53 protein-coding genes, 1 other RNA gene and 1 riboswitch (2 of these 55 only partly in view) are annotated in these 56,617 nt (G+C 61.9%); of the genes, 20 read left to right on the forward strand and 34 right to left on the reverse strand.

Annotated elements, in window-relative coordinates; translation table 11 throughout:
- From xseA to BUC24_RS15545, 3 genes are all read left to right on the forward strand, one after another.
- On the forward strand, positions 1–1,080 hold the 3' portion of the coding sequence (gene xseA, locus BUC24_RS15535) for an exodeoxyribonuclease VII large subunit (protein WP_073217998.1). The gene continues 273 nt to the left of window position 1, outside the view; only the last 1,080 of its 1,353 coding nucleotides appear in the window; its start codon lies beyond the left edge, outside the window; it ends in the stop codon at positions 1,078–1,080.
- A gap of 82 nt (positions 1,081–1,162) precedes the next feature.
- Positions 1,163–1,741, forward strand: coding sequence for a superoxide dismutase [Fe] (gene sodB, locus BUC24_RS15540; RefSeq protein ID WP_073218001.1), 579 nt, complete (start codon positions 1,163–1,165; stop codon positions 1,739–1,741).
- 85 nt (positions 1,742–1,826) lie between these two features.
- Positions 1,827–3,059 (forward strand): hypothetical protein, encoded by a 1,233-nt coding sequence (locus BUC24_RS15545; protein WP_073218005.1) that lies wholly within the window; start codon positions 1,827–1,829, stop codon positions 3,057–3,059.
- Here BUC24_RS15545 and BUC24_RS15550 read toward each other — a convergent pair.
- On the reverse strand, positions 3,056–3,766 hold the full coding sequence (locus BUC24_RS15550) for a glutathione S-transferase N-terminal domain-containing protein (protein ID WP_073218008.1): 711 nt from the start codon (positions 3,764–3,766) through the stop codon (positions 3,056–3,058). The two genes, BUC24_RS15545 and BUC24_RS15550, sit on opposite strands and share 4 nt — an antisense overlap.
- Positions 3,767–4,020: 254 nt before the next feature.
- Here BUC24_RS15550 and BUC24_RS15555 point away from each other — a divergent pair, with 254 nt between their 5' ends.
- Both BUC24_RS15555 and BUC24_RS15560 read left to right on the forward strand, forming a co-directional pair.
- Positions 4,021–5,607 (forward strand): proprotein convertase P-domain-containing protein, encoded by a 1,587-nt coding sequence (locus tag BUC24_RS15555; RefSeq protein WP_073218011.1) that lies wholly within the window; start codon positions 4,021–4,023, stop codon positions 5,605–5,607.
- 343 nt (positions 5,608–5,950) lie between these two features.
- Entirely contained in the window at positions 5,951–6,652 is a 702-nt protein-coding gene (locus BUC24_RS15560; RefSeq protein WP_073218013.1) for a response regulator, read from the forward strand.
- Between the two features lie 12 nt (positions 6,653–6,664).
- Here the strand turns inward: BUC24_RS15560 and BUC24_RS15565 are convergent, their stop codons facing one another.
- Positions 6,665–7,354 (reverse strand): hypothetical protein, encoded by a 690-nt coding sequence (locus BUC24_RS15565; protein WP_073218016.1) that lies wholly within the window; start codon positions 7,352–7,354, stop codon positions 6,665–6,667.
- Between the two features lies 1 nt (position 7,355).
- Positions 7,356–8,246: a MipA/OmpV family protein gene (locus BUC24_RS15570; protein WP_073218020.1), complete on the reverse strand. Its 891-nt coding sequence runs from the start codon at positions 8,244–8,246 to the stop codon at positions 7,356–7,358.
- Between the two features lie 356 nt (positions 8,247–8,602).
- Here BUC24_RS15570 and BUC24_RS15575 point away from each other — a divergent pair, with 356 nt between their 5' ends.
- Positions 8,603–9,898 carry an ATP-binding protein gene (locus tag BUC24_RS15575; RefSeq protein ID WP_073218023.1) on the forward strand — a complete coding sequence of 432 codons (1,296 nt, stop codon included), beginning with the start codon at positions 8,603–8,605 and terminating at the stop codon, positions 9,896–9,898.
- On the opposite strand, the gene BUC24_RS15580 is transcribed toward BUC24_RS15575, so the two are convergent.
- The 4 genes from BUC24_RS15580 to BUC24_RS15595 form a co-directional block, all read right to left on the reverse strand.
- Positions 9,890–10,243 carry a hypothetical protein gene (locus tag BUC24_RS15580; RefSeq protein WP_073218026.1) on the reverse strand — a complete coding sequence of 118 codons (354 nt, stop codon included), beginning with the start codon at positions 10,241–10,243 and terminating at the stop codon, positions 9,890–9,892. The genes BUC24_RS15575 and BUC24_RS15580 overlap by 9 nt on opposite strands.
- A complete protein-coding gene (locus tag BUC24_RS15585; RefSeq protein WP_073218029.1) occupies positions 10,240–10,974 on the reverse strand; it encodes a thiol:disulfide interchange protein DsbA/DsbL in 735 nt (244 codons plus the stop codon). Before BUC24_RS15585 ends, BUC24_RS15580 begins: the two co-directional genes overlap by 4 nt.
- 110 nt (positions 10,975–11,084) lie before the next feature.
- Complete coding sequence (locus BUC24_RS15590) at positions 11,085–11,963, reverse strand: cobalamin-binding protein (RefSeq protein ID WP_073218032.1); 879 nt, start codon at positions 11,961–11,963, stop codon at positions 11,085–11,087.
- 2 nt (positions 11,964–11,965) lie between these two features.
- Positions 11,966–13,933 carry a TonB-dependent receptor family protein gene (locus tag BUC24_RS15595; protein WP_073218035.1) on the reverse strand — a complete coding sequence of 656 codons (1,968 nt, stop codon included), beginning with the start codon at positions 13,931–13,933 and terminating at the stop codon, positions 11,966–11,968.
- Positions 13,934–14,008: 75 nt separating this feature from the next.
- Positions 14,009–14,210, reverse strand: a riboswitch (cobalamin riboswitch).
- A gap of 135 nt (positions 14,211–14,345) precedes the next feature.
- On the opposite strand from BUC24_RS15595, the gene BUC24_RS15600 reads away from it, so the two are divergent.
- Genes BUC24_RS15600 through BUC24_RS15610 form a run of 3 tightly spaced genes read left to right on the forward strand, consistent with a single transcriptional unit; the run spans position 14,346 to position 18,297 of the window.
- The gene (locus tag BUC24_RS15600) at positions 14,346–16,556 is read left to right on the forward strand and encodes a M1 family metallopeptidase (RefSeq protein WP_073218037.1); all 2,211 of its coding nucleotides are present in this window, start codon (positions 14,346–14,348) and stop codon (positions 16,554–16,556) included.
- Positions 16,553–17,434, forward strand: coding sequence for a hypothetical protein (locus BUC24_RS15605; RefSeq protein WP_073218040.1), 882 nt, complete (start codon positions 16,553–16,555; stop codon positions 17,432–17,434). The genes BUC24_RS15600 and BUC24_RS15605 overlap by 4 nt, the downstream gene beginning before the upstream one ends.
- 44 nt (positions 17,435–17,478) lie before the next feature.
- Positions 17,479–18,297, forward strand: coding sequence for a DODA-type extradiol aromatic ring-opening family dioxygenase (locus tag BUC24_RS15610; RefSeq protein WP_073218043.1), 819 nt, complete (start codon positions 17,479–17,481; stop codon positions 18,295–18,297).
- A 99-nt stretch (positions 18,298–18,396) separates the two neighbouring features.
- Here BUC24_RS15610 and BUC24_RS15615 read toward each other — a convergent pair whose 3' ends face one another.
- From BUC24_RS15615 to BUC24_RS15635, 5 genes are all read right to left on the reverse strand, one after another.
- Positions 18,397–18,741: an SUI1 family translation initiation factor gene (locus BUC24_RS15615; RefSeq protein WP_073218046.1), complete on the reverse strand. Its 345-nt coding sequence runs from the start codon at positions 18,739–18,741 to the stop codon at positions 18,397–18,399.
- A 2-nt stretch (positions 18,742–18,743) separates the two neighbouring features.
- The gene (gene ylqF, locus BUC24_RS15620) at positions 18,744–19,691 is read right to left on the reverse strand and encodes a ribosome biogenesis GTPase YlqF (RefSeq protein ID WP_073218049.1); all 948 of its coding nucleotides are present in this window, start codon (positions 19,689–19,691) and stop codon (positions 18,744–18,746) included.
- 43 nt (positions 19,692–19,734) lie between these two features.
- Positions 19,735–20,949: a hypothetical protein gene (locus BUC24_RS15625; RefSeq protein WP_073218052.1), complete on the reverse strand. Its 1,215-nt coding sequence runs from the start codon at positions 20,947–20,949 to the stop codon at positions 19,735–19,737.
- The gene (locus tag BUC24_RS15630) at positions 20,939–21,826 is read right to left on the reverse strand and encodes a hypothetical protein (RefSeq protein ID WP_218606510.1); all 888 of its coding nucleotides are present in this window, start codon (positions 21,824–21,826) and stop codon (positions 20,939–20,941) included. The genes BUC24_RS15625 and BUC24_RS15630 overlap by 11 nt, the downstream gene beginning before the upstream one ends.
- A gap of 148 nt (positions 21,827–21,974) precedes the next feature.
- Entirely contained in the window at positions 21,975–22,907 is a 933-nt protein-coding gene (locus tag BUC24_RS15635; protein ID WP_073218059.1) for a histone deacetylase family protein, read from the reverse strand.
- Between the two features lie 170 nt (positions 22,908–23,077).
- On the opposite strand from BUC24_RS15635, the gene BUC24_RS15640 reads away from it, so the two are divergent.
- From BUC24_RS15640 to BUC24_RS15660, 5 genes are all read left to right on the forward strand, one after another.
- Entirely contained in the window at positions 23,078–23,998 is a 921-nt protein-coding gene (locus tag BUC24_RS15640; protein WP_073218061.1) for an AAA family ATPase, read from the forward strand.
- 10 nt (positions 23,999–24,008) lie between these two features.
- Positions 24,009–25,004, forward strand: a complete 996-nt coding sequence (locus BUC24_RS15645; protein WP_073218065.1) for a DUF58 domain-containing protein — start codon at positions 24,009–24,011, stop codon at positions 25,002–25,004.
- Positions 25,001–27,004, forward strand: a complete 2,004-nt coding sequence (locus BUC24_RS15650; RefSeq protein WP_229448236.1) for a transglutaminase TgpA family protein — start codon at positions 25,001–25,003, stop codon at positions 27,002–27,004. Before BUC24_RS15645 ends, BUC24_RS15650 begins: the two co-directional genes overlap by 4 nt.
- A complete protein-coding gene (mltB, locus tag BUC24_RS15655; RefSeq protein ID WP_073218068.1) occupies positions 27,001–28,140 on the forward strand; it encodes a lytic murein transglycosylase B in 1,140 nt (379 codons plus the stop codon). Before BUC24_RS15650 ends, mltB begins: the two co-directional genes overlap by 4 nt.
- Before the next feature lie 464 nt (positions 28,141–28,604).
- Complete coding sequence (locus tag BUC24_RS15660; RefSeq protein WP_073218070.1) at positions 28,605–28,934, forward strand: hypothetical protein; 330 nt, start codon at positions 28,605–28,607, stop codon at positions 28,932–28,934.
- Between the two features lie 128 nt (positions 28,935–29,062).
- Here BUC24_RS15660 and cysM read toward each other — a convergent pair whose 3' ends face one another.
- Positions 29,063–29,965: a cysteine synthase CysM gene (gene cysM / locus BUC24_RS15665; RefSeq protein ID WP_073218073.1), complete on the reverse strand. Its 903-nt coding sequence runs from the start codon at positions 29,963–29,965 to the stop codon at positions 29,063–29,065.
- 116 nt (positions 29,966–30,081) lie between these two features.
- On the opposite strand from cysM, the gene BUC24_RS15670 reads away from it, so the two are divergent.
- The gene (locus BUC24_RS15670) at positions 30,082–31,824 is read left to right on the forward strand and encodes an FAD-dependent oxidoreductase (protein WP_083598941.1); all 1,743 of its coding nucleotides are present in this window, start codon (positions 30,082–30,084) and stop codon (positions 31,822–31,824) included.
- 649 nt (positions 31,825–32,473) lie between these two features.
- On the opposite strand, the gene BUC24_RS15675 is transcribed toward BUC24_RS15670, so the two are convergent.
- The 15 genes from BUC24_RS15675 to gyrA form a co-directional block, all read right to left on the reverse strand.
- Positions 32,474–33,886: a M20/M25/M40 family metallo-hydrolase gene (locus tag BUC24_RS15675; protein ID WP_073218075.1), complete on the reverse strand. Its 1,413-nt coding sequence runs from the start codon at positions 33,884–33,886 to the stop codon at positions 32,474–32,476.
- A gap of 128 nt (positions 33,887–34,014) precedes the next feature.
- The gene (locus BUC24_RS15680) at positions 34,015–34,362 is read right to left on the reverse strand and encodes a ComEA family DNA-binding protein (protein WP_073218078.1); all 348 of its coding nucleotides are present in this window, start codon (positions 34,360–34,362) and stop codon (positions 34,015–34,017) included.
- 119 nt (positions 34,363–34,481) lie between these two features.
- Complete coding sequence (rfaE1, locus tag BUC24_RS15685; protein ID WP_073218081.1) at positions 34,482–35,447, reverse strand: D-glycero-beta-D-manno-heptose-7-phosphate kinase; 966 nt, start codon at positions 35,445–35,447, stop codon at positions 34,482–34,484.
- A gap of 2 nt (positions 35,448–35,449) precedes the next feature.
- The gene (lapB, locus tag BUC24_RS15690) at positions 35,450–36,625 is read right to left on the reverse strand and encodes a lipopolysaccharide assembly protein LapB (protein WP_073218084.1); all 1,176 of its coding nucleotides are present in this window, start codon (positions 36,623–36,625) and stop codon (positions 35,450–35,452) included.
- Positions 36,626–36,646: 21 nt separating this feature from the next.
- Positions 36,647–36,955: a LapA family protein gene (locus BUC24_RS15695; protein ID WP_073218087.1), complete on the reverse strand. Its 309-nt coding sequence runs from the start codon at positions 36,953–36,955 to the stop codon at positions 36,647–36,649.
- 190 nt (positions 36,956–37,145) lie between these two features.
- On the reverse strand, positions 37,146–37,451 hold the full coding sequence (locus BUC24_RS15700; protein ID WP_008446215.1) for an integration host factor subunit beta: 306 nt from the start codon (positions 37,449–37,451) through the stop codon (positions 37,146–37,148).
- A gap of 20 nt (positions 37,452–37,471) precedes the next feature.
- Positions 37,472–39,154 (reverse strand): 30S ribosomal protein S1, encoded by a 1,683-nt coding sequence (gene rpsA / locus BUC24_RS15705; RefSeq protein ID WP_073218090.1) that lies wholly within the window; start codon positions 39,152–39,154, stop codon positions 37,472–37,474.
- A gap of 112 nt (positions 39,155–39,266) precedes the next feature.
- Positions 39,267–39,935, reverse strand: a complete 669-nt coding sequence (cmk, locus tag BUC24_RS15710; protein WP_073218093.1) for a (d)CMP kinase — start codon at positions 39,933–39,935, stop codon at positions 39,267–39,269.
- Positions 39,936–40,116: 181 nt separating this feature from the next.
- Positions 40,117–41,448, reverse strand: a complete 1,332-nt coding sequence (gene aroA / locus BUC24_RS15715) for a 3-phosphoshikimate 1-carboxyvinyltransferase (RefSeq protein WP_073218095.1) — start codon at positions 41,446–41,448, stop codon at positions 40,117–40,119.
- Between the two features lie 18 nt (positions 41,449–41,466).
- Positions 41,467–42,369, reverse strand: a complete 903-nt coding sequence (locus BUC24_RS15720) for a prephenate dehydrogenase (RefSeq protein ID WP_073218097.1) — start codon at positions 42,367–42,369, stop codon at positions 41,467–41,469.
- A 1-nt stretch (position 42,370) separates the two neighbouring features.
- Positions 42,371–43,477 carry a histidinol-phosphate transaminase gene (gene hisC, locus BUC24_RS15725; RefSeq protein ID WP_073218098.1) on the reverse strand — a complete coding sequence of 369 codons (1,107 nt, stop codon included), beginning with the start codon at positions 43,475–43,477 and terminating at the stop codon, positions 42,371–42,373.
- Positions 43,478–43,496: 19 nt separating this feature from the next.
- On the reverse strand, positions 43,497–44,576 hold the full coding sequence (gene pheA / locus BUC24_RS15730) for a prephenate dehydratase (RefSeq protein WP_073218101.1): 1,080 nt from the start codon (positions 44,574–44,576) through the stop codon (positions 43,497–43,499).
- Between the two features lie 35 nt (positions 44,577–44,611).
- Positions 44,612–45,700, reverse strand: a complete 1,089-nt coding sequence (gene serC, locus BUC24_RS15735; RefSeq protein WP_073218103.1) for a 3-phosphoserine/phosphohydroxythreonine transaminase — start codon at positions 45,698–45,700, stop codon at positions 44,612–44,614.
- An 11-nt stretch (positions 45,701–45,711) separates the two neighbouring features.
- Positions 45,712–46,257 (reverse strand): DUF2059 domain-containing protein, encoded by a 546-nt coding sequence (locus tag BUC24_RS15740; protein WP_073218106.1) that lies wholly within the window; start codon positions 46,255–46,257, stop codon positions 45,712–45,714.
- A gap of 255 nt (positions 46,258–46,512) precedes the next feature.
- Entirely contained in the window at positions 46,513–49,131 is a 2,619-nt protein-coding gene (gyrA, locus tag BUC24_RS15745; RefSeq protein ID WP_073218109.1) for a DNA gyrase subunit A, read from the reverse strand.
- A 425-nt stretch (positions 49,132–49,556) separates the two neighbouring features.
- Between gyrA and ompA the strand changes: the two genes are divergently transcribed.
- The 3 genes from ompA (at position 49,557) to BUC24_RS15760 (ending at position 51,823) form a co-directional block, all read left to right on the forward strand.
- The gene (ompA, locus tag BUC24_RS15750; protein WP_073218112.1) at positions 49,557–50,258 is read left to right on the forward strand and encodes an outer membrane protein OmpA; all 702 of its coding nucleotides are present in this window, start codon (positions 49,557–49,559) and stop codon (positions 50,256–50,258) included.
- A 150-nt stretch (positions 50,259–50,408) separates the two neighbouring features.
- Positions 50,409–51,104 carry a bifunctional 2-polyprenyl-6-hydroxyphenol methylase/3-demethylubiquinol 3-O-methyltransferase UbiG gene (ubiG, locus tag BUC24_RS15755; RefSeq protein WP_073218115.1) on the forward strand — a complete coding sequence of 232 codons (696 nt, stop codon included), beginning with the start codon at positions 50,409–50,411 and terminating at the stop codon, positions 51,102–51,104.
- A gap of 17 nt (positions 51,105–51,121) precedes the next feature.
- Entirely contained in the window at positions 51,122–51,823 is a 702-nt protein-coding gene (locus tag BUC24_RS15760) for an HAD family hydrolase (protein ID WP_073218117.1), read from the forward strand.
- A gap of 176 nt (positions 51,824–51,999) precedes the next feature.
- Here BUC24_RS15760 and BUC24_RS15765 read toward each other — a convergent pair whose 3' ends face one another.
- Complete coding sequence (locus BUC24_RS15765) at positions 52,000–52,323, reverse strand: energy transducer TonB (RefSeq protein WP_073220188.1); 324 nt, start codon at positions 52,321–52,323, stop codon at positions 52,000–52,002.
- Between the two features lie 244 nt (positions 52,324–52,567).
- Between BUC24_RS15765 and ssrA the strand changes: the two genes are divergently transcribed.
- Together ssrA and BUC24_RS15775 are read left to right on the forward strand one after the other, a co-directional pair.
- Positions 52,568–52,927, forward strand: a transfer-messenger RNA (tmRNA) gene (ssrA, locus tag BUC24_RS15770).
- Between the two features lie 301 nt (positions 52,928–53,228).
- Entirely contained in the window at positions 53,229–53,900 is a 672-nt protein-coding gene (locus tag BUC24_RS15775) for a hypothetical protein (protein WP_073218120.1), read from the forward strand.
- 13 nt (positions 53,901–53,913) lie between these two features.
- On the opposite strand, the gene BUC24_RS15780 is transcribed toward BUC24_RS15775, so the two are convergent.
- From BUC24_RS15780 to BUC24_RS15800, 5 genes are all read right to left on the reverse strand, one after another.
- Positions 53,914–54,309 (reverse strand): DUF488 domain-containing protein, encoded by a 396-nt coding sequence (locus BUC24_RS15780; protein WP_073218123.1) that lies wholly within the window; start codon positions 54,307–54,309, stop codon positions 53,914–53,916.
- A 4-nt stretch (positions 54,310–54,313) separates the two neighbouring features.
- Positions 54,314–54,757, reverse strand: coding sequence for an acyl-CoA thioesterase (locus BUC24_RS15785; protein ID WP_073220192.1), 444 nt, complete (start codon positions 54,755–54,757; stop codon positions 54,314–54,316).
- Between the two features lie 122 nt (positions 54,758–54,879).
- Complete coding sequence (locus BUC24_RS15790; protein WP_073218127.1) at positions 54,880–55,167, reverse strand: DUF378 domain-containing protein; 288 nt, start codon at positions 55,165–55,167, stop codon at positions 54,880–54,882.
- A 140-nt stretch (positions 55,168–55,307) separates the two neighbouring features.
- Complete coding sequence (locus BUC24_RS15795; RefSeq protein WP_073218129.1) at positions 55,308–55,898, reverse strand: type 1 glutamine amidotransferase domain-containing protein; 591 nt, start codon at positions 55,896–55,898, stop codon at positions 55,308–55,310.
- Positions 55,899–56,103: 205 nt separating this feature from the next.
- Positions 56,104–56,617 carry the 3' portion of a DnaJ C-terminal domain-containing protein gene (locus BUC24_RS15800; protein WP_073218132.1) on the reverse strand. Its footprint extends 383 nt past the window's final position, so only the last 514 of its 897 coding nucleotides appear in the window; its start codon lies off the right edge, out of view — the gene reads right to left on this strand; the stop codon is at positions 56,104–56,106.

Below are 56,617 nucleotides of genomic sequence, written 5' to 3' on the forward strand. Positions count from 1 at the left end.
CTGTACGGCGCACGTGGCGACTACCAAATCAATGTCGAATCCATCCGGCGCGCGGGCGTCGGCGCCTTGTACGAAGCCTTCCTGCGCCTGAAAGACAAGCTTGGCGCACAAGGCCTGTTTGACACCGAGCGCAAGCGCGCCCTGCCCTTGTTCACGCGCGCCATCGGCATTGTCACCAGCCCGCAGGCGGCGGCGCTGCGCGATATTCTCAGCGCCCTCAAGCGGCGCGCGCCGCACGTGCGCATCGTGCTCTACCCCGCACCCGTGCAGGGCCAGGGCGCGGCCGAACGGATTGCCGGTGCCATCGCCACGGCCTCGCGCCGTGCCGAGGTCGATGTGCTGCTGGTGTGCCGCGGCGGCGGCTCGATTGAAGACCTGTGGAGCTTTAACGAAGAAGTGGTGGCCTGGGCCATTGCCGACTGCAGCATGCCCGTCATTGCCGGCATCGGCCACGAAACCGACTTCACCATTGCCGACTTCAGTGCCGACATGCGCGCCGCCACCCCAACGGCCGCCGCCGAACTGGCCGCCACCCCGCACGCCGACTGGCTCGCTTCGCTGGCGGCCGACGCCACCGACCTGCGACGCGCCATGCAGCGGGCGCTGGGCGCAGCAAATCAGGATCTGGACAACTGGAGCCGCCGCCTGCTCAGTCCATCGGCCCAGATCGGCCACCAGCGCCTGAAACTGGTGGCGCTGTCGACTGCGCTCACGCACGCCGTGCGCGCGCCGGTCAACCGGCACAGCTACGCACTGGCGCAGCTGCGCGCGCGCTGGAGCACCGAACGCCCTGATGTGCGCGCGGCGCGCTCGGACATTGCCACTTGGCAGCATCGGCTGGGCAGCAGCCTGGGGCACCAGCTGCAGCGGCGCCGCCATGCACTGGACGCACTGGCGGCCCAGCTTGAACTGCTCAACCCGCAACGCACGCTGGAACGCGGCTACGCCATCGTGCGTGACGCCTCTGGCAAGGTATTGCGCTCACCGGGCCAGATCCGCGTGCACGAAGCCATTCAAGTGCGGCTGGCCGAAGGCAGCGCCCAGGTTGGCGTGGCCAGCGTGCAAGGTGCACTCGAATAGCCTGCAATGATCAGCAAGACGAATTACAATAAGGGCCGTTTCCTAAGAATTAACGCTTTTCAAAACTAACAAAGGATAAGACATGGAACATACTCTGCCACCACTGCCGTACGCCATGGACGCACTCGCGCCGCACATCTCGAAAGAAACGCTCGAGTACCACTACGGCAAGCACCACCAGACCTATGTGACCAACTTGAACAACCTGATCAAGGGCACCGAGTTCGAGAACCTGTCGCTCGAAGAGATCATCAAAAAATCCTCCGGCGGCATCTTCAACAATGCAGCCCAGGTGTGGAACCACACCTTCTACTGGAACGGCATGAAGCCGGCCGGCGGCGGCGCACCTGCAGGCGCGGTGGCGGACGCCATCAACGCCAAGTGGGGCTCGTTCGACAAGTTCAAGGAAGAGTTCACCAAGTCGTGCGTGAGCAACTTCGGTTCGGGCTGGACCTGGCTGGTGAAAAAAGCCGACGGCAGCGTCGACATCGTCAACACCTCCAACGCCGGCTGCCCATTGACCAATGGCGACACCCCGCTGCTGACCTGCGACGTGTGGGAACACGCTTACTACATCGACTACCGCAACCTGCGCGCCAAGTACGTGGAAACGTTCTGGGGCCTGGTCAACTGGGACTTCGTGGCGAAGAACCTGGTGTAATACTGTCAGGCGACAGCTAGTACGAAAAGGCCCCGGTCCCAGACCCGGGCCTTTTTTGCTTTCAACGCAGAACAAGGACATGCCCATGCAGGCGACAAGAATCCTCCTCCTCGCTGGCGCGCTGTGTACCAGCGTGGCGGCCTGGGCCAGGCCACTGGAACTGGCGGCGCCGGGCACGCCCATCGCGCTGGATGCGCGGCCCAGGCACGTCGCCGCTGCCGACTGGCTGGCGCAGCAACGCTGGTACGGACTGACCTTGCAGGGCAATGCGCTGGTCGTGACCCCGGTCACGCAGCTGACCGAAGCCAGTTTTCACAGCGCCGTGGGCAAGGATGCCGACCGCATGCTCGAGGGGGCAAAGACAGCGCTGATCAAGCCGGCAATGGCGCTCAAGCTGGCACCGGACAGTCTGTTTGCGGTGCGCATACTGGACGACAACGGCGTACCGGTCGCGTTGCCCGCCGCCGCCTTTGCCGGCACCGCGCCCACCGACGTGCTGGGCCAGGGCTGGCAAAGCAAAGTCATCATTGCGGGTAAGGCATGGACCCTGTCCACCCGCAGCCAGCAACGGCCGGATGGCAAGCTGCTGGCAGGCTCCCTGGAAATCATCGGCAAAACAGAGGGTCGCGCGCCGCAGGTCTTGCTGCCCGCGTCCAGTGGCATGGCGTTCGCGCGCCAGGAGTTGCTGTGGATCGGCGACATTGATGGCGATGCCACGCCTGATCTGCTGGTGCGGCGCATGCGGCTGACCGGGGACGTGCAATACGTCTTTTTGCGCGGCGCCGACACGGCTGTCTTGACGATGCCGGACGCGCGCAAGGCCAGCTATTATTCGTCGGGCGTTGAACCGGAAAGCAATACCTTCACCTGGCCCAAAGACCGCTCCCCTGCTCCTTTCCGTTTAACCCGCAAAGGCGGCTTCTCCATCAGCAGTGCGGCCTGGCAGGAAGCTTTGGGAGATCCGCTACCTGCACTGCCGCGCACCCTGGCCGAGCGCCAGTACCAGCTGGGCAAGGAAACGATTCGTTTCACGCTTGAGTATCTACCGCGCGTGGGCGGCGTCGATGGGCCGGTGGGCGACGACATGTGGGCGGGGCAGGTGGTGGTGCGGGTATTTTTCCGCGGGCGCAGCCAGGTTCTGATGGAAGCGCAGGCGCCGGACGATGACAATTTCACGCTCTCGTTCGGCACCCTGGGCACCGAACCTGGCATCACGGTCGATTACCATCCGCACTACAACAATACCTTGCAATACCACTGGGTGTACGACGGCGAGCGCTTCCAGCAAGTGCTCGCCACCCAGCTGCAAGGCTGCTAGCTGCTCTTGCGCGCAGGGATGTTCAAGCCCTTCTGCACGGCCGGGCGGGCCACAAAGGCTGCTACCGCCCGCTTGACGTTGGCAAAGCGCTCGTACTCGACCAGCTCGCCCGCGCCATAGAAATTGACCAGATTGTTCACCCACGGGAAGATCGCAATGTCGGCGATCGAGTACTCGTCGCCCATCATCCACTGGCGCGTGGCCAGGTGCTTGTCCAGCACGCCCAGCAAACGCTTGGACTCGGCCACGTAACGGTCGCGCGGGCGTTTGTCTTCATATTCCTTGCCGGCGAACTTGTGGAAGAAACCGAGCTGACCAAACATCGGCCCGATCCCGCCCATCTGGAACATCACCCACTGAATCGTTTCGTAGCGGCGCGCCGGATCGCGGGGCAGCAGCTGGCCGGTTTTTTCCGCCAGATACAGCAAAATCGCGCCGGATTCAAACAGCGCCAGGGGTTTGGCGCCCGGCCCGTCCGGATCGATGATCGCGGGAATTTTATTGTTGGGATTGAGCGACAGGAATTCCGGGCTCAGCTGGTCATTGGTCTCGAAGCTGACCAGATGCGGTTCGTACGCCAGGCCGGTTTCCTCCAGCATGATCGAGACCTTCACGCCGTTGGGCGTGGGCAGCGAGTAAAGCTGCAGGCGTTCAGGATGTTGGGCCGGCCATTTGGCGGCGATGGGAAAAGCGGTCAGTGCAGTCATCGTGGCATCCGAAGAAAAAAGTAAACGAACAACAGTCTACGTCGATTCAGCAAAGCGCGTTGGCAGGCCGCCCGCTCGGCCGATGGCGCGATTTCGTAACACTTGGCGTCAATACGCAATACCGGCACATGCATGTTGGATAATCTTCTCCGGCTCCTTTTCGGCTATTGCCGTAAGGAGCTTGCTTCACGCACCATACAGTTGAAATAAAAATATTAATTACACATAAAAACGGAGAAATTATGGCTACACGCATGACTTTAGGGACTATTTTATTTCTTTCAGGCATTACCACGGCATTCGCCGCCGAACCGCTGTTTTACCCCGGCAGCACGGCCAGGGCCACCGCCAGCGGCAGCGCCAGCGTCGCGGGCGCGCCTTTTGCAGGCGAGCGCATGATCCGCAGCGCGCGCGTTGGCTTGCAGCTCAATCCCGCTGCCGTCAACGCGGGCGAACTGGCCTTGCCGCTGCCCGATGGGCGCCAGATCAATGCGCGCCGTTTCACCAGCTACAAAACCAAGAGCGGTTCGACGGTGTGGATCGGCAAGCACAGCAATGCTGAGATCGGCACGCCTGCCTCGGCCGAAGAAGAAACCGTCCTTGTTGTGCGCGATGGCAAAGTCACGGGTTCGGTGCACCACGAAGGCAAGCTGTACCGCATACGCGCCGGCGTGGACGGCACCCACGGCGTGGCCGAAATCGACTTGCGCAAATTCCCGCGCGACCACACCGAACCAGAGTACAAGCAACAGCTGGCCTTGAATGAAGCGGCCACGCTGCCGGCACCATCGACCCGGGTGGGCGCCGCTGCTGCCGCGCTGGCCGAGACGCCCGTGATTCGCGTGCTGGTCAATTACACCCCGGCGGCCAAGCGCACCACCAGCGATATCAACGCCCTGATCGACCTGGCCATTGCCGAAACCAACCAGGGCTACGTCAACGCCGGCGTCAACGCACGCGTGGAACTGGCGCATGCCGCCCTGGTGAACTACACCGAAAGCGGCAGCAACAGCACCGACCGCAGCCGTTACGCCGACGTGGACGACCGCGTGATGGACGAGATCCACGGCCAGCGCAACAGCTACGCAGCCGACGTGGGCGTGCTGCTCACCGACGGCAACAGCGCCTGTGGCAACGGCACCATCTACGCCTCGGCCACGTCGGCGTTTGCTGCCGTGACGACGGACTGCGCCACCGGCAACTACTCCTTTGGTCACGAGCTGGGCCACCTGTTCGGCGCGCGCCACAATCCCGAAGAAGACAACAGCACCACGCCCTACGCCTGGGGCCACGGCTACCTGTCGCCGAACCGCAACTGGCGCACCATCATGGCCTATGACTGCCCGAACGGCTGCAAGCGCCTGAACTACTGGTCCAACCCGGCCAAGACGCGCGATGGCGTTGCCATGGGCACCACTGCCAAAAACAACAATGCGCGCGTGCTGAACGAACGTGCCGCCGTACTGGCTGGCTTCCGTGGCGCACCGGCCAGCAGCGCTGTCGTGGTCAGCAACACCGGCGACTACACCATCCCCGACAACAACGCCACGGGCGTCTCGAGTCCGGTGACCGTTAACAGCAGCGGCAATGCGGGCAACGTCACGGCGGAGGTGAACATCATCCACCCTTACGTAGGCGACCTCGTGGTCGACCTGATCGGGCCGGACAACACCGTGTACAACCTGCAGAACCGCGCGGGCGGCAGTGGCGACAACATCCAGCGCAGCTTCAACGTCGCCGTCGGCGCCAAATCGCGGGTGGGCACATGGAAACTGCGTGTCACCGATCGCGCCGCGCAGGATAACGGCCACATTGAAAGCTGGACCTTCAAGTCCCAGTAAGCCCAAAAGTTGCACAATCGGGGTCAGACCTCAATTCTGCAACTAATGCTCATACTACATTTCCGCGCGATTTTCTTCGGAATCGTCTTCGCGAGGCCATCCAATGCCTCGCGAAGACCGCAGAATATGCCGCCGCGTGCCCATATCTCCATGGCTGCTTCTGCGCGCCCCGCATAAACTTCCCGACAGGTTCGGACTCCGCCCTGCGAAAACTTGCAGTATTGAGGTCTGACCCCGATTGTGAAAGTGTTGTTGTCACGAAAATGTATCGATTTGTCGTCGGCGGGGTGCATCCGTCCACTCCGGGCCGTGCTCTTATACAATACTGGCCAAGGAGATTGCCATGTATCGTGTATTGCTGGTGGAAGACGATTTGCGCCTGGCGCAACTGGTAACGGAGTATTTGAGCAGTTATGAGTTCTCTGTCGAGCTCGTAACGCGGGGCGATACTGCTCTCGCTAGCTTCAAGGAAACCATGCCCGATGTGGTGGTGCTTGATCTGATGTTGCCCGGTCTCGATGGCATGGTGGTCTGCCGTCAGATCCGCGATTGCAGCGATGTGCCCATCCTGGTCGTGACGGCGCGCGACGATACGTACGATGAAGTGTCGCTGCTGGAACAGGGCGCCGACGATTTTCTCAACAAGCCAGTCCAGCCGCGCGTGCTGCTGGCCCGGCTGCGCGCGCTGATGCGGCGCGCCCATGGCAAGCCGGAACCGGAAGGCGCGCCACTGACGTTCGGCGCCCTGGTCATTACCGCGAGCGACCGCACCGTCACCTGGCGCGGCCAGCCTTGTGTGCTCTCGAACACGGAATACAAGCTGCTGCTGGTGCTGGCCGAGTCAGCGGGGCATGTGCTGTCGCGCGATGCGCTATTGAAGAAAATGCGCGGTATCGAATTCGATGGCCTCGACCGCAGTATCGATAACTGTATCTCCAAGCTGCGCCGCAAGTTCGACGACGCCGAGTCGGAAAAAATCAAGACAGTATGGGGCGAAGGCTATTTGTTCTCCCCTTCAGCCTGGAATGCGCCCGCGCTGACTTGAGCCAGCCTGCACTCACTCAAACACTGGCGTAATAGCCAGTGGCACGTTCTGGGTGACCACCTGCTCCTTGCCATCCCCAAACGCATACGGCACCACACGGAAGCCTTCGTACGGATCGCCCTGGAAGGCTGGCCCTTCCCCAGGCGGCAAGGTGGGCGCCTCGCCCTTGCGCAGACGCACGCCCGGTTCGATCAATTCCTTGCTGAACACAAAGCGCACGCCGCGGCACTTGCTGGCGCGCAGGGTGATATCAACGTAGCGCTGGTAAGCAAGCGCCTGCTCACACGCGGCGCGCAGGTCGGCGCTATCGTACACGCCGTCGGGCCGAATCACGATCGAGATGCGCGCGCGGAACTGGTATTGGCCGGCAGGGCGGTTCAGCAGGAGCGAGGCGTTTTCGTCATACGCGGCCTTGCGCACCGGGAATACGGCGCGGCCGGTGGCATCCAGCGGCAGATTCTGGCGCATGGTCTTGCCTTGCAAGGTCAGCTGCAATCCTTCAGGCGACGCGTTCTTGTCGCGGCCGACCACTTGCAGATGCTGCTGTATCAGGTGCTTTGGTTTGCCGTATTTGTCGAACTGCACCATGGTGCGGTAGACGTCACGATAGCTCATCCATGCCACGTCGTTCGACTGGCCCATGGCACTGGCGGCCGTGAACAGCAGTGCAAGCAACAAGGAAGGATGGCGTAAGTTCAACATATCAGAATCGGTAAGCCAGGCCAGTATGCACGGTAAAGCCGGCAGCGCGCTGTACCAGCGGGCTGTGACGCGCGTCGCCCTTGAGCAGGGTCAGGCGCGCGCCGCTGGCCAGGACCCAGGCGGGCGACAGCGACCAGTTCCAGCCGGCACCGAGCCAGGCGTCGCGCACGCCGCCCCGTGGCGCGTATGGGGCAAAGCCGCTGGCCAGTGCATCGTCGTCGTTGATGCCGAAAAAGCTGCGGTTGTGGGCGCCGTTGACCAGCGTCACACCGGCGCTCAGCGTCAGCCGATGGTGCGGCGCCAGTTCGATGGCCGTGCGCTGCACGCCCATGTTGGCGATCAAGCCATTGTGATCGTTGCCGGCGCCGTACAGCAAGGTGCTGACCAGGCGCACATCCGGGCTGAGATAGTAATTCAGGAAGACCCCACCTTGCAGGCGCGGCTTGATTTCGGCCAGTCCGGCCAAAGGATTTGCGCTGAGGTCGGTTTCGGCCTCGGGCGCGATGCCACTGATCTGGCGCACGCCAAAGCCGTAGACGGTGTCGCCAATCGCGCCGGCGCTGCTGCCCACCCCGTCGGCACCATTGTTGACGCCGCCAGCGTCGCGGCCAGGATCAATCGCCAGCAAGGGGCCATACTCCCACGCGCGCTGCTTGGACAAGTGCATGCCGGCACTCATGCCGGAAATAAAAATACCCTGACTGGTTTCGAATTGCAGTAAGGGACGGGCCCGTACCCGACGCTCGCCTGCTCCCTGATATGCCTGTGCCGCGACCACGCCCACGCCGATGTATCGGTCAAAGCTACCGTCGGGCATGGGGTTGGTGGTGGGCGTCTGAGCCGCCGCAGCTGCGCTGGCACAGCTCAGAAAGAAGGCAAAAAACGTTTTCATCTGTATGGTCGGGAGTCAGGTTGGCAAGCATTTTACCTTGCCGCCCTGACACCCCTATTCCAGCCGGGCCAATGCGACGAAAATAGCCGTCCGCGAGGGGCGCGCGACAGACTGAACGGCATAGGCCAGGCTTCCAGCGAATAAAAAAAGCCCACGACACGCAAGCATCGGTGGGCAAACGGAAACCGATACCTGCATCGTATGCGGCTCACATCATTTTTTCCTCCTCGCAATGTCGGCCAATTGTCGCGAATTTGTAATTCCCCCACGCCCATCTTTGCTCGCATACAATGCGACGCAGGAGGCTATATGGTTTTGGCAACAGGGCGCAGACGGCAGGCACAAGGCGGGACGGCATGAACCGGATCTTTTTCCGCTTCTTCGTGCTGGTCATGCTGTCGATCACGGTGGCGACCTTTGTGGTGTATTTCGCCATCAGCCGCCTGTTCGGCGACCCGCTGGACGATATTGCGCGGCGCCAGGCCGAAGCGCAGATCTTTCTGATCGAGCAATATGTCGACAAGGCCCCCACCGATGAGTGGCTGGTGCGCCTGAACAAGGTGCGCGAGGTGTCGGACATTCATATCGACCTTATTCCGCTGGCCAATGCGTATGCCGGCCTGCCCGCCTCGCAGCACGACCGGCTCAAGCGCGGGGAAGTGGTGCTCGACGTGGCCAACAAGGCCTTCTTCCGCCGGGTGGATTTGTACGGCAACTATTACGTGGGCAGCGCCGATGAAGTGATCCTGGCGCGCGACCTGCCCATCGACATTGGCCTGGCACTCAAAATGGAAGCGGTGCGGTACGTGATCGTGGCGCTGGCCCTGCTTATTCCCATTGCACTGTGGTCGCGCTCGCACTGGACCGGCCTGCAGCGCCTGGCCAGCGTGGCCGACCAGGTCGGCGCCGGCCAGCTGGCAGCGCGCGCCAACATGCCCAAGTCGGCCAGCATCTATCCCCTGGCCGAACGCATGAATCATATGGCGGGCAGAATTGAAAGCTTGCTGGAAGCCCAGCGCAATCTGCTTCATTCGGTGTCGCATGAATTGCGTACCCCGATCGCGCGCCTGGAATTCGCGCTGGAATTGCTGCGCGCAGCGGCCGCCGATCCGGCCCTGGAGCAGCGCATTGCAGCGATGGAAGGCGATCTGGCCGAGCTGAACGGCCTGGTCAACGAACTGCTGAGCATGACGCGGATGGAGAGTGGCCAGGCCCTGCGCACGGCCCCGCTCGACCTGGCGCAAGCGCTGCAGCAATGTGCCGCTGCCTTGCCACCAGGGCCGTGCGCGGTGGCGCTGGACGTGCCGGCCGCGATCGGCACGGTCGAGGCCGATCAGCGCCTGCTGGCGCGCGCCATTGGCAATTTGCTGCGCAACGCGCAAAAATACGGGAACAAGGAAATTCGCTTGTCGGCGCGCCGTGCCGCGGCCCTGGAAATCATGGTGGACGATGATGGCCCGGGCATTCCGGAAGCCGAGCGGGCGCGCGTGTTTGAACCGTTCTACCGGCTCGACCGCAGCCGCGACCGCGCCACTGGCGGCTTTGGCCTGGGCTTGTCCATTGCCAGCAAGGCGATCGCCCTGCACCAGGGCTCGATCCGGATCGAAGCGTCGCCGCTGGGCGGCGCACGCTTCGTGATTACCTTACCTTGATACCTTGCGCGGCGCCACCGGCGCCTTGGGCGGCGCTTCGGGCGACAAATGCGCCATGCCGTACCACAGGTGCTGCCACCAATGGGGCCGCGACGATGCCACTTGCAGACAGACCAGGTCGACTTCACCCTTGAACACGGGGTCTTCGCACTGGCGCGTCATCAGCGCGTTGCGCTGATTTTCCGCGTTGATCAGGGAAATCGCCAGCCACAGCACCAGTCCGGCCAGCAAGACCACCAGCGTCCACGCCACTTGATTCACACGCGTGGTCTCGAACAGGTCGTCTTCCACCGGAAGCGACCCGTCGTAGATCTTCAGTAACTTGGCTTCTGCTTCTTCACTCATTTCTTCACGGTCTTTGCAGTCTTGGCAGCAGGCGCGGCCGGCGCCGGGGCGGCCACGGGCGCTGCCGGTGCTTTTTCCTTGGCTGCCTTGGCGACCAGGAAATCAAGCGTGCTCATGGTCACGGCAACGGCTTGCTCGCCAATGGCCGGATTGGCCGCGCCCACAATGCTGGGCGAGGTCACGTATTTACCATCGACCACGAAGGTCGGCGTGCCGTTGATGCCGTACAAATTGACGATCTTTGGCATCTGCTTCAGTTTAGTCAACACACCGAAGGAATTCCAGGCTTCGAGGAATTTGGCATTGTCCAGACCGCTGCTCTTCTTGACCCATTCCAGGATGGCATCGTCCTTGATCAGGCGCTGGCGCTCGACGTGCATGGCGCGGAACACCTTCGGGCTCACTTCGTCAGCCTTGCCCATCGCTTCGAGCGTGAGGAACAAATGGGTTTCCGGATCCGACGGCCCCTGGAACGGATAGGCAATGCGGCGGAAATGGATGTTGCTACCCTGTTTTTTGATCCAGGCAGCGGTATCGGATTCGATCACGTAGCAATGCGGGCAATGATAGGCGAAAAACTCCAGTACTTCGACCTTGTTGCCGACGGCCTGGGTGGCCTGAGGCGCGGTCAGCGTGGTGTATTCAGCACCGTTTTTCGGTTCGGCAGGGCTGGCAAAGGCATTGGTGGCGATCAGCGCGGCGGCGGCGACAGCAAGACGGAGGAAACGCATACTTATCCTTGTTGATTGGTTGAGCGAACGATCGCGAGATTACCACTTTTTTGCGGTCGACCATGGGCCAACCGCCCTTTTTTGCAATTGCTTACCCCTGTAACGCAGGGTTACGGGCGCCGTTGACGTGCCAGTTCCAGTTTTTCGCATAATTCGGCGGCGCCATCGACCATGCGCGGGCCTGCCCGCGCCAGCAAGCCGCCCGAGAGCGAAAACAGGTTGCCGCGCCGGACCGCGAGCATGCTTTTATAGGGTTTCCAGATCTGCAAGCCACTGCCTGCCAGCTCGTCGCCGGCGCCGCCAAAGATGGCTTCGGGGTCGGCACCAATGACCGCTTCCACGCTCACTTCGGGCGCCTTGACCGGCAAACTGGCAAACACATTCTCGCCACCACACAGGCGCACTGCGTCGCTGACGATCTGCTTGCCGTTCAGGGTGTACAGCGGCTTGTCCCAGATCTGGTAAAACATGCGCACCGGTGGCCGCTTGCCATAGCGCGCGGCCAGCGCCGCCACCTTGGCCCGAAACACGCCTGCCGCGGGGCGCGCCACCGCTTCTGTGCCCATCAGTTGACCCAGCCGTTCGACGCTGCTGGCGATTTGCTCCATCTGCTGCGGTTCGCTGTAGAACATGGGAATGCCCAGCTGGCGCAACTGCTCCAGCTGGCGCGCCGTATTCCCGCTTTGCCAGACCACCAGCAGATCGGGTTTGAGCGCGGCCAGACGTTCCATGTCGAGCGACGCGTTGCTGCCCACCTGGGCAATCTGCCTGGCTGCTTCGGGATAGTCGCTGTAGTTCATCACCCCCACCACGCGCGCGCCGCCCCCAGCGGCAAACAGCAGCTCCGTCACATGGGGCGACATCGAGATGATGCGCTGCGCCGGCTGCGCCAGCGTGACCTTGTTGCCGCTGTCATCGAGCACGCTGATGGCAGCCAGCGCTGGCGTGCCCGCCAGTGCCAGCAGCAGGCTTGCAAGTTGGCGCCACATGATCAGAACGCGTAGCGCACCGACGCCTTGATCTGGCGTCCGTCGCTCGGGTAGATCGCGCTGTTGCAGGCAAACGCGTTGCTGGTGTACTGGCGGTTGGCCAGGTTCTGGCCCGCCACGGCAAACTCCCACGCGCCCAGTTGGCGCGCATAGCGCGCGTCCAGCGTGGTGTAGGCGGCAATCGGCGTGGTGCAGCTGTTGGCAAAGTCGCCGCCGTCACGCTGCCGGTCGACCCACTGGACGCCCACATCGGCGCTGTGGCCGGACCCGGGCAGCCATGACAGGCGCAGGGTGGCCACGTTTTTCGGTACCAGCACCATGCTGCGGCCATCGTTCGGGCCCGCGGTAAAGCGCGCGTTCACGTGCTGCAGGTGGGCGCTCAGACGCACACTGTTGTCCAGCTGTGCGTGGCCATCGAGTTCAAGGCCGCGCCGTTCGGTCGGGTCCAGATTGGTGTTGGCGCCAAAGCCGTCGATGGTCGGGTCGTAGAAAATTTCGTCGTTCAGCGCATGGCGGAAGACGCGCGCGCTCAGGCCCAGCGTCGTGTCGCCCAGGACCGCGCCCAGTTCCAGGTCGCGCGAGGTCTGGATCTTGAGCACGGCCAGGCTGGCGCGATAGCCGTTTTCATCGGCATTGGGCACCCGGAAGCTCTGGCCCGTCTTCAGGAACAAATTGACCTTGGGCGCAACATCCACACTGCCCTGCAGTTCCCAGGCGTTTTGCGACTGCCTGCTGCCAGGCTGCTCGAATCCCAAGGCGTCGTGGACCTCCTTATCAATGCGCTCGTGGCGCACACCGGCGGCCAGGCGCGTGTTCCGCGCGGCGGGGAACTTCAGTTCGTCGCGCAGATAAATGGCACGCGACTTTTGCCGCACCTGGGAGCCGCTGCCAAACACGGTGGTGGTGATGCGGTCCCAGCGACCCAGGTCGACTCCGGCCACCAGCTCGTTGAGCACACCGCCCATCTCGGCCAGGTGGCGCAGACGCGGCGAAAACTGGTCTTGCTCACTGGTGTAGCGCAGCAGCGAGCCAATGTCGGAAAAGAAGTAGGTCGACTCCGTCACCTTGCGCCGGTGGGCCAGTTCGGCCGCCAGATCAAAGGCGCCGACCCGCTGCTCGACAAAGGCGCTGACCCGGTCCGAGCGCAGTGCGCCCACATCCTTCGGTGTACTGGCCTGGCGCGGATCGGCAGCGAACTGCTCGCCTGTCAGCGAACCAGCAAGCTGGGCATCCTGGCGCGCGCTGTCGACCCGCACGCCAGCCCGGCCAAGATCGCTGTAGCGCCACACGGCGCCGCCGCTGAAGGTGGTCTGGTCGAAATCGCTGTGCGCGCGGTAGTTGTCGGTGCGTTGACGGCCAAACGCGGCGTCCAGGGCGAGCGCGCCAAATGCGCGCGCCAGCGAGGCGCGGACGTCGGCCAGCCCGAACTGCCCTGCTTCGGCCCGCAGGCTGCCGTGCAGCTCGGCGCTGGCGGCGCGTTTGGTGATGATCTGGATCACACCGCCGGTGGCCCCGTCGCCATACAGCACGCTGGCGCCGCCGCGCACGATTTCGATACGTTCGATCGTATCGATCGGGATGGTGGACAAGATGGTGCTGCCCAAGTCATTTTCGGACAAACGCACGCCGTCGACCATCAGCACCATGTTCTGGCCACTGTTGGCGCCAAAGCCGCGCAGATCAAGCGCAAATTCGGGCGAACCATCCAGCCCCTGGCGGCCATACACGCCACCGATCTTGCGAATGGCCTGGTTCACATCGGCCACGCCCGCATTGCGGATCTCGGCCGCGCTGATGACGATGGCACCGACTGGCGCCAGCGCAGGATCGCTGGCGAAGCGGGCCCCCGTGATGGTCACTTCGGGCAGGACCTGTTCGTCGGCCTGGGCCGTGATGGCGCACAAGGACAGGCAGGCAGCTACGGCGAGCGGCTTGAGCGCGGGGGCGCGGCGGATAAGGGAATGCGTCATTGGACTCTTTACATGGATCTGGCACCGGGCCGGCGTCCCCGCAAGCCCGGTTCAACGGAAGGCGTGCCAGTGCGGGCCGCTTCCACCTGCTTTGGCCGGTATCCGGGCTGGCAGGACAAACCATCTCACCTTCCTGCGCCATGCACAGTGGTCTGGAGAAGGCCGGCCGCCTGACCAGGCGGCGCCTGCGTACCGTTGCGGGGGCAGCACACAAAGTGTTTCCCGTTTAACTGCCGGCGTGATCACGCCAGCGGGCACCAAAACGCGGTCATTATAAGCCTGCCATCCCGTGCCCACCACGGCCAGAGGCGATTTCAGGCGCCGCTTCGGCTGTCCTGTCGCATTTATTGGCTTTTTACCACCCTTGCCGATATAGTACTTCGCACCCAAACATCGCCTTCAGGAGTCACGCATGGCCATGAGCCGCACCCGTTCCATCCTTGCCACTGCGCTGGCCGCGCTGCTGGCCGCAGGCGCCGCCTTTCACGCCCACATTCACGCCCAGGTGACGATTGTGCCGGTACCCCTGCCGGCGATCGACGGCGGCATTCCCCTGGCCCGCGCCGACGCCGGCGCCGTGCACGTGCCCAGCGCCGCTGGCGCGTGGGGCGGTGCCCGCACCGGGCTGGAAGCGACCCTGTCGGACCGGGTCGTCAACTACGACATCGATGCCACGCTCGACCCGGTCAAGCATACCGTCAGCGGCCGCCAGAAGCTCACCTGGCGCAACCGCAGCGACGTGGCGGCGCGCAGCGTCTACGTGCATATGTACATGAACGCCTTCGAAGGACGTGGCAGCACGTTTTATACCGAGGGGCGCAACAGCAGCTCGGGCTTTCGCGGCGACGGCGAGCAACGCGACGGCGAGTGGGGCCATATTGCGCTACGCAGCGTGACCCAGGGCGGCGTCAAGGTAGGCACTGCGTTTGTCCAGCCCGACAACGGTCCCGCCACCGACCATACCGTCATGCGTTTTGATCTGCCGGCGCCGGTGGCCGCTGGCGCCTCGACCACGCTGGACATTGACTTTGTCACCCAGCTGCCACGCCTGGTGGCGCGCACCGGTTACTTTGGCAGTTTCCACCTGGTGGCCCAGTGGTTTCCAAAAATCGCCGTGCTCGAACTGGCCGGAGAACGGGGCGCGACGGCGCCGCGCTGGAACGCGCACGAATTCCATCAGCAGGCCGAGTTCTACGCCGACTTTGGCAACTTCGATGTGCGCCTGACTGTGCCCAAGGGCTACGTGGTGGGCGCCACTGGTGAAGCCCAGGGCGCCCCGCTGGAAAAAGACGGGATGCTGACCCACCACTATGTGCAGGGCGATGTCCACGATTTTGCCTGGACTGCCGACAATCGCACAGCACCACCACTGAAGGACAGCTGGACCGGTGCGGGCAGTCCACCAGTGGCTATTTCAGTGTTGTACCCGCCCGATATGGCTGCCAGCGCGGCGCCTGCCCTCAAGGCCGCGAAGGACTCGCTCAGCTATTTTTCGAACACGCTCGGCCCCTATCCGTACAAGACGCTCACGGTGGTGATCCCGCCACACAATGCGGGCGAGGCGGCCGGCATGGAATACCCGACCTTCTTTACCAGTATCGGTCTGGAGCGGGTCGAGCCAGATACGGTCGAGGCCTTTGAACTGCGCATGACCACCATCCACGAATTTGGCCACGGTTATTTCTACGGCATCCTGGCTTCGAATGAATTCGAGGAACCGCTGCTCGACGAAGGCTTGAACGAGTACTGGAACCACCGCATGCTGCGCGCGCTGAACGAGAACGTGTACCTTGGCACACCGCTTCTGAAGACGATCGGCTTTAACCCGAGGGTCAATGGTTTTGACGGCGAGCGCGCAGGTTCGCCGCGCGAAGAACCAGCCGATCCGCTCGGCGCCAATGCGTGGGACCGGCTGCAGGGGATTGGCCCGGTGTATGCGCGCGGCGCCACCGTCATGCGTGACCTGGAACAGCGCATCGGCACCGAGGCGACTGAACGCGCCTTCAAGGAATACTACAAGCGCTGGAAGTTCCGCCACCCCAGCGTTGCCGACCTGCGCGAAACGCTGGCCGAAGTGAGCGGGCGCCGCGCCGACGTGGAAGCCGTGTTCGCCCAGCAGGTCTACGCCACGGGCAAGGTGGATGACCGGGTGGATGCGTTTTCAAGCACCGAAGTACTGCCGCAAGCGGGCTCGCACGAAGTCAAAGGCAGCTGGATTGAAGAAAACAGTGACAAGCTCGAGGCGCGCATTGAGCGCGAACGCGAGGCCTGGTCCAAAGCCAACCCAAAAGCAGCCAAGGGCAGCGGCCCCTATGCCTTCCGCACCAGCGTCACGCTGCGCCGGCGCGGCGTGGCGGTGCCGCAGACGGTGCTGGTCAAGTTTGCCGATGGCAGTACCGAAACGGCCACCTGGGACGACCAGGCGCGCTGGAAGCGCCTGGTCTGGGTCAAGCCTGTCAAGGCCGTGTCGGTCGAGCTGGACCCGCAGCGCCGCCACTACCTTGACGTCAACAAGCTCGATGACAGCCGCACGCTGGAAGCGGACGGCAGCGCCTCGCGCCGCTGGACCGGCGACTTCAGCGCCGTCGTCACTTTCCTACTTTCCCTGATTGCTTCGGTATGATGAACCAGACACCCGCCCTCTCCTTTCCCGTTCTGCTGCGCGCCGCACGCGCAGCCCTGCAATGGCGCCTGCTGCTGCTGTGGGTACTGCTGATGCTGATCCCGGTTGCGATTCTCACCGTGCCAGCGTGGGCTGTGCTGGGCAACGCGCTCGATCATTCGGTGCACGCCAAGGCGCTCGCGCAACAGCTCGACATGCTGACCATGACCGATCTGATGTCCCTGCATGGCAAAAACGCCATGGCATTCAGCGTCGCCGGTGTGATCGGACTGATCGTCACGCTATTGCTGGCGCCCCTGCTCAGCGCCATGGCAGCAAGCGCGGCCCGTGCCGATGGCACTGCGGGTTTCCGCGAACTGGTGGGCGGCGCCGTGGCCGGCTACCTGCGCATGCTGCGCATGCTGGTGTGGTCAGTGGTGCCGCTGGGCCTGGCCGCAGCGCTCGGTGGCATGGCCATGGACGCCGCTGCCAGCCACGCCAGCGATGCCATCACGGCGGCCGATGGGCAGCTGTGGCGCTGGCTGGCCATGGGTTTGACGGCGCTGCTGGTGCTGCTGGCACACGCCAGCCTCGATGCCGGGCGCGCCCAGCTGGCCATTGAACGGCGCCGCAGTTCGGCCGTCAAGGCCTGGTGGGCGGGCTGCCGTCTGCTGGCGCGCCGTCCACTGCATGGGCTGGGCATCTATGCGCTGATCGCAGTGGCGGGTGTGACGCTGGCGGCGGGCCTGGCGGTGGCGCGTTTGAATGTCTCGGGCGCGAGTATCATCGGTTTGCTCGGCGCGCTGCTGCTGGTGCAACTGGCGGTGGCCGTACTGGGCTGGATGCGCACGGCGCGCCTGTTCGCCCTGATGGCGCTGGCGCGCGCGGACGCACGCTGATTATTGTATAGTCGGTGCTCCCGCGCGACCCCAGGAGCACCGCCATGCACGCCCGACTTCCCACCTATTTTGTCTCGCATGGCGGCGGCCCCTGGCCCTTCATGAAAGAGCAATACGGCAGCACCTACGATGTGCTCGAAGCGGCGCTGGCCGACATGCCGCGCCAGATTGGCGGCAAGCCAAAGGCCGTACTGGTCATTACCGCACATTGGGAAGAAGCCGAGCCGACCCTGTCAGCCAGCGCCGCGCCGCCCATGCTGTACGACTACGGCGGCTTTCCACCCCATACCTATCAGGTGCAGTACAAGGCGCCGGGCGCTCCGGCGCTGGCGCAGCAGGCAGCCGATTTGCTGCGTGCGGCCGGCTTCGACGCCGGGCTCGATCCGGTACGCGGCTTCGATCATGGGACCTTCTCCATGCTGTATCCGGTGTTTCCGGATGCCTCGGTGCCGGTGGTGCAGATGTCACTGAAACACGGCTTCGATCCGGCGGCGCATCTGGCCATGGGACGGACGCTGGCGCCGCTGCGTAGCGAGGGTGTGCTGATTATCGGCAGCGGGCTGTCGTACCATAACCTGCGCCAGTTCGGACCGGGCGGGAACGTGGCCTCGCATGCGTTTGACGCGTGGCTGCAGTTTACTTTGCTCAGTCTGACACCGGCCGAGCGCAGTGCCGCCTTGCTGCACTGGGATGGCGCGCCGCATGCACGCATGGCGCATCCGCGCGAGGAGCATTTGATGCCGCTGATGGTGGCGCTGGGCGCGGCCGAGCAGGAGCAAGCGGCCTGCGTGTATCACGAAGATCTTTTTTTCGGGAGTCTGGCGGTGTCGAGTTTCCGGTTTGGGGAACCGGCTGAGGTGTAGTTACATCGTCCTCGCGAAGGCGGGGACCTATTCCACGCCCCCGAAGTCGTTTAGCACGCTATGGGTCCCCGCCTTCGCGAGGACGATGTTGGTTTTTCGTCACCCGCCCACGCGTTTTGGTTTCAGACCCTGCTTCTGCAACGCTTCCATCACCTTCTCGCAATGGTCGCCCTGCACTTCGATCACGCCGTCTTTTACCGTGCCGCCCGAGCCGCACGCTGCGCGCAGCTGCTTGCCCAGCACGGCCAGCGCCATCGCATCCATCGCCAGGCCAGTCACCAGGGTCACGCACTTGCCGCCCCGTCCTTTGGTCGAACGCGTCACCTTGACGTTGCCATCGCCCAGGGCTTGCCCTGCGGCCCTGGCCTTGCAGCTGCAGCGGTCCAGCGCATTGCGGCAATCCGGGCAAGTGCGCCCGGTTTCGGTCGAATACACCAGCGCCATGCTCAGCTCCCGCGTTTGCCGCGCGCGTAGTTGGCGGCCTTTTCAGCGGCAATGGCGGCGGCTTTTTCGGCCTTGGCCTTGGCTTCGGCCTCATGCTGCGCCAGCCGGATGGCGCGCGACTCGGGCGTCTCCAGGCTGATGCGGCCCAGCGTGCCGGTACGATAATCCTGCAGGAAGATATGCGAGGCTTTTTCGAAATCGAGGTCGCCGCCCTTCTGGCGGAAACCGCGCCGCGCGGCCACGCCTTCAACCACGGCAATGCCGTCCATACCTTCGGTCTTGAAACCATAGCGGGCAGTCAGAAGCTGCGGATAGCGCTCGAGCAGCGTCTCGGCCAGGAAGACCGCCACTTCTTCTTCGATCAGCGCATTCGAGCCGATGGCGTGGCTGGCAGCGAGCATCAGACCATCGCTGGCCAGCGCGATCTTGGGCCACAGCATGCCCGGTGTATCCACCAGAATGATGTTCTTGCCCAGGTATAGCTTCTGCTGCATCTTGGTCACGGCCGGCTCGTCGCCAACCTTGGCGACCTTCTTTTTCAGCAGCGCGTTCATCAGCGTCGATTTGCCAACGTTGGGAATCCCCATGATCATGATGCGCAGCGGCTTGGTCGGCACGCCGCGGTGCGGCGCCAGCGACTGGCACAGGTCGGGAATCTTCGCCACATCGGCCGGCTTTTTGGTGGTCATGGCGTAGGCGGTCACGCCTTCCTGGGCGTTGTAATACGCGCTCCAGGCGGCGGTGGCGGCAGGATCGGCCAGATCGACCTTGTTCAGGATTTTCAGGCAAGGACGCTGGCGGAACAGGCGCAGTTCTTCCACCATCGGGTTGCAGCTCGCCTCGGGCAGGCGCGCGTCCAGGACCTCGATCACCAGGTCGGTATTCTCCATCTGTTCGGCCGCCTTCTTCTTGGCGGCGTTCATGTGGCCCGGGTACCATTGTATCGACATGCAGTGCTTTCAAATTTCGCTCGTAAGCCGCTATTTTACGCGGCTACGGCAGGCAGGCGCTTTTTAGCACCGGCAGCGAGGGGTCGAACTCGCTCATGGCCCGGCGCGCCAGGCTGATATCCCTGGCAAATTCGTCCAGATGGCGGGTGCGCTCTTCGCTTTGCCATTCCGCGTCCGAAAAATCGCCTGCCAGGTGCTTGGAACCGGTGAGCACCTTGCCTTCCAGGCGCGGCATGAGGGCCCGGTCCGGGTCCACGTTTTCCTTGAGCAGAAAGCCGTCCACATCGCGCAAGGTCAGCGGCAGCGCCGGTTTGGCATCGCGCAGCAGCTTGCCGAACACGGTCAGCTTGATCTCGTTCGGCCCGGCCGGCAGTACTTCGTTGAAGGACGCCAGCGCGAACGGCTTGCCGCTGGCATCATCCACCCGTCCGCTCACAAGATAGCGCCCGACCGTGCGAATGTCGGCCTTGAGGTAGTACACCAGGGAGCCGTCCTCCAGGCCTTCGCGCGGTGCGCCGCTCCATACCGCGGGCAGTTCGGGCGTGTAAATCACGTCAAACAGCACGAAGCCGGCCTTGCCGTTGACCGTGAAATGCACTTCGGTGCGGATGGTGCCGTTAAAGCTGGCCAGCCCGGTCATCGCCGGCGCCAGAATGCCGCCAAAGGCGCCGTCGCCACTGACCGCATCGGCGCCGCTGCCGTCGTCGGCAAAGGCCAGCGCCACCTGGGTGGTGGCGCGCTGCCCTTGTCCAGTCATACCGGCAGCGACGGCACGCGTGATCACCATGGGCAGCTGCGCCCCCTTGGTATCGACCGCGCGCACGGAAAAGGCAACCCGCTCGCCCGAGGCCATGTACACGCGCGATTGTGAGCTCTGGATCTGCACCGAAGGATCCGTGTTTCGGCCGCCGGTGCGCATCGGATTGGCCTCGGTGACCGGCGCGTTGGGGTACACCTGGTCGGGGTTTTCGGCCAGCGGGCGCGAGGTATGGGGGTAGCGGGTGCTGGCCGCGTAATCACAATAAGTGCGGTCGACCAGTTCAAAATTCTGCTTGAGTTCCTGCAGCCGCGTCGCACGTGCGGCGCTCGACAGGGGCGCCTCTTGTCCGGTCTGCGCCAACAAGCGTGGCGCCGTCGCGGGCACGAGCGGCGCCGCGGCCTGCACGGCGCCTGGCTCGCCCGGTCCGGCGCCGAACCAGAGGCCTGCCGCCACCAGCGCCATCACGGCGCCGGCAGCCCACCAGCCTTTAGAGGGCACTGCTCACCATCGCATTGCGCACCACGCCGACAATGCCTTGCCAGTTGCCTGCTGCGTAGTGGTTGTAGGCTTCTGCGTCATCGCGGAACACCACCGAGTGGTAGCCCCACTTGGCCGAGCCGCCTTCGTTGGCCGCCGTGCCCATGGTCAGATCGTTGCAGAACCAGTCCGATGGGTTGCAGTAGGAACCGCCCGAGCTGCCTGCCACGCCGCCCGTGCTATGGTAGGCCACCACTTCGTCGTCCTGGCCGGGCAGGATGCCGGAATACGCGGTGCCCTTGGCACCGGCATACATGTAGAACCACACGCTGCGTGTGCTGCTATGGTTGTACATGGCGCGCGCGGTGGAGGTCTTGAGGTCCTTCACGAGCGGCTCGGACAGGGCCCAGGAGCCAGCATCGGCCAGCTCGGTGCCGCCGGCCGCGCCAGAGGCGGTGCGCACCCATTTGATGTTCCAGCCGGTTTGGGCGGTGCCGTCGGAATTGCTGCACACGCCGCCGCTGCCAGCGACCGCATTCTTTTTCATGCGGCTCGAGCCGCCGTAATTGGCCAGGGTGTAGCCGAGCATCAGATCGCCGGCACTGTGGGTGGCGACGTAGCACCAGTTGGTGCCGGTGCAAAAGCAGTCCAGCGCATTGCGAATCTTGTCGTTCTGACTGGCGATGCTGTTGTAGCCGTCCCAGTTCACTGCTTTTTTATTGACGCCGCCCGCGGTGGACGCCGGCCCCCAGTAGCTGAAGCTGCCGTAGTCGCCAACCACGCCGCCGCCAGTACGGCCGTTGATCCACAAGGTGTAGTTGGCCGCACTGGCGATACTGCTGGCGGCGGACAGGGAAACCAGGCAAAGCGTGACGAACATGCGCATGAATCTACTCATTTATTCCTCCTTGTGGGTACAGCGGCGGGAAAAAAATAGTACGACCGTGCTAACGGTTAACAATGAATCTACCGTTGCCCTATATGCATGTCAATTGCGCATTGTGAAAAAATAGAGTTTGTATACTAATTGCTACATTTCGTGAGAATTAGTCGATTTCGGCGAGCGCCTTGAGGTGGGCCACGACGCTGCGGCCCAGTGCGGAGAGGTTGTAGCCGCCTTCCAGGCAGCTGACGATGCGGCCCTGTGCATGGGTGCGGGCAACAGACATTATTTGTTTCGTGATCCAGGCGTAGTCGTCCTCCACCAGGCCCATGCCGCCGATGTCATCGTCGCGATGGGCGTCAAAGCCTGCTGAAATGAAGATCATTTGCGGCGCGAACGCATCCAGCGCCGGCAGCCAGTGTTCTTCGATCAGGGCGCGCACCACGTCGCCCTTGCTGCGCGCCGGCACCGGCACATTGACCATGGTGGCCGTGCGCGGTTCCGGTTCGGTGTAAGGATAGAAGGGGTGCTGGTAAAAACTGGCCATCAGCACACGCGGATCGTCGCGGAAGGCGTCGGCTGTGCCGTTGCCGTGATGGACGTCGAAATCGATGATGGCAACCCGCGCCAGGCCATGGCTGTCAAGCGCGTGGCGGGCCGCGATCGCGACATTGTTAAACAGGCAGAATCCCATCGGTTCGCTGGGGCGCGCGTGATGGCCAGGCGGGCGGATGGCGCAAAAGGCGTTGGCGATACTGCCGGCAATGACGGCATCGGTCGCGGCCAGCGCCGCACCGGCCGCGCGCAAGGCCGCCTGGTAGCTGTGCGCGCACAGCAAGGTGTCGCCATCGAGCGGGTAATGATCGCCTTCGGTCTTGGGCGTATTGTCACGCACCAGGGCCAGCGCTTCCTCGGTATGGTTGCGCAGGATGGCAGGCAGCTCGGCCAGCGGCGCCTCGCGCCGCTCCAGCAGGCCGTCCATACGCGCCAGGATCAGTTGGTCTTCGATCGCTTGCAGGCGGGCGGGCGATTCGGGATGCCACTCGCCCATGTCGTGCCGGCGGCAATCAGGATGGGTAAATATTGCTGTATTCATGCTTGGATTTCTGTCGCACCGTCATCAATGTTGCACCGGATGCGCCGTTCTCGCATAGAATCTTTGAACGTGTCGTGATGACGGGTAAGTGGTGTGCCGATAGCGTTAATCTACCACGCCTGCGCACCGACAGCGGCCGTTTCCCCTTTATCGAGAAAACCGAGAGATCCATGTTCAAGAAATTGCATGCAGTAGCGCACCAGGTAGGCCAGATCGTCGTAGGCAAGGATGTCCAGGTGCGCCAGGCCCTGACCTGCCTGCTTGCCGGCGGCCACTTGCTGGTGGAAGACGTTCCCGGTGTGGGCAAGACCACGCTGGCGCATGCGCTTGCCATTTCGCTTGGTCTGCAGTTCAACCGGGTGCAATTTACCAGCGACCTGCTGCCCGCCGACGTGGCCGGGATCTCGATCTACGAGCGCGAAAAAAATGGTTTCGTGTTCCATCCTGGTCCGATTTTTACCCAGGTACTGCTGGCCGACGAGATCAACCGCGCCACGCCCAAGACCCAGTCCGGCCTGCTTGAAGCGATGGAAGAGCGCCAGGTTACCGCCGACGGTGTCACGCGCGCCCTGCCGGAACCGTTTTTCGTGATTGCGACCCAGAATCCGCTGCACCAGGTGGGCACGTTCGCGCTGCCCGAGTCGCAGCTGGACCGCTTTTTGATGTGCCTGTCGCTGGGCTACCCGGACGCGGCTGCTGAACGCGCCCTGCTGATGGGTGAAGACCGGCGCAGCATGCTCAAGTCGCTGCCGGCTGCCATGCAGCCGGAAGAATTGTCGGCGGCGCAAAAGGCGCTGCGCCAGATCCATACCTCATCGGCGCTGATCGATTATGTGCAGGCGCTGGCGCATGCCTCGCGCCACAATGGCCTGTTTGCCGAAGGCTTGTCGCCGCGCGCTTCCATCGCCCTGCTGCAAGCGGCGCGCGCCTGGGCCGCACTGGAAGGGCGCGACCACGTGGTGCCGGAAGACGTGCAAGCCGTGCTGGTACCGGTCTGCGCGCACCGCCTGCGCGCGCTCAAGTCGGCCAATGGCACGGCGCTTGCCAGCCGTGACCTGGTGCTGCAGTTGCAGAAATCGGTGCCGCTGTAAAGCTGCCGCGATGTTTGCTGCCATCAAAAAGGCCATCCGGCGCCGTGCCGACAAGTGGCTGTTCCAGCTGCGCGACGCCGAACCGGGCGAGGTGTTTCTCAATTCGCGCCGGGTCTTCATCGTGCCGACCGGCGCCGGTATCGGCTTTGCCGGTCTGCTGGTGATCCTGCTGATCGCCTCCACCAACTACAACCTGGGGCTGGGCTTCGTGCTGACCTTTGCCGTGGGCACCTGCGCCGTGGTGGACATGCATCTGACCCATCGCAACCTGGTCAAGCTGCGTTTGCTGGCCGGACGCGCGCATCCTGTCTTTGCCGGTGAAGATGCCCAGTTCGAGCTGACCCTGATCAACCGCACCAAGGTCAATCGCTACGCCTTGTGGGTTGATTTTCTGCAGGCAGGGGAACCGCGCTATGCGGCCGACGTCATGGCCGGTTCGACCACGGCACTGACGCTGTCCACGCCAAGCAGCACGCGCGGCTGGCTGCGGGCGCCCCGGGTGCGCATCCGGACCCGTTTTCCGCTTGGGCTGTTCAACGGCTGGAGCTACTGGCAGCCGGATGCGCGCGTGCTGGTCTACCCTTTCCCCGAAGATGGCGCGCCGCCCTTGCCAATGACCGGTGCAGCGAGCGAAGATGGGCATGGCCACGCCGGCCATGATGACTTTGCCGGCATTCGCAGCTATCAGCCCGGCGACGCCTTGCGTCATCTGGCGTGGCGTCAGATTGCGCGCCTGGACCCGTCGCTCGGCGGCGCGCTCGCGACCAAGCATTTCGAAGGTGGGGCGATCGAGGAGCTGGTGCTGGACTTCGATGCCATGCCTGCCTCGCTGCACCTGGAATTGCGCTTGTCGCGCATGGCGCGCTGGGTGCTGGACGCCGAACAGCGCGCCCTGCCCTACGCATTTCGCATGAACGGGCGCGAATTTGCGCCTTCGGCGGGGGCGGCGCACCAGGCAGCCTGCCTGCGTGCCCTGGCGCTGCACGGCATCAAGGAGCAGCCATGACTGCGGCCCTGAGTCTGCGCGAGCGCATGACGCGCCTGACGCTGCAGCTATCGCGCGACAAGTCCGACACCCTGCTGCTGATTGGCGCGGCCCTGCTGGTGCTGGCGCCGCACGCTGACCATCTGCCGCTGTGGGTGACCCTGGTTTGCGCCACCACGCTCGGATGGCGCGCCCTGATCACCTTCCGCGGCACCCGGCTGCCGCCCTCCTGGCTGCTGCTGCCGCTGGCAACAATCAGCATGGGCGGCATTTATCTGACCTACAAGACCCTGCTCGGGCGTGACGCCGGCGTTGCCATGGCGGTGCTGCTGGTGGCCTTCAAGATGCTGGAGATGAAGGCGCGGCGTGACCTGTTCGTGGTGATCTTCCTGGCCTTCTTCCTGTTGCTGACCAATTTCTTCTATTCGCAAAGTATTGGCACCGGCATCATGATGGTGGCTGCCATCATCGTCCTGCTCACGGCGCAATTGTCATTCCAGTACACCGGGATCGTGCCACCGCTGGGAAAACGGCTGCGCCTGGGCGCGACCATCCTGGCAGTGGCCACGCCAATCGCCCTGGCCCTGTTCTTCCTGTTCCCCCGGGTACAGGGGCCGTTATGGGGCATGCCGGGCGACGCCATGGCCGGCCGTACGGGATTGTCGAACAAAATGGCGCCGGGTAGCATCTCGGATCTGGTGGAGTCGACCGAAATCGTATTTCGGGTGCGCTTTGACGGCGCTCCGCCAGCGCAGGAACAGCTGTACTGGCGCGGCATTGTGTTCGACGAATTCGACGGCCGCACCTGGTCGCCGTCGGATCAGGCCTGGCGCCGGCGCGAAGCGCGCCTGGTCAGGGCGCCGGGACGCCAGGTGCGTTATCAGGTCACGCTAGAGCCGCAGAACGAACGCTGGCTGTTTGCGCTGGACATGGTGGGGTATCCGCCAGCGCTGTTCGATATTCCGGTCGATATGAGCGAAGAGCGCGAGCTGCGCGCGCGCAGCCCGCTGGTGCAGCGGGAACGGTACAGCGCGCGCTCCGATCTGGGCTACCAGCTCGAAGGGGGGCCGTCGCTGGTCAACAGCGAACGCTGGCTGGCACTGCCGCGCGGCTTCAACCCGCGTGCCATGCAGGCCGGCCTGGACCTGCAAAAAGAGAGCGACCCGGCGCAGCGCGTGCGCAAAGTGCTGGCCATGTTCCGCAGTGAGCCGTTTTCCTATACCCTGGCGCCGGCGCCGCTGGGGGCCAATTCCGTCGACGATTTTCTGTACCAGACGCGCGAAGGCTTTTGCGAACATTATGCGAGCGCCTTCGTGTACCTGATGCGCGCGGCGGACGTGCCAGCGCGCGTGGTCACCGGCTACCAGGGTGGCGAAATGAACCCGGTTGACGGCTTCATGGAAGTGCGCCAGTCCGACGCCCACGCGTGGGCCGAAGTCTGGCTCGGTGAGCGCGGCTGGGTGCGCACCGATCCCACTGCGGCGGTGGCGCCGGAACGGATACAGCGCAGCCGCGCCCGCGTTTCAGCCAATAATCCGACCCTCGACAACCTGCTGGGCATCGAGGCGGACCGCAACTCCTTGCTGGCACAACTGCGCTATCGGATGGCGGCGCTGAACAATAACTGGAATCAGTGGGTACTGAACTACAGCCCGGAACGCCGCCGCAACCTGCTGGCATCGCTGGAAGAGACCTTTGGCAACTGGCCAGCGCTGGCCGGTCTGGCTCTCGCCTGTTGTCTGATTGTCGTGGCGCGCGCACGACGCGCCCGCCGCCAGAGCGACCCGGTCGATGCGCTATACTCGGCGCTGTGCGAGTCGATGCGGCGCCTGGGCATGCCGCGCGCTGCCGATGAAGGACCGAATGCCTGGGCCATGCGCGTGAGCGGCAGCGCCCTCGCCCCAGAGAAGAAAGCCGCCGTACTGCAGTTTCTGGCACTGTACAGCGCCCACAAGTACGGCCCCCAAGCCGCCGCCGACAGCGCGGCCACCCTGAAAAAATTATTAGCCAAGTCCCAATGAAATTACTGACTTCCCTTACGCTGCTGTGCGCCTTGTGCGCTGCCGGCGTGGCCGCTGCCGCACCTGCCAAACCCGCCCGGCACGGCGCAAGCAAGGCGACGCCCAAAAAGCCCGCGCCGGTCAAACGCCCGACCATCGACTACGCCGGCGAGCAGGTCAACTTCCTGGAATGGCAGGCGGTACGCGCCTTCATCGACGACGTCGCATTGCGCCAGGGCTTCCCGCGCGAGGAACTGGAAGCCCTGTTCCGCCAGATTCGCTATGTCGACTCGGCGGTCCAGCTGGTCAAGCCGCCGCCGGTAGGCAAGCCAAAAAACATGAATGCAGTGCGCGCGCTGATGATCGAACCGGTGCGCATCAACGCCGGCATCCGCTTCTGGAACGAGCATGCCGAAACACTGGCGCGGGCCGAAAAGGAGTTCGGGGTGCCTGCCGAGATCATTGTCGGCATTCTGGGTGTGGAAACGGTGTATGGCCGCAATACGGGACGCTTCCGCGTGCTCGATGTCCTGACCACACTCGCCTTTGCTTACCCCGAAGCGCCGAACCAGGCGGCGCGCATGGCCTTCTTCCGTGGCGAACTGGAAAACACGCTGCTGCTGGCGCGCAAAAATGCGCTCGATCCCTTCACCTTGCTGGGCTCCTTCGCGGGCGCCATCGGCATGCCGCAATTCATGCCGGGCAGCGTACTGGCCTACGGTGTCGACTACGACAACGATGGCAATCTGGACCTGCGCAATTCAGCGGTCGATGCGATCGGCAGCATTGCCCATTTCCTGCAGCAGCACGGTTGGCAAGCGAACCAGACCGGCCCGTTGGTGTACCTGGCCCACGTGGCGCCCGAACGCGAATGGGAACGCTTTGTCGGTCAAGGGCTGGCGGCCAAATTCACGCTGCAGGAAATCACAGCGGCGGGGGTGGCGAGCGCAAACCGGCCGCCGCCAGAGCGCTTATATAGCCTGATCGATCTGCAAAATGGCGCGGATGCAACAGAATATTGGCTGGCGTCGGATAATTTTTTCGCTATCACTCAGTACAATCGCAGTTACTTTTACGCCATGTCGGTGATCGAAGTGGGTCGGGCCGTGAAGCACAACCGCGACGCCGCGGCTGTTATTCCACGAGAAACTTTGTAATAGAATGTAACGTTCCGAGCAACAAAATGGCTGAAACTGCATTCTGTGCCCGTTGCAACATCCGCCTGTTGTCGCGCATTACAGTGGCGGTTCCCCTATGAAACTTTCCGAATTGCCGTGATAGCAAACCAGTCAATTTCTGCGGAGCCAATACTGTTCGGTATTGTGCGGCGGGAATGACTGGTTTCCTCTACACTTTAACTTTCTGAAAAAACAATTAATTTCTCAGTGGTTTTGTGAGAGAATTGCACTGCGGCCATGTTGCGGTTAGACAACATGATTGCAACCTTTTTATAATCTTCTATTGCTTATAGGTACTAGAAATGAAAAAGCGTTGTACAATTGTGTATATTTTTTAAAAAGTGTTCCTCGGATTAAATTTCGCCGCCGTAATGCGACAGTTGTAGCTACCGCGAAGTCCGTGTATCGACCAAGCACAACTCACAATAGGAAGTAACGACATCATGACAAACCAAGTTGGCATTGATATGAACAGCGATTCGGATTCCGATGATCTGCTGCAATACAACCCGAACCGCCTGCTGGATACGCTCATCGAGAACTTGCGTCTGAAAAATGATGCAGCACTCTCGCGTGCGCTCGAAGTGGCCCCACCAGTGATCTCCAAGATTCGCCACCACCGTCTGCCAGTTGGCGCCTCGCTGCTGATTCGCATGCACGAAGTGAGCGATCTGTCGATCCGCGATCTGCGCTACTTGATGGGCGATCGCCGCAACAAGTTCCGCATCAGCGACAAGCAGTTCAAGCCAAAAGAAGGCGAACCACAGTCCTGATGTCTGGCCGTCCTTGCGGGCGGCTGAACGGACTGCTGGAAGAACAAAGCGCACTGCGCCAAATGGATGCGTCTACCGGGACGCGTCATTTGGCGCAGTGCGCTTTTTTTGTCGCCGCGCGATGCAGATCAGGCCGGGAAGACGCCCGTCGATAAATAGCGGTCGCCGCGGTCGCACACGACAAACACAATGGTCGCGTTTTCCACTGTCTGCGAGATGCGCAGTGCGATCTCGCAGGCCCCTGCTGCGGAAATGCCGCAGAAGATGCCCTCCTCTGCCGCCAGCCGGCGCGCCATCTGCTCGGCTGCGGCCTGGCTCACGCTTTCAATCTGGTCCACGCGTGCCTTGTCATAGATGCGCGGCAGATAGGCTTCCGGCCACTTGCGAATGCCGGGAATCTGCGAGCCTTCTTCCGGCTGCGCGCCAATGATTTGAATGGCCTCGTTCTGCTCTTTCAGGTATTGCGACACGCCCATGATGGTGCCGGTGGTACCCATGGCGCTGACAAAATGGGTGATGCTGCCCGCCGTGTCGCGCCAGATTTCCGGACCCGTGGTTTCGTAGTGGGCGCGCGGATTATCGGCATTGCCGAACTGGTCGAGGATGATGCCCTTGCCGTCGCGCTGCATCTGCTCGGCCATGTCGCGCGCATATTCCATCCCGCCCGTTTTGGGCGTGAGGATGATCTGGGCACCGTAGGCAGCCATGCTCTGACGCCGCTCAATGGACAGATACTCGGGCATGAGCAACAGCATCTTGTAGCCGCGAATCGCCGCTGCCATGGCCAGCGCGATGCCGGTATTGCCACTGGTTGCTTCAATCAGGGTGTCGCCCGGCTTGATCTGGCCGCGTTCTTCGGCGCGCCTGAGCATGGACATGGCCGCGCGGTCCTTGACGGAGCCGGCCGGATTGTCCCCTTCCATCTTGCCCAAGATAATATTGTTGCGGGCAGCCGCATCGGCGCCCGGCAGGCGCACCAGCTGCACCAGGGGAGTATTGCCGATTGTGTCTTCGATGGTCTTATAGCGCATGGGAACTCTTTTGCGGGATAAACAAAGTCCCATTTTAATCCACCCGCGGCGGCCGCGTGTGAGCCGCTCCAGCTAGCTGATAGACTGAGCGCAACCCACCAACGGAGTTGCCGCCCATGAACCCACTGACTGCCCCGGAATTCGAACACGACACCACGATCGCGGAGCGTTTTCACAGTTCCATGAGCAAGATGGAATCGCGCAAGCATCAAATGTTTCCCACCCTGAGTGACAGCGAAGTGGCCCGCCTGATGCGCTTTGGCCAGGTACGCACCTGGCACGACGGCGAGACCGTGTTTGCTGCCGGTGGCGCCAATCCGGGCATGCTGTTGCTGTTGCAGGGTAGATTGCGCATTACCCAGTGCGATGGGATGGGCAACAACAATACGATTGTCGAGCACGGCCCTGGCGAATTTACCGCCGAGGTGGGACAGCTGTCGGGCACGCCCGCCCTGGCCAGCGCGTACGCCGTGGGCGCCGTGCAGGCGCTGCTGATCCCAACCGAATCCATGCGCGCCCTGGTGGTGGCCGAAGCCGAGCTGGGCGAGCGCATCATGCGTGCCTTGATTTTACGCCGGGTGGGTCTAATCGAAGCGGCCACCAGCGCGCCGGTGCTGGTGGGCCCGCCCGGCAGCGCCGGCCTGTTCGGTTTGCAGAGTTTTTTGTCAGCCAATGGCCATCCGCACATGGTGCTGGATCCCGCCACCAGCGCCAACGCGCGCGCCCTGCTCGCAACGTACGCGCCGGCGCCGGCTGAACTGCCACTGGTGGTGTGCCCGGACGGGAGCGTCAAGAAGAACCCCAGCATTGCCGAACTGGGCCGCTGCCTGGGCTTGCTGCCCGAACTGGACCCGGACAAGATCTATGACGTGATTGTGGTCGGGGCAGGCCCTTCCGGCCTCGCCACGGCCGTGTACGCCGCCTCGGAAGGCCTGTCGGTGCTGGTGGTGGAAAACCGCGCCTTTGGCGGCCAGGCCGGCGCCAGCGCGCGGATCGAGAACTACCTTGGTTTTCCGACCGGGATCTCGGGACGGGCCCTGGCTGGCCGCGCCTTCGTGCAGTCGCAAAAATTTGGCGCCGAAGTGGCCATTCCGGCCTGCGCCGACCAGCTGCTGTGCGACCAGTATCCGCTGCGGCTGAAAATGAGCGGCGATGTGCGGGTGCAGGCGCGTGCCGTGGTCTTGGCATGCGGCGCGCGCTATCGCAAACCGGTGCTGGAAAACCTGGAGCGCTACGAAGGCTGCGGCGTGTACTACTGGGCCTCGCCACTGGAGGCAAAGCGCTGCACGCAAGAGGAGGTGGTGCTGGTCGGTGGCGGAAATTCGGCTGGCCAGGCAGCCGTGTTCCTGTCCGCGCATGCCAAGCGCGTGCACATGCTCATTCGCGGCCCAGGGCTGGCGGCCAGCATGTCGAGCTACCTGATCGAGCGCATCGCGGCCACGCCGAATATCGAACTGCACACCCATACTGCGCTGACGGCGCTGGAGGGGGACGACCACTGCTTGAACGGGGTGCGCTGGCAGCGCAAGGGCGAGGCGGAAGTGAGCAAGGCGGTACGCAGCGTGTTTCTGTTCGTTGGCGCCGATCCCAATTCGGGCTGGCTAGCCGATTGCGGCGTACAGGTGGACCAGCAAGGCTTCATCATGACCGGGACCGATGTGATGATGGCGCGCTGCCGTGTGACTGGGCACATGCTCAATCCCGATGGCTCGCTGCATGGGCACTTGGAGACGACGGTGCCGGGCGTGTTTGCGATTGGCGATGTGCGGGCGGGGTCGACCAAGCGCGTGGCCGCAGCCGTGGGTGAAGGTGCGGCGGTGGTGGCGCAATTGCACGCGTATCTGGCGGTGCCGCGCTGATCTACATCGCCCTCGCGAAGGCGGGGGGCCATTCCATGTTTACGAATTCGGTGAAGTGGTATGGGCCCCCGCCTTCGCGAGGGCGATGTTGTTTTGCGCAGCGGGGTCGGATAGTTTGCAACGCTGACGTTGCAGCGCGGCGGTGGTGGCGCAATTGCACGCGTATCTGGCGGTGCCGCGCTGAGTTCAAACACATCGCCCTCGCGAAGGCGGGGGGCCATTCCATGTTTCCGAATTCGGTGAAGTGGTATGGGCTCCCGCCTTCGCGAGGGCGATGTTGTTTTGCGCAGCGGGGTCGGATAGTTTGCAACGCTGACGTTGCAGCGCGGCGGTGGTGGCGCAATTGCATGCGTATCTGGCAGTGCCGCGCTGATCTACATCGCCCTCGCGAAGGCGGGGGGCCATTCCATGTTTCCGAATTCGGTGAAGTGGTATGGGCCCCCGCCTTCGCGAGGGCGATGTTGTTTTGCGCAGCGGGGTCGGATAGTTTGCAACGCTGACGTTGCAGCGCGGCGGTGGTGGCGCAATTGCATGCGTATCTGGCTGTGCCGCGCTGATCTACATCGCCCTCGCGAAGGCGGGGGCCCATTCCACCTAACCGAATTCGGGACAATGGTATGGCCCCCCGCCTGCGCGAGGGCGATGTGGGTTAGCGCAGCGGGGTGGGATAGGTCGCGACGCTGACGTTGCCGTCCTTGTCGATCGCCTGCACGCCAAAGAAGTAGTTATCCTTGGACAGCTTGACCGTCGCTTCAGTCACATTGCCTACATCCTTGTAGCCCTCCCATTGCGCTGCCGTGGTATCACGCCACACAATCCGGTAGCCTGCCACATCGGGTTCCGCATTGGCCTTCCAGACCAGCGAGGAATCGTTCTCCAGCTTGGCCGTGCGCATCTGCACCTGCTGCGGCGCGGCGGGCGCCAGCGCCAGGCTGGCCAGCGCCGCCGCGTTCACGCGCGCCACCTTGGCGATGTAGTTGTAGTCGTTGTATTCGGGCAGATCGCCGTACTGCTTGCCGTCTTCCTTGCGCAGGTTCTGGTGCTGGTGCGAGAAGTCTTCGTTCGGCTCGGTGAACCGCAGCGCGGCAAAGCCCCGCTCCAGGAATGGCATATGGTCGCCGCCGCGCAGGTAACGGTCACGCCGCTGAATCACGCTGACTTTAAAGCCCGGCACATAGCGCTCACCCACCTGCTTGACATGGCGCGCCAGCTGGCGCGAAATCGAATCGTTTTCACCACCGGTGGCCAGCAGCGCGCGGTTGACCTCATTGAGCTCCTTGGTGGCGGGGATGCTTTCGGAGAACAGGCGTACCTGCTTGTCGTCGATGCGGCCATCGTCGGCGCGCGAGCTGCCGATGATATCGTTGGTGAACATGCCGGCGATATTCAGATTTTTCAGCCTGGCCTGTTCGGCCCAGTGGGCCGCGCCCAGCAAGCCCTGCTCCTCTGCCGCCACGGTCATGAAGACGATGGTGGCGTCGAACTGATGGCGCGCCATCACGCAGGCCATTTCCATCACGGCGGCAGTGCCGGAGGCGTCATCGTTGGCGCCGGGCGCGTCGCCGCTGGCGTCCATGATGTCGGTATTGCGCGAGTCGTAGTGGCCGCTGACGACGTACATGCGCTCGCGCGAGGCCTCCTGCGTGCCGGGCAGCGTAGCGACCACGTTGACGATTTCGGTAGGCCGCGAAATGCGCGCCGAGACGGGCGCCACGTGGCTGTCGAACGCGACCTCGAGGCGGCCGCCGGCAGCGGCGCCGCAGCGTTCCAGCTCACTTTTGATCCAGCGCCGCGCCGCGCCAATGCCGACCGTGTCCGAGATGGTGTCGGACATGGTGTGGCGCGTCTTGAAGGCCACCAGTTTTCGAATCGTCGCTTCAATGCGCTGGGGCGAAATGTCGGCCACGATCTTGTCGATCTGCACTTGATGACGTTCGGTGGGATCCTTGGGTGCCGGCTTGGTCGACGCAGGCGATGGCGGCTTGGTGGTGGCGACGGCGTCGCCCAGCGACAATGCGAGCACGCCGGCAACGGCGAGAGCGGAGAGAGGAAGTGATTTCATGCGGCGCCTTTCCCGAAAATGGAGCCGCTAGTGTCGCACAGCCGACCGGCGTGTTGATGTCCTTACATGCAAAAAAAGTTGGGCCTTCAACGCGCAAAAAAGCCCGCAGGCGCGGGCTTGTGCAATGCTTACATATTGGCCGGAGCGGCCTTGCCTTCCGCCGCCTTGGCCTTGACCGGCGCAGCGGGCTTGGCCATGGGTGCGTTATTCGCGCTCTTGCCGGCCACTACCAGACCAGCTGACGACAGCTTGGCCGCGCGCTTGTCGCCCACGCCCTTGACGCGTTTCTGGAAGTCAGCCCAGTCCTTGAATTCGCCTTTGGCCCGTTCGTCCAGGATTTGCTTGGACATTGCCGGGCCCACACCCTTGACGCTGTCGAGCGCGGCCGCATCGGCCTTGTTGACGTCGACCTGGGCCAGCGCCAGGCTCATGGTGGCAATCAGCGCGGCAACTGCAAGCATCAGTTTATTGATCATGTCGGTGTTCTCCAAATGGTTAGCACTACAGGACGGCACCATGCCGCCCACCACCTGGTAACGTCCCGCCCCTTGTCCAGGGTTGACGGGGACGATTGAGACTCATCAATACCGCAAATTCAGCTGCCGAAGAGTTCTGCCCGCGTGACAGTGGCAGTGCCGAGCTTGCCAACGACAATGCCGCCCGCGCGGTTGGCGGTCATGATGGCGTCGGCCATTGGCATGCCGGCCCCGAGCATGGACGCCATGGTGGCGATCACGGTGTCGCCCGCGCCTGAGACGTCGTAGACTTCACGCGCGTCGGCGTGCATGTGCAGAATTTCGGTGGCGGTGTACAAGCTCATGCCTTCTTCGGAGCGGGTCAGCAGCAAGGCATCCAGGCCCAGCGTTTCGCGCAAGCCCTGGGCCTTGGCCGTGAGCTGCTCTTCGCTTGACCAGCTGCCGACAATGCGGCGCAGCTCGGACTTGTTGGGCGTGAGAACGGTGGCGCCCTTGTAGGGCGAAAAATCGTCGCCTTTCGGATCGACCATGACGATCTTGCCGGCCGCGCGGCCCGCTTCGATCATGTGCGACACGTTGACCAGGCTGCCCTTGTTGTAATCGGACAGGATGATCACGTCGTAGTCGGGCAGCAAGGCATTGAACTGGGTCAGCTTGTCGCGCAGCACGGTGTCGGTGGGCGCGTCTTCAAAGTCGATGCGCAGCAACTGCTGCTGGCGGCCAATCACGCGCAGCTTGATGATGGTCGAGATCGCCTCGTCCCGCTGCAGATAGCTGTGAATGCTGGAGTCGCGCAGCAATTGCTCCACTTGCGTCCCGGCCTCGTCATTGCCGACCACCCCTAATAAGCCGCAGTGGGCGCCCAGTGCGGCGGCATTGCGCGCCACGTTGGCCGCACCGCCCAGGCGCTCTTCACGTTTTTCGATGCGCACGATGGGCACGGGGGCTTCCGGCGAAATACGGCTGACGTCGCCAAACCAGTAGCGGTCCAGCATGACATCGCCCACCACCAGAATGCGCACGGCGTGCAGATCGGGCGCCACAATCGGCGGGTAGGTATCGGTGGTCAGGAGGCGGCTTATCATCGTCAGTTCATCACGTTAAGTTCTTCGGTGCGGCGCGGCGGGTAGGTTTCCCACTGACTGCAGCCTGGACATTGCCAGTAGAACTGGCGGGCCTTGAAACCACAGTGGCTGCAGCGGTAGCGGGCCAGTTTCTGGGTGTAGCCGTGGATCAAATTCTTGACCATCGACAGTTCTTCCCAGATATTGGCCGGCGCATCCATCAAGCGCGCTTCGAGCAGCTTGTCCAGACCCAGCAAGGTGGGATTGCGGCGCAGCTCGTCAAGCACCAGCTGCTTGGCAGCATCGACACCATCGAGTTCAATCACGGCCTTGAACACCACATCGATCAGGTCGATCGACGAGGCTTCCGCTAGGTACGAGCGCAGCAGATTGACGCCTTCCTGCGGGCGGCCCACCTTGCGGTAACCATCCATGAGGCGGCCTGCCACCAGAGCCACGTGCGGCACCGACTGCTGCTCGACGCGGCGCCAGGTCATCAAGGCGCCCTCGACGTCGCCGCCGGCCAGTTGGGCGTCGCCCGTGAGCATGGTTGCGCGCACGTTGTTGCGGTCGGTCTGGACCGCAGCGTCGAGCAAAGTCAGCGCTTCGGCCGTTTGCAGGTGGACGAGGCTATCCTGGGCCAGCTCGCAATAGAACTGGGCAATTTCTTTCTGCCGTGAGCCAGTGCCGGATTCCTGCAAACCCCGGGCCGCGTCGATGGCACGCTGCCACTCTTTTTCGCGCTGGAAGATTTCCAGCAGCGAGCGCCGGGCCTGCACCGAATAAGGCGTGTCGAGCAGCTGGTTGAAGGTTTCTTCGGCGCGGTCGAGCAGACCGGCTTTCAGGTAATCCATGCCCAGTTCGTATTTGGCCTGGGCTTGCTGTTCAGCCGGCAAATCCGGACGCGCTAGCAAGTTCTGGTGCACGCGGATGGCGCGTTCAATCTCGCCGCGGCGGCGAAACAGATTGCCGAGTGCAAAGTGCATATCGGCTGTTTCCGGATCCATCTTGACGATATCGATGAAGGCATCGATCGCCTTGTCGGGCTGCTCGTTCAGCAGAAAATTGAGGCCCTTGAAATAGGCGCGCGGCAAGGTGCGCGATTCGGACAGCAATTGGCGGATATCGACGCGTGCCGTGATCCAGCCCATCGCGAAAAACAGGGGGATGCCAATGAGCATCCAGTTTTCAAATTCCATGCGCGTATTTTTCTTGTGATGTTATTTGAGCTGGTTGCTGACCACGTCGGGCGCAGGCTGGGTGGGACCGGTGCGGGCCACGCTTTGCAGCGCTTGAATGGTGGTCTTGTGCTTGCTGGTTTCGCGGCGGTGGCGGAATACGGTCGGCGTGACAGCCAGGATGCCGAGGGCGGCGCCGGACACAAAGAAGGCCAGCAGCATCAGCACCAGCGGACCGCGCAATTCATAATTCAGGAAAAAATGCAGGTCCACTTCCTGGGTGTTTTTCAGCGCAAAACCGAAGAACAGCGTGAACAGCAGGATGCCAACTAGCGTGGATAAAAGTTTCATCTCAATGAACGGTATGGTGAGGGTGCGGGTATCGCATATTACACCATTATAACAAGGCGCCGAGAGGGCTTTCCCTATGACAAGCCCAGCAAAAATTGCAGTATTGAGGTCTGACCCCGATAGTGAAACTTTTTGTCGGGGCGAAAAAAAACGGCATCCGAGGATGCCGTTTTTTGTGTCGCCAGGCGACTTAGTCTTCAATAATCGGTTGCCCAACCATCGCATCAACCCGTTCGCGCAATTGCTTGCCAGGCTTGAAGTGCGGAACCCGTTTTTCGGGAACCATCACCTTGTCGCCGGACTTTGGATTGCGTCCGATCCGTGGCGGCCGGCTATTCAGGGCAAAACTGCCGAAACCACGGATCTCGATGCGCTGACCAGTCGCCAAGGCGTTGGTCATGGCATCGAGGATGGTCTTGACAGCGTACTCCGCATCCTTGGCCACCAGCTGAGAATAACGCTCAGCGAGGCGGTTGATCAGTTCGGACTTCGTCATCTAGTCTGATTCCGACTGTCTTAGTTCTTGTTGTCGAACTTGGCTTTGAGCAGTGCGCCCAGGCTGGTGGTGCCCGATGCGGCGTTGCTGTCAGCCGACGATGCCATCTTCTGCATCGCTTCCTGGGTTTCAACATTGTCTTTCGCTTTGATCGACAGCTGGATGCTGCGTGCTTTGCGATCGATGTTGATGACCAGTGCTTCGACGGAATCACCAACTTTCAGGTGGGTGCCGGCATCTTCCACGCGGTCGCGCGAGATTTCGGAAGCACGCAGGTAGCCTTCGACTTCTTCGGACAGCTGAATGACCGCGCCCTTAGGCTCGACCGACTTGACCGTACCCGTTACCAGGGAGCCTTTGTCGTTCATTGCTGCGAAGTTGTTGAATGGGTCACCTTCCAGTTGCTTGACGCCCAGGGACACGCGCTCACGCTCGACGTCGATGGCCAGAACGATGGCTTCCAGTTCGTCACCTTTCTTGAAGCGACGAACAGCTTCTTCGCCGGTTTCGGTCCAGGACAGGTCCGACAGGTGTACCAGGCCGTCGATGTTGCCAGCCAGGCCGATGAACACGCCGAAGTCGGTGATCGATTTGATCGCGCCGCGGACTTTGTCACCCTTCTTGTGGGTTACGCCGAAGTCATCCCATGGATTGGCTTTGCACTGCTTCATGCCCAGCGAAATACGGCGACGCTCTTCGTCGATCTCGAGAACCATGACTTCCACTTCGTCGCCCAGCTGGACAACTTTGTTTGGTGCCACGTTCTTGTTGGTCCAGTCCATTTCGGACACGTGAACCAGACCTTCGATACCCTGCTCGACTTCCACGAACGCGCCGTAGTCGGTCAGGTTGGTTACCTTGCCGAACAGACGGGTGCTTTGTGGGTAACGACGGGACAGACCGGTCCATGGGTCGTCGCCCAGTTGCTTCACGCCCAGGGAAACGCGGTTCTTTTCCTGATCGTACTTCAGAACCTTGGCAGTGATTTCCTGGCCAACGGTCAGCACTTCCGATGGGTGACGCACACGACGCCATGCCAGATCGGTGATGTGCAGCAGGCCGTCGATACCGCCCAGATCCACGAACGCGCCGTAGTCGGTGATATTTTTGACGACGCCGGTAACCACGGTGCCTTCTTTCAGGGTTTCCATCAGCTTCTGGCGCTCTTCGCCCATCGAAGCTTCGATGACAGCGCGGCGCGACAGAACGACGTTGTTACGCTTACGGTCGAGCTTGATGACCTTGAATTCCAGGGTCTTGCCTTCGAACGGGGTGGTGTCCTTGACTGGACGGGTGTCGACCAGCGAACCCGGCAGGAAGGCACGGATGCCGTTGGTCAGAACGGTCAGGCCGCCCTTGACTTTGCCATTGACGGTACCGACGACGATCTCGCCCGATTCCATGGCTTTTTCCAGTGCCAGCCACGATGCCAGGCGCTTGGCCTTGTCACGCGACAGGATGGTGTCGCCGAAGCCGTTTTCCAGCGATTCAATCGCTACGGAAACGAAATCGCCAACTTGAACTTCCAGTTCGCCCTGGTCGTTCTTGAATTCTTCGATAGGAATGAACGCTTCGGATTTCAGGCCGGCGTTGACGATCACGAAGTTGTGATCCAGACGTACGACTTCAGCCGAAATGACTTCGCCCGAACGCATGTCTTGACGCGACAAGGATTCTTCGAATAGCGCTGCAAAACTTTCCATTGTGGACATAATTTACTCTAGTGAGCCAGCAGAGATCGCACGATGCGACTTAAACTGGGTTAGGTTGAACCAACGCCTGCAGCGGCACAATTGCTGCTACAAGCACCTGCTACTACTTGACTGCCGCATACCATTTCAACACTTGCTCGATGGCTTCGTCAGCCGTCATGTTCGATGTATCGAGGCGATGCGCCCCCTCTGCCGGCACCAGCGGTGCGATGGCCCGGTTTGTATCCCGGTCGTCGCGCGCCTGTAAATCAGACAGGAGGTCTTCCATATTAGCAGAAAACCCCTTGTCAATCAATTGCTTATATCGGCGCTGCGCACGCGCCGCCACGCTTGCGGTCAGGAACACCTTGAGCTGGGCGTGGGGGAAAATCACGGTGCCCATGTCGCGCCCGTCGGCCACCAGGCCGGGCGGCTTGCGAAAGCCCAGTTGCAGAGCGAACAGGGCCTGGCGCACGGTCGGCAAGGCAGCGATTTTCGATGCCATGTTGCCAACTTCTTCAGCGCGGATGAGCTGGGTGACGTTTTCGTTGGCCAGCAGGATTTCGCCGCCGGCGAAATGGGCCGGCAGGTGTTCGGCCAGCTTGGCCAGGGCGTGTTCGTCGGTCAGGGGCGTGTCGCGCCGGATTGCCGACAGAGCGGTCAGGCGGTACAGGGCGCCGGAATCCAGGTAGTGGAAGCCAAGCTTGTCGGCGACCTTGTGGGCGACCGTGCCTTTGCCGGAGGCGGTGGGGCCGTCGATGCAGATGACGGGGATGGCGTGGGTTGTGGACATGGTTTGACCTTGGTGTTGAGACGGGTGCAGTTGCAATCTTAGCAGCAGAGTACAGATGAGAATGAACTGGCAACTGCACAAAAAACCATCGCCCTCGCGAAGGCGGGGGCCTATGGCACGCTGAACAACTTCGGTAACGTGGTATAGGCCCCCGCCTGCGCGAGGGCGATGTTGGTACATCTTAGATGAGTGTTTCTTTCGCGATTCCTGAAAAGGCTTCGAAATAATCGGGGAAGGTCTTGGCCACACACTTCGGGTCCAGAATACGCATCTGGTTGCCGCGCCGCGCCTTGCCGTCCACGGTCGCCAGCGAGAAGCACATCGCCATGCGGTGATCATCGTAGGTTTCAATGGTCGCGGCCAGAATCTCCTCGGGCGGCGTGATCGTGATGTAGTCGGCGCCCTCTTCCACCACCGCGCCCAGCTTGCGCAGCTCGGTGGCCATGGCCGCCAGACGGTCGGTTTCCTTCACGCGCCAGCTGGCGATATTGCGCAGGGTGCTGGTGCCGTCCGCGTACAAGGCGGCCACCGCAATCGTCATGGCCGCGTCGGGAATGTGATTGAAGTCAGCGTCAATGGCTTTGAGCACGCCATTCGATTTCGCCTCGATCCAGTTGTCGCCGCGGGTGATGGTCGCGCCCATCTGCTCCAGCGCTTCGGCAAAGCGCACATCGCCCTGGATGCTGTCGCGCCCCACGCCTTCTACCCGCACCGGTCCGCCGCCAATGGCGCCAGCGGCCAGGAAGTAGGAAGCAGAAGACGCGTCGCCCTCGACGTGAATATCACCGGGGCTGATGTACTTCTGCCCCGGCTGCACCGTGAACGACTGCCAGCCGTCCTGCTCCACCGTCACGCCAAAACGGCGCATCAGGTTGAGGGTGATTTCGATGTATGGCTTGGAAATGAGTTCGCCAACCACGTCGATCGAGACCGGATGCTCGCGCACCATCAGCGGCGCCGCCATCAACACGGCAGTCAGGAACTGGCTCGACACATTGCCGCGCACGGACATGCGGTCAGCGTGAATATGGCCGCGCCGGATGCGCAGCGGCGGGAAGCCTTCAACACCGGTGTATTCAATCTGCGCACCGACGGCGTTGAGCGCGTCGACCAGGTCGCCGATGGGACGCTCATGCATGCGCGAGACGCCATGCAGCGTGAAGTCGCCGCCAATCACGGCCAGCGCTGCCGTCAGCGGGCGAATGGCGGTGCCGGCATTGCCCATGAACAGATCGGCTTCGTGGTTCGGCAGTGCGCCACCCGCGCCATGGACGATATGGGTATGGTCGTCCAGCTGCTCCCAGCCGATGCCCAGCGAACGCAGCGCGCCCAGCATGACAAGTGTGTCGTCCGATGCCAGCAAATCGTGGATGGTGGTGGTGCCTTCGCTGAGCGCGGCCAGCAGCAAGGTGCGGTTGGAAATGCTTTTTGATCCGGGCAGGCGCACGACGCCTTCGACGTGCATGACCGGATGAATATCAAGGTGGTGCGGGTAGTGCTTTTGCTGCGTCATGCCGGAATTCCTTACTGATTATTCTGCGGTGTCTTTGGGTGGCGGCGCTTCGGCCGCCTCGATGGCTTCGATCCATCGGCAGCGGGCTTGCTGCGCGTTGGAGTAGACCGCCTCGATGGCCGCGCCGTTGCCTGAAGCAAGGTGGGCCCGCAATGCGGTCAATTGTGCCATATACGAGTCGAGCTCCCCCAACAGCGCGGCCTGATTGGCCAGGCTGATGTCACGCCACATTTCAGGCGAGGATCCGGCAATGCGGGTAAAGTCGCGAAAACCGGAGGCTGCATACTGGAACAGCAAATCGGCGTGCGGCTTGTTGGCGATATCGTCAACCAGCGCGTACGCAAGTAAATGAGGCAGGTGCGAGACCGAGGCAAATACCTTGTCATGGTCCTGTGCTGAAAGCTGATGGATCACCGAGCCGCACGCGGTCCAGGCGGCAGCCACGCGCGCCACATCGGCGGCCGCATTTTCAGGCAAGGGTGTGAGTACGGTTTTCTTGCCGATGTACAGATCGACGATGGCAGCGTCGGGACCATTGGTCTCGCGCCCTGCGATCGGGTGGCCCGGTACAAACTGGCCAATCTTGTTGCCCAGCGCGGCGCGCGCGGCGGCCACCACGTCCGATTTGGTGCTGCCGGCATCGGTGACCACCGTACCAGGCTCCAGAAACGGAGCCAGCGACGCCAGAATACGCCCGGTCTGCGCCACCGGCGCTGCGATCAGCACCAGACTTGCGCCGCGCATCGCATCCTGCACAGAAGGGGCCACCTGATCGACGATGCCCAGTTCCAGGGCACGCGCCATGGCCTCGGGCGAGCGGCCCACACCAACGATGGTGCCCACTGCGCCAGCATGGCGCAAGGCCCGGGCGAACGAACCGCCGATCAGACCCACACCGAAGATGACGACTTTATCGATCACGTCAGCTCAGCGCCTTTTTGAGGGCGGCAATGAAGATCGCGTTTTCCTGCGGCAGGCCGATGGAAATGCGCAGCCACTGCGGCAGACCATAATTGCCCACCGGGCGCACGATCACACCCTGCTTGAGCAGGGCCAGATTCACGCGTGCACCGGCGCCGTCGTCGTTACCGACCTTGACCAGCACGAAGTTGCCAAAGGACGGCACGTATTCCAGGCCGAGTTCCTGGAACGCTTCCACAAACTGACTGTAGCCAGCCGCATTGTTTTTGGCGCCCTGCTCCAGGAATGGCTTGTCATTCAATGCCGCGATGGCCGCAGCCTGCGCCAGCGAATTGACGTTGAAGGGCTGGCGAATGCGGTTCATCAGATCCGTCACTGCAGGCTGCGCAATGGCAAAGCCCACGCGCAGACCGGCCAGGCCGTAGGCTTTGGAGAAGGTGCGCGAGACCAGCAGATTGGGATACTTCTGCACCCATTTGGCCGACTCGAACTGCTGCTCGGGCGCGAGGAATTCGTTGTACGCTTCGTCGAGTACCACCACCAAGTGCGCAGGTACCTTGGCCAGGAAGGCTTCGATCTGCGCCGCCGGAATGAAGGTGCCGGTCGGGTTGTTGGGATTGGCGATGAAGACCAGGCGCGTGTCGGCGTCGATGGCGGCAGACATGGCGTCGAGATCGTGACCATACTCCTTGGCAGGGACCACAATGGCACGCGCACCCACGCCTTGCGTGGCCAGCGCGTACACAGCAAACGAATACTGCGAGTACACCACGGCCTGACCTTTTTGCACAAAGGCGTGGGCGGCGATTTCAAGAATGTCGTTCGAGCCATTGCCGAGCGTGATCCAGTCGGCCGGCACATCGTAGCGCTTGGCCAGCGCCGCCTTCAGGTCGAAACCATTGGCGTCCGGGTAGCGGCCCAGGTCCGCCACCGCAGCGGCCATAGCGGTTTTGCTCGACTCCGGCACGCCGAACGGATTCTCGTTCGAGGCAAGCTTGACGATGTTGGCTTCGTCAAGACCGAACTCGCGGGCGACTTCGGCGATGGGTTTGCCTGCCTGGTAAGGGGCGATGGCGCGAACGTAATCTGGACCGTATTGCTGGGACATGGACTATCTCTGAAGTGGGTTATGTGAGGCTGAGCGGATACGAGCCCAGGACCTTGAAAAATGCTGCGTTATCTTTGAGTTCCTCGAGCGCCTTGGCCACCGCTGGATTCTGCACGTGGCCTTCGATATCGACGTAGAAGTAGTACTCCCAGGTGCCGATGCGGGCCGGGCGCGATTCGAAGCGCGTCATCGACACGCCATTCACGGCCAGGGGGGCGAGCAGGTTGTACACGGCGCCCGCCTTGTTGGGCACGGCCAGTACCAGCGAGGTCTGGTCGGCGCCGGACGGATTGGTTTGCAGGTGGCCGATGACGGCAAAGCGGGTGCGGTTGTGCGGGTCGTCCTGGATGTGGCCATTGACCACGCCCAGCTTATACTGCTCGCCTGCCATTTCGCTGGCGATGGCGGCAATCGAAGCATCCTTGCTGGCCATGACGGCCGCTTCTGCGTTCGAGGCCACTGCGCGCCGTTCGATATGCGGATAGTGCTGATTGAGCCAGACCTGGCACTGGGCCAGCGCCTGCGAATGGGCGCACACCACCGTCACACCATCCATGTTGCCCGTCTTGGTCATCAAGCTGTGGTGGACGGGAATGGCGATTTCGCCGCTGATGATGGTGGTGGTGCCGAGCATCAGATCGAGCGTGCGGTTGATCGCGCCTTCGGACGAGTTTTCCACCGGGACGACGCCAAAATCGGCGGTGCCGGCCTCGGTGGCACGGAACACTTCGTCGATGGAGATGCAGGGCAAACCTTCCACCGCGCTGCCGAACTGCTGGTACACGGCCTGCTCGCTGAACGTACCGGCCGGGCCCAGGTAGGCGACGGTGACGCGCTTTTCCAGCGAGCGGCAGGCGGACATGATTTCGCGGAAGATGGTTTGCACTTCGGCGCCCTTGAGCGGCCCGGGATTGCGTTCAGCCACACCGCGCAGCACCTGGGCTTCGCGCTCGGGGCGAAACACGGGCGCATTGGTTTCGGCCTTCACGTGGCCGACTTCCTGCGCCAGTTGCGCGCGGCGGCTCAGCAGGTCGAGAATTTGCGCATCGATGGCATCGATCTGTTCACGCAAGGGTGTCAATTTGTCTGTCATGGTCATGCAGTCATTGTGCGGTGGACGGCACCAGCGGCATATTACCGGCCGGCGAACTCGTTCAAATAATCGACCAGGGCTTGCACGCCCTCGATCGGCATCGCGTTGTAAATCGATGCTCGCATACCGCCGACGGACTTGTGGCCCTTCAGTTGCAGCAGGCCGCGCGCTTTTGCACCGGCCAGGAATTGATCGTTCAGCGTTTCATCGCGCAGGAAGAACGGCACGTTCATGCGCGAGCGGCAGTCTTTGGCGACGCGGTTCTGGTAAAAATCATCGGCGTCCAGCGCCGCATACAGCAGCTCCGCCTTGGCGATATTACGCTGTTCCATGGCCGCCACCCCGCCCTGGCGCTTGAGATGGGCAAACACCAGCCCCGCAATATAGATGCTGTAGGTCGGCGGCGTGTTGTACATGGAGTCGTGTTCTGCCACGATATTCCAGTCGAAGGCCGAAGGGCAGATCGGCAGCGCGCTGCCCAGCAGGTCTTCGCGCACAATCACCAGCGTCAGGCCAGCAGGGCCAATGTTCTTTTGCGCGCCGGCGAAAATTACGCCGTACTTCGAAACGTCGATTTCGCGCGACAGGATGTGCGAGGACATGTCCGCTACCAGAGGCGTGTCGCCCTGCACGGTGGGCACGAAGTTGTACTCGACGCCGTCGATGGTTTCGTTGGTGCAGACATGAACATAAGCGGCGTCGCGCGTGAGCTTCCAGTATTCCTGCGGCGGCACCGAGGTAAAGTGGCCGGGTTCGGAAGTGGCAGCCACGTTCACTTCGGCATAGCGCTTTGCTTCCTTGATCGATTTGCCAGACCAGGAGCCGGTGTGCACAAAGTCAATGGTGGCAGGCTGCTTGTGGCGGCCCAGCAGATTCATGGGCACGATGGCATTTTCGCCCAGGCCGCCGCCCTGCAGGAACAGGACTTGGTAATTATCCGGAATGCGCAGCAGATCGCGCAGGTCGCGCACGGCAGCCTGGTAGATCGAAATGAACTCGGGACCGCGATGACTCATCTCCATGACGGACATGCCGCTGCCATGCCAGTCGAGCATTTCGGCGGCGGCTTGTTCGAGCACCTCTTTCGGCAGGACGGCGGGGCCGGCGGAGAAATTGTAGATCTGGGTCACGTGGGGTCCTCTTATTTATCGGCGGGCTGCATCAGCTCTTCAAGAATTTTTTCGGTACGCGGCGCCATGAAGGTCTGGCCCAGCGTCAGCGATTCGCTCAGGATGCGCGGCGCCAGGGCCAGCGTCTTGGCGCCTTCCGGTGTGCGGTAGAAGGCGGCGATTTTCTGCATCTCGGCGATCGTGAAATAGCGCGTGTAGAGCTTGGCCGTTTCGTTGGTGATGGTCTCGGTGGTGGCCGGGTCGGCAAACAGCTTTTCCAGTGCCAGGTCGGCTGCCGGCAGCTTCTTTTCGATCGATGCAACGCGTTTGGCGCGGGTGGCCGCGTCCAGGGTCTTGTCGGCGGCCAGTTTTTTGCCGGCGGTGCTGCGCAGGACGGCAGGTGCATTGTCCGATGCGGTTTTCAGTTCCTGCTCAAGCGTGAACTTGAAGCGCATGGCCACCAGCAGGTCGTGCGCGACGGCGACCGCCATGGGGTCGATTTTTTCGTCGGCTGCAAAGGACGACGCATGGGAACCGATCAGGGTGAAGGTTAACAGTGCGAGGAACAGTCTTTTCATGTGCGACATCAAAATATAGTTACCATCGCCCTCGCGAAGGCGGGGGCCTATAGCACGCTGATCGAATTCGGCACAGTGCTATGGGTCCCCGCATGCGCGAGGACGATGAAATGGGTATTCGTCTTCCCAAAAGAAAACGCCTTCCACCACTGCCTGCGCCATCGTGGCACCAGCAATGGTGGAAGGCGCTTTCCGCTTTCCACCTGCGCGCTTGGGGCACTGTCATTTTCGCATGAAACAGCGCCCCTTGCAGGCTTACTCCGGTGCATTCTCCAGATCGACTTCTTCCAGGTCGGTTTCGACGATGCGTTGCAGACCCGACAGCTTGGTGCCGTCTTCGACTGCAATCAGCGTCACGCCCTGGGTGGCGCGGCCCATCTCGCGGATCTCGGACACGCGGGTGCGAATCAGCACGCCGCCGGTCGTGATCAGCATGATTTCGTCGGTCGTGTCGACCAGCGTCGCTGCCACCACCTTGCCGTTGCGTTCCGAGGTCTGGATCGCGATCATGCCCTTGGTGCCGCGGCCATGGCGGGTGTACTCGGTAATTGGCGTACGCTTGCCGAAGCCGTTTTCGGTTGCCGTGAGCACGGACTGCTGCTCGTTCTCGGCCACCAGCAGCGCGATCACGTTCTGGCCATCTTCCAGGTTCATGCCGCGCACACCGCGCGCGGTACGGCCCATCGGACGGACATCGTTTTCGTCAAAGCGCACTGCCTTGCCCGAATCGGAGAACAGCATGACATCGTGCTCGCCATCGGTGAGCGCAGCGCCGATCAGGAAGTCGCCGTCGTCCAGGTCAACCGCAATGATGCCGGCCTTGCGTGGATTGCTGAAGTCCTTCAGCGGCGTCTTTTTCACGGTACCCAGGCTGGTCGCCATGAACACGTAATGGTCTTCCGGGAAGGTGCGGTTCACGCCGGACAGCGGCAGGACCACGGTGATCTTCTCGTTATCGGCCAAAGGGAACATGTTGACGATTGGCTTGCCGCGCGAATTGCGCGAGCCTTGCGGCACTTCCCACACCTTCAGCCAGTACATGCGGCCGCGGTTCGAGAAGCACAGAATGTAATCGTGCGTGTTGGCGATGAACAGCTGGTCGATCCAGTCTTCCTCTTTGGTGGCCATGGCCTGCTTGCCGCGTCCACCGCGTTTTTGCGCGCGGTACTCGGAAATCGGCTGCGACTTCATGTAACCGGTGTGCGACAAGGTCACGACCATATCCTGCGGCGTGATCAAGTCTTCGGTTTCGAGGTCGGTGGCATTGAGTTCGATGGTCGAACGGCGTACGTCCTTGTTGCCGGTGCCGTAGTCATTGACGATGACGGTCATTTCATCGGTGATGATGGTCGTCACGCGTTCCGGCTTGGCCAAAATGTCGAGCAAGTCGGCGATGTGCGCCATGATGTCCTTGTACTCGTTGACGATCTTGTCCTGTTCCAGACCGGTCAAACGCTGCAGACGCATCTGCAAAATCTCTTGCGACTGCTCGTCGGAGAGCTTGTACAGGCCATCTGGCTGCATGCCGTAGTGCTTTGGCAGGTGCTCGGGACGGAAAGCGTCGATGCCGCCCACGGTGCTGCCTTCGGCAGTACGCATCAGCATTTCGCGCACCAGGGACGAATCCCAGGCACGCGCCATCAGTTCGGTCTTGGCGACCGGCGGCGTTGGCGCGGCCTTGATGATGGCGATGAAGTCATCGATGTTGGCCAGCGCGACGGCCAGGCCTTCGAGCATGTGGCCGCGTTCGCGCGCCTTGCGCAATTCGAACACGGTGCGGCGCGTGACCACTTCGCGGCGGTGCGCCAGGAAGCATTGCAGCATCTGCTTGAGGTTGAGCAGCTTGGGCTGGCCGTTGACCAGCGCCACCATGTTCATGCCGAAGGTGTCTTGCAGCTGGGTCTGCTTGTACAGATTGTTCAGCACCACTTCCGGTACTTCGCCGCGTTTCAGTTCGATGACCACGCGCATGCCCGACTTATCGGACTCGTCGCGGATATCGGAAATGCCTTCGAGCTTCTTGTCGCGCACGTTTTCGGCGATACGCTCAAGCAGCGACTTTTTATTGACCTGGTACGGCAGCTCATCGACGATGATCGCGATGCGGCCGCCATCCTTGCCGTATTCTTCGAAGTGGGTCTTGGCGCGCATGACCACGCGGCCGCGGCCGGTGCGGTAACCGTCGCGCACACCGGACACGCCGTAGATGATGCCGGCAGTCGGGAAGTCCGGCGCCGGAATGATCTCGATCAGTTCGTCAATCGTGCAATCCGGGTTACGCAGCACGTGCAGCGCGCCATTGACCACTTCGGTCAGATTGTGCGGCGGAATATTGGTTGCCATACCGACGGCGATACCGGACGAGCCATTGATCAGCAGGTTCGGAATGCGGGTTGGCAGAACCGTTGGCTCTTTTTCCTTGCCGTCGTAGTTGGGCTGGAAGTCGACGGTGTCCTTGTCGATATCGGCCAATACTTCGCTGGCGATCTTGTCCAGGCGGCACTCGGTGTAACGCATTGCCGCAGCGGAGTCGCCGTCGATGGAACCGAAGTTACCCTGACCGTCGACCAGCGTATAGCGCAGCGAGAAGTCCTGGGCCATGCGCACCAGCGTGTCGTAAATCGACGCATCGCCGTGCGGGTGATACTTACCCATCGTTTCGCCGACCACGCGTGCGCACTTGACGTACGGGCGGTTGTACACGTTGTTCATTTCGTGCATGGCGAACAAGACGCGGCGGTGCACCGGCTTCAAGCCGTCGCGCACATCCGGCAAGGCGCGGCCCACGATCACGCTCATGGCGTAATCGAGGTAGCTCTTGCGCATCTCTTCTTCGAGGGAAATGGGGATTGTTTCTTTTGCGAATTGATCCATTGGCGGGTCGACTGATCTCAGGCTGTGGTTATAGTAGCTGTACGCAAATGCTGCATGGGTGCCTGCTGATCCGGCCAGCGCACATCGCGGTGCGAACGCCGATCTTATCAACAGAAGCGTGGGATTTTAGCATGCGCCGTATGGCAGCTGGTCAAATCCTGCAAACCCGCATGGAATGTCATGACGGCGTCATTCAAATCTGCGTTACTACTGCATGTTGCACGAATACAACGAGGCCTTGTACAATCATGTCCTATTGAATTAGCGCGGTCGTGCTATTTCTAAGCGTGTGGCAAAATGATTAAACGTTAATTGCCTGTTTCACAATTTGTAACAGGTACCAGTGGGGCAAGCTGTTACTATCTTGTTCACAAGCCCAGTAGCGCAGTGGAAACTGCGGATATCCCCCGAAAGGAAAGAAAACAATGAAAAAATTGACAATGATTTTGGCAGTTGCAGCAGCGGCCAATGGCGCCATGGCGCAGACCTCGCCTCCGTTTGCTCCCCTGACCACCGACATCATTGCGCCGAAGGGCAACGCCGGTTACGTGATTGACGCGCGCGGCGTCGTCGCACGCGATCCGTTCGGCCTGTGCTGGCGTACCGGTTCCTGGACCAAGGCCGATGCCATTCCAGGATGCGACCTGCCAGTGTGCGTTGAGCCAGCCAAGCTGGAAGATGGCAAATGCGTGACCCCACCACCAGTGGTCGAGCCAGTTGCAGTGACCCCGGTGGCACCAGTTGCACCAGTGGTTGAGCCAACCATCACCGCAGAAAAAGTCAGCTTCGCTGCAGACGCGTTCTACGATTTCGACAAAGCTACCCTGAAGCCAGAAGGCAAAGCCAAGCTGGACGATCTGGCCTCGAAACTGAGCGGCATCAACCTGGAAGTCATCATTGCCGTCGGCCACACCGACTCCAAAGGCACCGATGCTTACAACGAAAAGCTGGCGATCCGCCGTGCTGAATCGGTCAAAGCCTACCTGCAAGGTAAAGGCGTCGATGCCAACCGCATCTACACCGAAGGCAAAGGCGAGAAGCAGCCAGTGGCCGACAACAAGACCGACGCTGGCCGCGCCCAGAACCGTCGCGTTGAAATCGAAGTCGTTGGCACCCGCGCCAAGTAATTCCTGACTTGCCGGGCTTGCTTTGCAAGCCCGCGCCGTCAAGCAGATGCCGTTCAGTTTCGCTGAACGGCATTTTTTTTGACCCGGTTTCTGCCCCGCTGACGGGCAAAGAAACACCGTCCTACCCAATTTCCCGCTATTATTCCGCGTATGAATGCCGACCCTCTCGAAATCCAGAAATTTAGTGAACTTGCCCACCGCTGGTGGGATCCCACGTCCGAATTCAAACCGCTGCACGAGATCAATCCGCTGCGCCTGGAATGGATCAATGCCAAGGTTGCGCTGGCCGGCAAAAAAGTGATCGACATCGGTTGCGGCGGCGGCATTCTGACCGAATCCATGGCACGGAAAGGTGCTGACGCGACCGGGATCGACCTGTCCGAAAAAGCGCTCAAAGTGGCCGACCTGCACAGTCTGGAGTCAGGGGTCACGGTGCGCTACGAGCACATTGCCGCCGAAGACATGGCCGCCAAAGAAGCGGGCCAGTACGACGTGGTGACCTGCATGGAAATGCTGGAACACGTGCCGGACCCGGCCTCGATCGTCAAAGCCGCGGCCACGCTGGTCAAGCCTGGCGGGCACGTGTTCTTCTCGACCATCAACCGCAATCCGAAAGCGTATCTGTTTGCCGTGGTGGGTGCCGAGTACCTGCTGCGCATGCTGCCGAAAGGCACGCACGACTATGCCAAGTTCATCACCCCGGCCGAGCTGTCGCAGTTTGTGCGCGAAGCCGGACTGCAAGTCGATGGCATCAAGGGCATGACCTACAACCCGCTGACCAAAATCTACGCGCTGAACCAGGACACCGATGTGAATTACATGGTGGCTTGCAGCCGTCCGCTCTGACCGTATCCGCTGATCCCATGACTTCCACCACGCAGCGCCCGCGCGCCATTCTGTTCGACCTTGACGGCACGCTGGCCGATACCGCTCCCGACCTGGCGGCCGCCGTCAATATGCTGCGCGTCGAGCGCGGACTGGAACCGACGCCCTACGCCATTTTGCGGCCAACCGCCTCGGCTGGCGCACGCGGCATGATCGGTGCGGCTTTTGGCTTGACGCCGGCTGACGAGGGCTACGAAGCCTTGCGTTTGCAGTGGTTCAGCAATTATGAAGCTGCCATGGCAGTGCACTCGACCTTGTTTGGAGGCGTGACCGAATTGCTTGACGGGCTGGAGCACGCTGGCGTGGCCTGGGGCATCGTCACCAACAAGCCGGCGCGGTTTACCGACCCGCTGGTGCCGCAGATTGGCCTGGCGCACGCCGGCTGCATTATTTCCGGTGACACGGTGGGTGTGGCCAAGCCGCATCCGGCGCCCTTGCTGGAAGGTGCGCGCCGGCTCGGCATTGCGCCGACGGATTGCTGGTATGTGGGCGACGACCTGCGCGATATCGAAGCGGGGCGTGCTGCCGGCATGACGACCGTGGCTTGCGCCTGGGGATACTGCGGCGCGACTGAACCGGTGCACTGGGGCGCTGATTATTTGCTGGATACACCAACCGATCTGCTGGAACTGGTGCGCAACGTATTGGCTGCGCCCGCCAAAAAATCGATGGTGGCATAAATATCCCCCCACATCGTCCTCGCGAAGGCGGGGACCCATGCCACGCTGGCTTAGTGGTATATCGTGCACGCTATGGGTCCCCGCCTGCGCGAGGACGATGTATCGGTTTGCCCAGTCGAAAAAAAACCACCCCGCAGGGTGGTCAAGTCAGAACATCAAGGAAAAACGGGAATGTCTTAGCTCAGGGTCCAGCTGTATTCAACCTTGGTCCAGGTGCTGTCTGGCTTGCCATCCTTGCTGCCCGGCTTGAACTTGCAAGCGGAGACAGCGGAAATCGCTGCTTTGTCCAGGCCCTTGAAGCCGCTGGTCTTGTCCAGCTTCGACTCGAGAACGCGGCCTTCAGCCGACACCAGGAACATCATCGACACAACGCCCTGCTCTTCGTTCATCAGCGATGCTTTTGGATATTCAGCCTTGCAGCTCTTGGCATCGAATACGGCTGGCACTTCACCAGCAACTGCGCTGCCACCGATAGCGGCGAAGACGAAAGCGGCGAACATTTTCAGAGCATTTTTACGGGAAATCATGGATGAAACTCCTGTGTCAAATTAGTGGGGAGTGATCGTTTAATTAACAACCAATAACGATACTATACGGCAACACATGACGTGCGGCAACTTATTTCGTTCCGCACGGCAATTTTTGTTGCTAGGAAGTCGCATCATTCTCTTCTGTCAACGGGGAATTCGGTACTCATGCGAGCGCGCCACCCAATGGCGTGATGCGCTACAATAGAGGTTCTGTGGGGGCGACCTGGTTTCGACGTGGGTTGCAAAGCAGCGCAGGGCATACCGAGGGCGGGCTACCTCGTAAATACAACCTGAAAAACTTAACTGCAAACGATAACTCGTACGCACTCGCAGCTTAATTGCTGCTAGCTCTAGAACACCTCGTCCCTGGGGTGGGCCGTCAAAAGCTCTAGAGTCATTTACAGGGACTCGTCTTGAACTGGGTTACTTAGTTCCGGACTAAATAATAGGTAACTCGCTTGTACACAGCGTGCACGTCCGCGTTGTACCGGTTAAATTAAATGGCAGTGCTAAGTATGTAGAACTGTCTGTAGAGTGCTTGCGGACGCGGGTTCGATTCCCGCCGCCTCCACCACAGCATCCTAAAAAACCGTCCAGTGGACGGTTTTTTTTCGCCGTCCCGTGATGGCGGCGGGAATTGAACCCGCGTCAGCGGGGCGTAGCCGGGGTTTCGAGCCGCATGCGGCGAGCCGGCGAAGCGACCCGCGCGTACTCGCGCGGGGCTCTCCGATTCGTCTGACCAAAGGGAAATCGCTGCGCGATTTCTTGCCCTCCGCCTCCACGCTCAGTTGTTACCCCCCCCGCGAAAATTTGCCCCTCCCCAACAATCTCCCATTACACTATGCTCTGACACAATTCCGCAGAAGAAGGTCCCCATGAAACTCAAACTCCTGGCAACGCTGGCCTGCCTCACCTCCACCCTGGCAGTGGCGGGCGACATTCCCCCGCTCCACATCGAACCCTTGGCTGTCGGTGACAGCTGGACCTACAAAAAGACGGTCACGATCGGCAGCAACAGCACCAAGTCCCTGATCAACTACAAGATCGCCAGCAAAACGGACGCCAACAAACTGGTCTATCAATCGCTGCTGGCCGAAGTCAAAGTGCGCGGCGGACCGGAGTGGCGCAAGATCGGCGAAGTCGAAGCAGGCGGCTGCCTGATTGACGTCGCCGGCGGCGGCTCCCTGGGACTGGAAAACACCTGCACCATCGAATTTGCGCCTGGCATGGACTGGGATACCGAAGTCGTTGAAAAAGACCAGAAGAGCAAACGCAAGTACGTCGTGGTCGGCAAAGAAACCATTTCGGTCCCTGCCGGCACCTTCGAGACCACCAAGATCGACGCTGTCTGGCAAAGCACCAAAGTGAACAACGCCAAACTGTCAGCAGGCGAAAACCTCGCAGCCGAACGCTACAAGTTCACCTACTGGTACTCGCCCGAAACAAAAGCCATGGTCAAGGTCGTGCGCAAATTCCACAACGGCTTTGGCGCTGTGGAATCGACCGTCACGGAAGAACTCGACGCTTACCGCCCCGCTAGCAAGTAAGCGCAACACCCCATCAGACGGCGCCAGCCACATCGGCGCCGCTCTCCAGCAACAGCTGGCGCAAGATGCTGCGATGGCAGTGTGCCTCGTCCTCGCAATAACACCCCACTGAAAACGCGCTGGTGTGCGACAAGGCCGCCAGCGTGCTGATCACATGCGCCGCCTCGGGCGCATTCATTTCCTTGCGATACGCGCTGGCAAAATGCTGCCACTCGGCCGCGCTGACGGCCGCCCTGCCCTCGGCCATCAAGGGAGCACTTGGCGCCAGGTTCGGCAGCCAGACATCGTAATAATCGCGGCTGGCAAATTCCGCTTTGGGAACCCCGCGCGGTGGCCGCCGCACGGTGCCGATGCGCAGCCCTTCGTGCGCACTGCGCGGCGAACCCAGACGCACGATGCTGACCGCCATGGCCTTACGCGCGGCTGCTGTTGGGCAGAGCGACGAAGTCATCGGCATGCGCCAGCGCCTGCAAGTGCACCAGCAGGTGTTCCGGCGGACACACCAGCTTGCGCGCATTCAGATCGAACCAGCCCGCGGTGGAGGTCACGCGCGCGGCCAGAACGTCCTTGCGGTAAAAATCATTGCGCAGACGCATGCGGCTGCCATCGTCGGACAGGCCTGCCAGACTCATGGTGATGCGCACTGGATCAAGCAGCTGGAATTCGCGAAAATACTCGACTTCATCTTTCATCACCACCGGCCCCAGACGCAAGCGCATGAATTCGGACATGGGAAAACCGCAGGACGCAAAATACATCATGCGCACATCGGCAGATTTATCGAGATAGGCGGTGTTGCGCATATGGGCGTTGAAGTCCATGTCGCCCCAGCCGGCAACCAGTGTTTGTTCGTACATCGCGGCTTCCTTTGGCAGCATTGTGCAAGCGGGAACTGTACCGCAATTGCGCAGGCTTTGCCGGCAAAGAAAAGCCCGCGCATGATCAGCTTGCGGCTGTCATGCGCGGTGCATGGCCGACGCTAGCGCCTGGATGCGGCCATCTTGCTGCTGGTGTAAATGGAATACAGCGCCGACAAGCCCACCAGCACATACACAATGCGCGAGAGCGGCGTTTGCGTGCCGAACAGGCTTGCCACCAGATCGATGTTGGCCAGACCCACACTGCCCCAGTTCAGCCCGCCCACAATGAGCAGCACCATGGCCACCCAGTCGAGCGCGTTGAGTTTGCCCTTGCTCAGGCTTGCGCCGGTTGTGCGGCGGTCCAGAATATGCCTGCGTTCGGATGCAGGCGCGTTTATCGTTGCCATGACTACCTCCTTGGTTTGCCTTGCGCTGTGAAGCACTGCCCGCGGCAGCGCACCGATGTGCCGGCTCGCCTGCGAGACAGAACCGGACATCTACTACGACAGCGCAAAGGCGCGCAAGTTTGCTCGCCACAGCAACTGGCTTAGGAACTCGGTCCGATATCGGCGTCAATCGGGTTGACCAGCATGGTCTGCATCAAGGCATTGTTGAAGGCAGGCAGATCGTCCGGCTTGCGGCTGGTGATGAGCTTGCCGTCGATGACGACTTCATCGTCGCTCCATTCAGCGCCCGCGTTGCGCAAATCCGTTTGCAGGCTGGGCCAGCTGGTCAGGTGGCGCGTGTTGGCCACGCCTGCATCGATCAAGGTCCAGGGACCATGGCAGATGGCGGCAATCGGCTTGTCCTGGCTGGCAAAGCTGCGGATGAAGTCAATTGATTCAGGACTCATGCGCAGCTGGTCGGGATTCGATACGCCACCGGGCAGCACCAGTGCGTCGTAAGCGCGCGGATCGGCCTGTTTGACATTGAGCTCAACCTCAAAGCTGTCAGCCTTGTCGGCATGATTGAAGCCTTGCACCTGCTCGCCCTTCTCTTTGGGCGACAGCAGCGTCACCTGCGCGCCATGCTCCTCCAGAAACGTGCGCGGGGCGGTGTACTCGATTTGCTCCACGCCATCGGTCATCAGCACAGCGATGCGCTTGCCTTTCAATGCGGTTCCATTGTTCGTTTCCATGGTTTCTCCTTATACGTTTTGACTGGTGATCGTTCGAAGTCTAGAAGGAACAAGCGGAAAATGGCGCGGCCTTGAGCAAAGGAAACACTGTCTGTAAATACAGGTATTGTCAGCAAGGATTGCGATGCCTCAATCCCGTCCGGCGGGTCAGTAGCATAGTCATCGTTATCGTCCGTGTCAGGAGATTCCGATGCCCGTCCTTCCGTTACCTGCCTGCGCCCGCCCTGGGATTGAAGGCAAGATCGCGCGCCATGGCTTGATACAGCTCGCGCGCGCGTGCACTGCTGGCCGGGGGCAAGACCACCTCCAGCACCAGATACAGGTCGCCTGGCGGCTGCCCGGGAATGCCGCGCCCTTTCAGGCGCAGCTTGCGGCCCGGCTGCGATCCGGGCGGCACGGCCACTTCGACCTGGCCAGCCGGGGTGGGCACATCAATGTGCGCGCCCAGCGCCGCCTCCCAGGGTGCCACCGCCAGATCGCGAAACACATGGCGCCCCTCGACCCGGTAATGCGGATCGGGGCGGAAGCTCACTTCAAGCACCAGGTCGCCGGGCGGGCCGCCATGGACCCCGTCCTGCCCCTGACCCGGCAAACGGATCTGCTGCCCTGGCAAAATTCCCTTGGGGATCTGCACCTCAATACTGCGCTCGCGCTCCTGCGTGCGCAGACTGACCATGTGATGCGCGCCGCGGTAGCTGTCCTGCAAATCGATGGCCATG

The sequence above is a fragment of the Massilia sp. CF038 genome (assembly GCF_900129765.1).
GTDB lineage: Bacteria > Pseudomonadota > Gammaproteobacteria > Burkholderiales > Burkholderiaceae_D > Telluria_A.

Excerpts from the sequence above, each read along its gene's own strand:
- BUC24_RS15630 (WP_218606510.1), bottom strand. The coding sequence starts at position 21,826 with ATGAGTAGATTCATGCGCATGTTCGTCACGCTTTGCCTGGTTTCCCTG.
- BUC24_RS15615 (WP_073218046.1), bottom strand. The coding sequence starts at position 18,741 with ATGGCGCTGGTGTATTCGACCGAAACCGGGCGCACTTGCCCGGATTGC.
- BUC24_RS15775 (WP_073218120.1), top strand. The coding sequence starts at position 53,229 with ATGAAACTCAAACTCCTGGCAACGCTGGCCTGCCTCACCTCCACCCTG.
- aroA (WP_073218095.1), bottom strand. The coding sequence starts at position 41,448 with ATGACGCAGCAAAAGCACTACCCGCACCACCTTGATATTCATCCGGTC.
- BUC24_RS15580 (WP_073218026.1), bottom strand. The coding sequence starts at position 10,243 with ATGAGTGAAGAAGCAGAAGCCAAGTTACTGAAGATCTACGACGGGTCG.
- rfaE1 (WP_073218081.1), bottom strand. The coding sequence starts at position 35,447 with ATGATAAGCCGCCTCCTGACCACCGATACCTACCCGCCGATTGTGGCG.
- ubiG (WP_073218115.1), top strand. The coding sequence starts at position 50,409 with ATGAATGCCGACCCTCTCGAAATCCAGAAATTTAGTGAACTTGCCCAC.
- BUC24_RS15595 (WP_073218035.1), bottom strand. The coding sequence starts at position 13,933 with ATGACGCATTCCCTTATCCGCCGCGCCCCCGCGCTCAAGCCGCTCGCC.
- cysM (WP_073218073.1), bottom strand. The coding sequence starts at position 29,965 with ATGCGCTATAAGACCATCGAAGACACAATCGGCAATACTCCCCTGGTG.
- BUC24_RS15675 (WP_073218075.1), bottom strand. The coding sequence starts at position 33,886 with ATGAAATCACTTCCTCTCTCCGCTCTCGCCGTTGCCGGCGTGCTCGCA.
- rpsA (WP_073218090.1), bottom strand. The coding sequence starts at position 39,154 with ATGGAAAGTTTTGCAGCGCTATTCGAAGAATCCTTGTCGCGTCAAGAC.
- ompA (WP_073218112.1), top strand. The coding sequence starts at position 49,557 with ATGAAAAAATTGACAATGATTTTGGCAGTTGCAGCAGCGGCCAATGGC.
- BUC24_RS15700 (WP_008446215.1), bottom strand. The coding sequence starts at position 37,451 with ATGACGAAGTCCGAACTGATCAACCGCCTCGCTGAGCGTTATTCTCAG.
- pheA (WP_073218101.1), bottom strand. The coding sequence starts at position 44,576 with ATGACCATGACAGACAAATTGACACCCTTGCGTGAACAGATCGATGCC.
- cmk (WP_073218093.1), bottom strand. The coding sequence starts at position 39,935 with ATGTCCACAACCCACGCCATCCCCGTCATCTGCATCGACGGCCCCACC.
- BUC24_RS15740 (WP_073218106.1), bottom strand. The coding sequence starts at position 46,257 with ATGAAAAGACTGTTCCTCGCACTGTTAACCTTCACCCTGATCGGTTCC.
- BUC24_RS15545 (WP_073218005.1), top strand. The coding sequence starts at position 1,827 with ATGCAGGCGACAAGAATCCTCCTCCTCGCTGGCGCGCTGTGTACCAGC.
- BUC24_RS15605 (WP_073218040.1), top strand. The coding sequence starts at position 16,553 with ATGATGAACCAGACACCCGCCCTCTCCTTTCCCGTTCTGCTGCGCGCC.
- BUC24_RS15590 (WP_073218032.1), bottom strand. The coding sequence starts at position 11,963 with ATGTGGCGCCAACTTGCAAGCCTGCTGCTGGCACTGGCGGGCACGCCA.
- BUC24_RS15575 (WP_073218023.1), top strand. The coding sequence starts at position 8,603 with ATGAACCGGATCTTTTTCCGCTTCTTCGTGCTGGTCATGCTGTCGATC.
- BUC24_RS15760 (WP_073218117.1), top strand. The coding sequence starts at position 51,122 with ATGACTTCCACCACGCAGCGCCCGCGCGCCATTCTGTTCGACCTTGAC.
- ylqF (WP_073218049.1), bottom strand. The coding sequence starts at position 19,691 with ATGTCGATACAATGGTACCCGGGCCACATGAACGCCGCCAAGAAGAAG.
- BUC24_RS15560 (WP_073218013.1), top strand. The coding sequence starts at position 5,951 with ATGTATCGTGTATTGCTGGTGGAAGACGATTTGCGCCTGGCGCAACTG.
- BUC24_RS15550 (WP_073218008.1), bottom strand. The coding sequence starts at position 3,766 with ATGACTGCACTGACCGCTTTTCCCATCGCCGCCAAATGGCCGGCCCAA.
- BUC24_RS15670 (WP_083598941.1), top strand. The coding sequence starts at position 30,082 with ATGAACCCACTGACTGCCCCGGAATTCGAACACGACACCACGATCGCG.
- BUC24_RS15780 (WP_073218123.1), bottom strand. The coding sequence starts at position 54,309 with ATGGCGGTCAGCATCGTGCGTCTGGGTTCGCCGCGCAGTGCGCACGAA.
- BUC24_RS15660 (WP_073218070.1), top strand. The coding sequence starts at position 28,605 with ATGACAAACCAAGTTGGCATTGATATGAACAGCGATTCGGATTCCGAT.
- BUC24_RS15570 (WP_073218020.1), bottom strand. The coding sequence starts at position 8,246 with ATGAAAACGTTTTTTGCCTTCTTTCTGAGCTGTGCCAGCGCAGCTGCG.
- sodB (WP_073218001.1), top strand. The coding sequence starts at position 1,163 with ATGGAACATACTCTGCCACCACTGCCGTACGCCATGGACGCACTCGCG.
- BUC24_RS15765 (WP_073220188.1), bottom strand. The coding sequence starts at position 52,323 with ATGTTCGCCGCTTTCGTCTTCGCCGCTATCGGTGGCAGCGCAGTTGCT.
- BUC24_RS15785 (WP_073220192.1), bottom strand. The coding sequence starts at position 54,757 with ATGTACGAACAAACACTGGTTGCCGGCTGGGGCGACATGGACTTCAAC.
- gyrA (WP_073218109.1), bottom strand. The coding sequence starts at position 49,131 with ATGGATCAATTCGCAAAAGAAACAATCCCCATTTCCCTCGAAGAAGAG.
- BUC24_RS15555 (WP_073218011.1), top strand. The coding sequence starts at position 4,021 with ATGACTTTAGGGACTATTTTATTTCTTTCAGGCATTACCACGGCATTC.
- BUC24_RS15680 (WP_073218078.1), bottom strand. The coding sequence starts at position 34,362 with ATGATCAATAAACTGATGCTTGCAGTTGCCGCGCTGATTGCCACCATG.
- BUC24_RS15610 (WP_073218043.1), top strand. The coding sequence starts at position 17,479 with ATGCACGCCCGACTTCCCACCTATTTTGTCTCGCATGGCGGCGGCCCC.
- BUC24_RS15790 (WP_073218127.1), bottom strand. The coding sequence starts at position 55,167 with ATGGCAACGATAAACGCGCCTGCATCCGAACGCAGGCATATTCTGGAC.
- BUC24_RS15635 (WP_073218059.1), bottom strand. The coding sequence starts at position 22,907 with ATGAATACAGCAATATTTACCCATCCTGATTGCCGCCGGCACGACATG.
- BUC24_RS15795 (WP_073218129.1), bottom strand. The coding sequence starts at position 55,898 with ATGGAAACGAACAATGGAACCGCATTGAAAGGCAAGCGCATCGCTGTG.
- BUC24_RS15640 (WP_073218061.1), top strand. The coding sequence starts at position 23,078 with ATGTTCAAGAAATTGCATGCAGTAGCGCACCAGGTAGGCCAGATCGTC.
- BUC24_RS15565 (WP_073218016.1), bottom strand. The coding sequence starts at position 7,354 with ATGTTGAACTTACGCCATCCTTCCTTGTTGCTTGCACTGCTGTTCACG.
- mltB (WP_073218068.1), top strand. The coding sequence starts at position 27,001 with ATGAAATTACTGACTTCCCTTACGCTGCTGTGCGCCTTGTGCGCTGCC.
- hisC (WP_073218098.1), bottom strand. The coding sequence starts at position 43,477 with ATGTCCCAGCAATACGGTCCAGATTACGTTCGCGCCATCGCCCCTTAC.
- BUC24_RS15645 (WP_073218065.1), top strand. The coding sequence starts at position 24,009 with ATGTTTGCTGCCATCAAAAAGGCCATCCGGCGCCGTGCCGACAAGTGG.
- BUC24_RS15585 (WP_073218029.1), bottom strand. The coding sequence starts at position 10,974 with ATGCGTTTCCTCCGTCTTGCTGTCGCCGCCGCCGCGCTGATCGCCACC.
- lapB (WP_073218084.1), bottom strand. The coding sequence starts at position 36,625 with ATGGAATTTGAAAACTGGATGCTCATTGGCATCCCCCTGTTTTTCGCG.
- BUC24_RS15650 (WP_229448236.1), top strand. The coding sequence starts at position 25,001 with ATGACTGCGGCCCTGAGTCTGCGCGAGCGCATGACGCGCCTGACGCTG.
- BUC24_RS15695 (WP_073218087.1), bottom strand. The coding sequence starts at position 36,955 with ATGAAACTTTTATCCACGCTAGTTGGCATCCTGCTGTTCACGCTGTTC.
- BUC24_RS15600 (WP_073218037.1), top strand. The coding sequence starts at position 14,346 with ATGGCCATGAGCCGCACCCGTTCCATCCTTGCCACTGCGCTGGCCGCG.